The sequence below is a fragment of the Haloparvum alkalitolerans genome (assembly GCF_050122995.1).
Lineage (GTDB): Archaea > Halobacteriota > Halobacteria > Halobacteriales > Haloferacaceae > Haloparvum > Haloparvum alkalitolerans.
The window spans coordinates 163961-219899 of record NZ_JBNLIA010000003.1; the positions used below are offsets into that span (position 1 = coordinate 163961).

Genomic DNA, 55939 nt, shown 5'->3' on the forward strand with positions numbered 1-55939 from the left:
GCGGTCGATACCGGAGGTGCCCTCGAAGACCTGGATGGCGACGACGCCGTCCGAGGACTCCAGCACCTGGCCGCGCAGGGTCTCGCCCTGCGGGGTCTCGATCTCGACGATCTCGTCGTAGCCGATGTCCTCGTCGACCTCGGCGTACACGAGCGGGCCGCTGATCTCGGTGATTGTCTGGTACTCTTTCATTGTCAGTAGAGCGCGCGGAGCTCCTCGGTGATCTCTGCTTTGAGCTCGTCGGTGTACTCCTCGTAGTCCTCCTGGACGCCGATCCGGTTGATCCGCGGCGCGGAGTCGATGTCGATGATCTCCTCGACGGGGACGCCCGCGTCGAGGGCCTCGAAGGCCTCCTCGGAGAGCGTCTGGATCGTCGTGAGGATCATGTACGTCTTCTCCGGGGGACAGAACGTGTCCACCGGGTGGAAGGCGTTCTGCTGGAGGTACGCCTCACGCAGGTACCGGGCGATCTCCAGCGTGAGCTGCTGGTCCTCCGGCAGCGCGTCCTTCCCCACGAGCTGAACGATCTCCTGGAGCTCGGTCTCCTCGTCGAGCACGTCGACGGCCCACTGGCGCTTCTCGGGCCAGTCGTCCGCGACGTTCTCGACGAACCAGGGGTCGAGCTGCTCCCGGTAGAGCGAGTAGGACTCGTTCCAGTTGATCGACGGGAAGTGGCGGCGCTCAGCCAGGTCCGCGTCGAGCGCCCAGAACGTCTTCACGATACGGAGCGTGTTCTGCGTGACCGGCTCGGAGAAGTCGCCGCCGGGCGGCGACACCGCGCCGATCGCGGAGACGGATCCCTCCGTCCCGTTGACGTTCTCGAAGTAGCCGGCGCGCTCGTAGAACTGCGCGAGCCGGGCGGCGAGGTACGCGGGGTACCCCTCCTCGCCGGGCATCTCCTCCAGCCGGGAGGAGATCTCGCGCATGGCCTCCGCCCACCGCGAGGTGGAGTCGGCCATCAGCGCCACGTCGTAGCCCATGTCGCGGTAGTACTCCGCGATGGTGATGCCCGTGTAGATACAGGACTCGCGGGCCGCGACCGGCATGTTCGAGGTGTTGGCGATGAGCGAGGTGCGGGCCATCAGCGGGTTGCCCGTCTTCGGGTCCTCCAGCTCGGGGAAGTCCTCGATCACCTCGGTCATCTCGTTGCCGCGCTCGCCGCAGCCGACGTAGACGACGATGTCCGCGTCGGCCCACTTGGCGAGCTGGTGCTGGGTGACCGTCTTCCCGGAGCCGAACGGCCCCGGAATGGCGGCCGTCCCGCCCTTCGCGATGGGGAAGAGGCCGTCGAGGATGCGCTGGCCGGAGACCAGCGGCGTCCGCGGCGTCTTCTTCGAGGCGCTCGGTCGCGCCTCGCGGACGGGCCACTCCTGATGCATGGTGATCTCCGTGCCGTCGTCGAGCTCCGCCACCGCGTCAGTGACGGTGAAGGAGCCGGATTCGACGGAGGCGACCTCGGCGGTCTCGTCCTCCTCGAGCGCGTCCGGCGGCACCATGACCTTGTGGTCGATGGAGACCGTCTCCTCGACGATCCCGACCACGTCGCCGCGGCCGACCTCGTCGCCGGCTTCGACGGTGGGCTCGAACTCCCACTCCTCCTCGAAGTCGATACCGGGCGCGTCGACGCCGCGGTCGAGGTAGGGGCTGTTCATCTTGTCCTCGAGCACGTCCAGCGGGCGCTGGACGCCGTCGTAGATGGCGTCCAGCACGCCGGGACCGAGGTCGACCGACAGCGGCTCCCCCGTGTTCTCGACGGGTTCGCCGGGGGCGACGCCCGAGGTTTCCTCGTACACCTGCACCGTCGTGACGTTGCCCTCGATCTCGATCACTTCGCCCATGAGGCCTTCGTCGCCCACGTAGACGACGTCGTTCATGCGCGCGTCGAGATCGCGGGCGGTCACGACGGGACCGCTCACGCTCTGGATGACACCGGTTCCGGTGGTGTCCGTCCCTGTTGCTTGACTCATATGTGTTAGTCTTCCTCCATCAGGTCGATACCGATGGCTCGTTTGATCTGGTCGCGCAGCCCGCCGCTCCCGGCGCCCTCCGCGCCGAGCGTCACGAGGACCGGCTCGATGCTCCCCTCGACGCTCTCGCGGGTGTCCCGCGAGAGGTGGTCGAGGTCGTCGTCGTGCATCACGATGATGCCGACCTCCTCGTCGGAGAGCGTCTCCTCGACGGCGTCGTCGAGGGCCGCGTCCTTCTCGTCGTCCGGTACGTTGCGGAACTTCCGGACGCCGGCGAGCCGGAATCCGGTCGTGAAGTCGGGGCTGCCGATCACGGCGATCTCCTGGCTCATTGTATCACCAGTTCCGATTCGATCTCGTCGCTCCCGAGCCCGGCCTCCTTCCCGCGTGCGATGGCCCGGATGTTCTCGACCTCGCGCTCCTTGGCGAGGATGTACGAGATGATCGGGGTGACCGAGACGGGGTGGACGGTGCCGAGCCGGTCGCCGTACGTCAGAAGCGCCGCGTCGGTCGCGTGCTCGAACGCGATGAGGCTGTCCGCCTCCTCGAGTTCGCGCAGCGCGTCGCCGAGGTCGTCGCCGTACGTGCTGTCGGCGATGTACGTGACGAGTTCGTCGAGGTTCGCGGCCAGCTGCGACAGCGTCGCGCGGTCGAACAGCTCGCCACCCTCGATGAAGTAGTCCGCCGGGTCGATGTCCGCGCCCGAGCGGGCGAGCCGGAGCGCGTTGCGCGCGTTCCGGAAGTCGACCTCGGCCTTCAGGAACCGCTCGTACTGCCGGGTCGGCTCGTCGCCGCCGAGGCTCCCGAGCAGATGGTCGTAGAAGGCGCGGTCGACCGCGTTCTCGAGCGGCACCAGCACGTCCGTCTCCTGGAAGTCGGCGTAGGCCGCCTCGAGCGGCTCACCGTAGATGGTGTCCTCGAGGATCTCGACGACCGCCTCGACCGAGTCCGCCTCGAGCAGGCGCTGGATCCGCCGGTCGTCGAACGACCCGGCGCGGATGAGGTCGACCTCCACGTCCTCCGTGTCGGCGTCCGTGTAGACGCCGCGGATGACGGTCTTGATGTTCCAGGCGTCGAACTTCCGGAGGTAGCGCACGACCAGGTCGTAGACGCGCCCCTCGCTCCAGTCGAGGATGGCCTCGAACTGGTCGGCGAGGTTGGCGTTGAGCGCGTACTCGATCAGGTCGACGCCGCCGTGGCGGCTCCCCAGCGCGTTGATCTCCGCCTCGTAGGTGGACTCCTCCATGAAGCGGGCGATCTCGGCGGGGCTCATCCGGACCAGCTTGCGGTACTCCTCGTCGCCGTACAGCGAGCCGCGGCGGGCGCGAACCCGCGCGACGACGTACTCCGGGTTCGAGCTGCCGGCGGCGCTCATTGGTCGAACAGTCGCTCCGAGAGCTGCTTCAACTCGTCGTCCCAGACCTCTTCCAGGACGGAGTCGAAGGTGTTGTTCACGCGAACGCGGGAGGTGTCGCTCTCCACGACGACGCCGCCGAGGCAGTCGATCTCGCCGGCGACGGTCGCGTCGCGGTCCGCACACAGGTCCGCGAGCAGCTCCTGGTCGTCGGCGCTGCCGTACACCTCGACGGACTCGTCCTCGAAGTCGGCGAGCGCGCCCTCCAGCAGCGTCTCCGTGAGCTCGCGCCGACGGTCGCCGTCGAGGTCGGCGAGTTCCTCCTCGACGCGGTCGCGGACGTCCGAGAGGACGTCGCGCCGGGCGGCGAGCCGCTCCTGCTTGGCCTCGAGCTTCGCGGAGGAGAGCTCCTGCTCCCGCTCCTGCTCGATGGTGCGCTCGGCCTCGTCGAGGCGCTCCTCGCGGATGCGCTCCGCGTCGGCCTCGGCCGCCTCGATGATCTCGTCGGCCTCCGCCTCGGCGTCTTCGCGGATGTCCTCCGCACGCGCGCGGGCTTCGTCTCGAATGTCCTCAACGACAGTGTCCAAGGTCATTGGTTTGAAAAGGGGGGTGCCGCTCAGACGATGAAGACGACGACGAGCGCGAGGATAACGATCGTCTCGGGGAGGACCGTCAGGATGAGCCCGTTGACGAAGAGGCTCTCGTCCTCCGCCATCGCGCCGACGGCGGCCGAACCGATACCGCGCTCCGCGTACCCGGCCCCGAGCGCCGCGAGGCCGACGGCGAGCGCTGCGGCGGCGCTGGGGTCGGTCAGTGTTCCGCCGGTCGACGACTGTGCGACGTTCCCGAATTCGCTGATAGCTTCAAGCATTGGTAGTAGTTGCAGTTGCTCGTCTCCGAACAGTTGCTATTTGCCGCCACTACGGTCATAAAGCTTCCCAAAAAGATCGGCGAGAACCGCGGTACTGAGCCGCAAACCCGGGGTTGACGGAAGTTCGTCGGTCCCGACAACAGGGAGCGGGACCGGAGCGGTCGCGCGAAACGGCGGCCGACGAGCGAGCGCGGCGTGCTCAGTCGTCGGCGGTGTACTGCCGGTCGTACCCGAACGGGAGGTACGCCTTGCCGCCGCCCTCGTAGAACTTGCCGAAGAACTCGACGTACTCGAGACGCACCGCCTGAATGCCCGCGGACGTGACGCCCAGCAGGAGGACGACGAGGTGGCCGATGAACGCCACGACGATCCCGCCCACGAGGGCGAGGACGCCGACGAGGCTCGGCTCGAACGCGGTCGTCAGGCCCGCGAAGACGAGCTCGTACTCCCCGCCGTTCGCGACGGAGTGCTCCTGCACGTACGAGAGGTACTCCGGCGTGAAGATGAAGTGGAAGCTCCCGTCGCCGCCGCCGTCGATGTACGCGCCGAACGCGAGCAGGTTGACCGCCAGCGCCATGCCGCCCTTCGCGAGCAGCACCGCCATGATCCGGGCGTACGAGATGACGTTGACGATGGGCGAGAGCACCTCGGCCAGCTCAGCCGGCTCGCCGATCGCGAGCAGGACGAACCCGACCGCCGCGGCCGCGAGGCCGAGGTACCCGATGACGACCGGGAACCCGGCGAAGGAGACGGCGCCGAGGGTGAGGATCGACACCGAGTCGAACAGGAAGTCGGGCTTCGGGCCGGGCACGTGCTGGCTGAAGATCCAGATCCACGCGCCGTTGAGCAGGAGCAGCCACGAGGCGCTCTCGTACATCGCGTGCTTGAGGTCGTGCTGCTCGTAGTTGTTGACGAACGAGAGCGCGTACCCCACGTTCAGGTGGACCAGTCCGAACAGCACGCTGACGACGAGGAACGACAGCGCCCAGTCGAGGTCGGCCGGGGAGAGCCCCTTCCCGGCGACCGGCCAGTGGAGGCCGAGCAGCTGGTACGCGTGGTACCCGAACACGTCGATCCCGAAGTAGACGCCGAACAGGACGGTGAACCCGCCGGCCCACATCGCGATGGCGCCCAGTTCGCGGAAGGCACCCTCGTAGTTCGCGTAGATGAAGTAGCCGATGGCGGCGTACAACAGGCCGTACCCGACGTCGCCGATCATGAACCCGAACATCGCCGGGAACGTGAGGAAGACGAGCAGCGTCGGGTCGAACTCGCGGTACTTCGGTCGCCCGAAGCCCTGCACGAGCAGTTCGAAGGGACCGGCCGCGCCGCCGTTGTCCTGCACGACCGGCGGCTCGTCCTGCGAGCCGGCCGCGTGGCCGCCGTCCGTGGCGGCCTCGCGCTCGGCGTCGCCCTCGTCGGCGACCGGCTCCGAGTAGTGGTCGCCGTCCGGCGTGAACGAGGCGCGTTCGAGCTCCTCGACCTCCGCGCGGTCGCCGACCGCGTCGGTGAGCGCCGCCGCGAAGTCGTCGAACATCTCCGTCGGGATCCACCCTTCGGCGACGAACGCGTTCTCGGTCGTCGCGAACGAGAGCGGCGCCTCCTTCTTCTGTGCCTCGATGGTGAGTTGCTCCTCGGCGCGGAGGAGGAAGCTCGCGGCCTCCGTCTTGACCTCATCGATCTCGCTTTCGACGGTGTCGAGCTTCGACTCCAGTTCGCGGATGCGCTGTTCGCGCTCCGCGACGTAGCTCTCGGGGTCCGCGCCCGACTCGGGCACCTCGAGGAAGGTGATGTCGACGCCCACGAGCGCGTCCTGCAGGACGCCTTCGTCGGCCTCGTCGGCGGGGCGGGCGAAGATCGCCGCGGTGTCGCCGCCGGAGAAGACCTCGAAGGCGTCGATGCCGGACGCCGTCGCGACCGCGGACTCCACGTCGTCCGCGGACGCCTGACCGACGACCACCTCGAGTTCGTCGTAGCCGCGGAGGAGGTCGAGCTCGATCCCCAGCTCCGCGAACGGTTCGACCGCGGCGACCTCCTCCTCGAGGTCGCGGATCTCCGTCCGGAGGTCGTCACGGCGGTCGTTGAGGTCGTTGACGCGCTCGCGCACGTCGTCGAGTTCGGCCTCCAGCTCCTCGTCGCCAAGCGCGCCGCGGCCGTCGGCGTCCGCGTCCTCGACCTCGAGGATGCTCTCCAGCGAGCGGACGGTCACGAGCTTCTCGTTGACCGCCTCGGCGCCCTCGAGGGACTCGCCCGGCTGGAACCCCTCGTAGCGGCCGTCGTAGTCGGTGACGTGGAGGCTGTGGTGCTCGTAGGCCGTCTCGATCACGTCGTCGATGACGCGCTTCGAGCCCGTCACCGACACCTTGCTCATCTGCTCAGGCCTGAGCATTCACCGCCTCCTCGAACTGGTCGACGGCGTACTCGACCGCCTCGTCGACGCGTTCGCGCGCCTCGCTTTCGAGCTCCTCGCGGTCCTGTTCTCCCTCGGCGAGGATCTCCGATTTCCGCTCCTCGATATCCTCGCGGGCGGACTCGAGACGCTCCTCCGCCTCGGCGGACGCCTCCTCCTCGGCCTCGGAGCGGATCTCCTCCGCCCGTTTGCGGGCCTCGGAGAGGCGCTCCTCGGCGTCGGCCTCCGCCTCGGCGATGATCTCGTCCGCCTCTTCCTCGGCATCCTTGATCCGTTCGAGAACCTCTGGTCTCGCCATACTCACTAATCGTCCGAAAGTACCGACAGCGCCGTATAAGGTGTTTGCGAAAGCCATCGCGGCTCGCGCGGCTCTCGCCGCCGGTCGCGACCCCGCGTCAGTGGCGTGGTTCCCCCGCAGGACGGCGGGAGGAACGGTCGCTCGCGCGTACATTTAAGTGGTCGCTGCCGGTGGATGGCCGTATGGCAACGGTCTATGCGGTCGCCTCGGCGAAGGGCGGCGTCGGCAAGACGACGACGACCGCGAACCTCGCGGCGATCCTCTCCGCGGCGGGCGAGGACACCGTCGTCGTCGACGCCGACCTGGGCATGGCGAACCTCGCGGGCGCGCTCGGCGTCGACGCCGCCGAACCGACCCTCCACGACGTGCTCGCGGGCGAGGCGGACCCGGCGGACGCGGTCCGCGAGGGACCGTGCGGGCTTCGGGTCGTCCCCGGCGAAACGGAGCTGGACGCGTACGCGGCCGCGGACCCGGCGGGGCTCCGCGAGGTGATCGAGGCGTTCGACGACGCCGACGTCGTCGTGCTCGACTGTGGCGCCGGGCTCGCGCACGACTCGGCGCTCCCGCTCGCGCTGGCCGACGAGACGCTGCTGGTCTCGACGCCGGAACGCGACGCCCTGATCGACACCGACAAGACCGCGGACCTGGCCGATCGCCTCGGCGGAACCGTCGCCGGCGCGGCGCTCACGCGCGTGACCGCGGAGAACCACGACGAGGCGCTCGTCGAGAAACACCTCGACGCGCCCGTCCTCGGCAGGATCCCGGAGGACCCGACCGTCGGCGAGGCGCTGCGCGCCGGCGAGCCCCTGGCGACGTTCGCGCCCGACGCGCCGGCAACTGCGGCCTACCGCTCGCTCGCGACGGAGCTGACCGGCGTGACGCTCGAGCCCGCACCGGGCGCCGAGAAGCAGGCGGAGCCGACCGAGGCGGAACTGGCTGAGGGGGACGAAGGGGACGCCGCCGAAGCAGAACCCGAGGCGGAATCGGACGAGACCGGAGCCGACGAAGCAGAACCCGACACGACGGACGCGGAGGCCGAGGCGGAGTCGGACGAGACCGGAGCCGACGAAGCAGAGCCGGACGCGACGGAAGCGGAGGCCGAGGCGGAGTCCGACGCGACGGAAGCGGAGGCCGGGACGGGCGAGCCGCCGATCGCGGAAGCGGAGCCGGAACGGGCGGACCCGGACGCCCCCGAACCGGGTCCCGTCGACGAATCGGCCGAGACGGAAGAGGCCGACGCGGACGACGGCGGGAGCGAGGACGAGGACCTCGAGGGAAGCGTCCCGTTCCGCGACGCGGACGGCGATGACGACGGCGCGGAGGCGACGCCCGAGGACGACGGCGACGGCGCCGGCGACGCGGACGGCGAGACCGAGGAGAAGAAGGGCTTTTTCTCGCGGCTGTTCGGCCGGTGACCGCGGTGAGGGGCCGTCGCTCCCCGCGGACTACATCGACTCGGGGGCTTCGACGCCGAGGACCGCGAGCGCGTTCGCCATCGCGTGTTTCGCCAGCGCGACCGCCGCGAGCCGCGCGTCGCGGCGCTCGTCGGTCTCGGCGGTCAGGACCGGACACTCGCGGTAGAAGGCGTTGAACGCCTCGGCGAGGTCGCGGGTGTAGGTGGCGACCGTGTGGGGTTCGAGGTCGTCGGCGGCCTCCTCGACGACCGCGGGGAAGCGGGCGGCCTCCCGGAGCAGGGCCTCGGCCTCGGGCGCAACGAGGGCGTCGGCGTCGGGCGCGTCCGGGACCGCGGCGCCGGCGCGCGCTGCCTCCTCGAGGATGCCGCAACAGCGCGCGTGGACGTACTGCACGTAGGGGGCCGACTGCGCCTCGAAGTCGAGCGCGCGGTCCCACTCGAAGGTGATCGCCTTCGCGGGCTGCTTCGAGACGATGTCGTAGCGGACCGCACCGATCCCCACCTGTCGGGCGATGCGCTCCACGTCCTCGTCGTCGAGCTCGTCGTCGCGGATACGGTCGTCGAGGCGGTCCTCGACCTCCTCTCGCGCGCGGTCGATGGCCTCGTCGAGCAGGTCGTCGAGCTGGACGCCCGTCCCCGCGCGCGTCGACATCTTCCCCTCGGGGAGGTTGACGTACGAGTAGATGACGTGGCGGAGCTGGTCGGTGTCGTTGTCCAGCAGCTCCAGCGCGGCGTCGAGCTGGTCGGCCTGGAGCTTGTGGTCCTCGCCGAGGACGGTGACGGCGCGGTCGTAGTTGTCGAACTTCCACTCGTGGTGGGCCAGGTCGCGGGTCGTGTAGAGGCTGGTCCCGTCCGAGCGCAGGAAGACGAGGTTCTTGTCGATGCCCCACGCGTCGAGCTCCAGTTGCCACGCGTCCTCCTCGTAGACGGCGTGGTCCGTCGCCTTGAGCCGCTCGGCGACCTCGTCGGTGGCGCCGTCGCGCATGAACCGCGTCTCCTTGACGAACTCGTCGAACGTCGCGGGCAGGCGCGCCAGACACTCCTTCATCCCGCCGAGCACCTGGTCGACGACGGTCTGGACGCGCTCGTAGGTCTCCTCGTCGCCGGCCTCCAGCCCCTGGAGGATCGACTGGATCTCCGCCTCGGCGGCCTCGACCGCCGCCTCGTCGGCGTTCTCGAGGTAGGCGTTCCCCTTGCGGTAGTAGCGGACGAGGTCGTACTCGATCCGGTCCCGGGCCGGCTCCTCCTCGAGGTCCGACTCGTCGAACGTCTCGTAGGCCCACGTGAAGACGGCCATCTGGCGACCGGCGTCGTTGACGTAGTAGTGGCGGTCCACGTCGTAGCCGGCGAAGTCGAGCAGGTTCGCGACCGCGTCCCCCACGATGGGGTTGCGCGCGCGGCCCACGTGGACGGGACCGGTCGGGTTCGCGCTGGTGTGCTCGACGACGACGGAGGTGTCGCGGTCGGGGAGCGCGCCGAAGTCGGCGTCGACGCCCGCCGAGAGCGTGTCCGCGAGGTAGGCGTCCGTCGTGCGGAAGTTGACGTAGGGGCCGGCGGTCTCGACGCCGCCGAGGTAGTCGAAGGCACCCTCGGCGAGGACCTCGGCGACCGCCTCCGCCACCTGCTCGGCCACCTGCGGCGGGGGCGCCCCGACCTCGCCCGCGAGTCGAAACGCGACGCTGGAGGCGAGCGTCGCGTCGGTGTCGGCGGGCGGCTCCTCGATGCCGAGGTCGTCCGTCGGCAGGTCGCGGCGCGCGAGCGCGTCGGCGAGCGCCGTCTCGACCTCCGAGCGGAACTGTCTGAACATGTGGACCCGTTCGTGGGTCCCGCTAAAAGGCCCTTCCGAAGCGGGACGCCCGGAGCCCCGGCCGGACCGCGAGTCCGAGCGACCGTCGCTGTCCACGACCGCGGCCGGAACCGACGCGACCGACGGCTTTAGGCCGCTCCCGGCCGGAGTCGGGGGTAGACCGCGTGCGGTCCGCCGCAGTCCCGGCCGTCCCGCTCTCGAAACCCCGTCTCGATTCTGAGATGCTTACCATATTCGGTATGCTTTTACCGGCGAGTCGCCAAGTCGCAGGTATGCAAGACGCGGCGACGGCCACCGACGTCGGTCCGGACGAACTCGCGGCGCTGAAACACGTCGCGCTCGCGGACGGGCTGACGGAGACGAAGGTGTCGTGTGCGGCGCTCGGGGACCGCCTCGACGCCTCGACGCAGACCGCCTCGCGCCGGCTCCAGCGGCTGGAGGCCGCCGACCTGATCGAACGCGAGGTCGTCGGCGACGGCCAGTGGGTCCGAGTGACCGAGGCCGGCGAGGCGGCGCTCCGAAGCGAGTACGCCGACTACCGGCGGATCTTCGAGACGGAGACCGCGCTCACCCTCTCGGGCGTGGTGACGAGCGGGATGGGCGAGGGACGCCACTACATCACGCTCGATGGCTACATGCGCCAGTTCCGCGAGCGGCTCGGCTACGAGCCGTTCCCCGGGACGCTCAACGTCGACCTCGACGAGGCGAGCGTCCGCCGGCGGGCCGAGCTCGGCGGGATCGACGCCGTTCCCGTCGACGCGTGGGAGGGCGACGACCGGACGTACGGCGCGGCCACCTGCTTCGCGGCGACCGTCGTCGCCGGCGGCGCGACGGACGGAGACGGTACGGACGAGGAGGGCGGCCGCAGCTACGAGGGCGCCCACGTCATCGTCCCCGACCGCACCCACCACGACGAGTCGCAGATCGAGGTCATCGCGCCCGATCGGCTACGGGACGAGCTCGACCTCGACGACCGCGAGCCGGTCGACGTGCGGATCGAGCCCACGAGCCGCGCCGACGAGGAGGGCGCCTGATGCGGGCCGGCAGCGACGCGGAGTCGGCAGCGGCGGGCGAGGGGGACCGCCCGGGAACGAGCCACGCGGCCGTCGAGCGCGCCCTCGAGGCCTTCGCCGCGGGCGAGCCGGTCTGCGTCCACGACGCCGCCGACCGCGAGGGCGAGACGGACCTGATCTACCCCGCGGAGGCGGTCGGCCCGGCCGCGGTCCGCCGGATGCGTAACGACGCCGGCGGCCTGATCTGCGTCGCCGTGGGCGACGCCGTGGCGGACGCGTTCGGCCTCCCGTTCCTCGCGGACGCGCTCGACCACCCCGCGGTCGACGACAACCCCGACTACGACGACCGCTCCTCGTTCTCGCTCCCGGTGAACCACCGCGAGACGTTCACCGGCATCACCGACGACGACCGCGCGCGGACGATCTCGGAGTTGGGCAACGCCGCGGCGGCCGTCGCCCGCGACCCCGGCGGCTACACGCCCGAGGACTTCGCCGCCGAGTTCCGCGCGCCGGGTCACGTCCACGTGCTCCGCGGCGCGCCCGCGGGGCTGGCCGACCGCGAGGGCCACACCGAACTCGGGCTTGCGCTCGCGGCCGCGACCGACCGCGCGCCCGCGGCCGTGGTCTGCGAGATGCTCGACGGGGCGACCGGCGGGGCGCTCTCGCCCGCCGACGCCCGCGCGTATGCGGCCGCGAACGACATCCCCTTCGTCGAGGGCGCCGCGCTGCTCGACGCGCTCTGCTGACGGGACAGGTGTCGTCTGCCCCGCCGACTGCTGATTGCTCGTCCCGCCGACTGCTGATCCTGCTACATTTATCACGACCGCTGCCGACCCTCCGATCATGAGCTTCGACGAGATGGATGTCGACACCATCTGGAAGAACGGCGAGTTCCTCGACTGGGAGGACGCGACGACGCACGTCCTCACGCACGCGCTCCACTACGGGACCGGCGTCTTCGAGGGCGTCCGCTGTTACGACACGGAGAACGGCCCGGCGATCTTCCGGTGGGAGGAGCATCTCGACCGCCTGTTCGACTCCGCGAAGGTGTACGACATGGACATCGGCCACTCCCGCGAGGAGCTGACCGAGGCGACGCTCCGACTGCTGCGCGACCAGGACCTGGAGTCCTGCTACATCCGGCCCATCGCCTACTACGGCTACGACACGCTCGGCGTCTCGCCGAAGGACTGCCCGACCGACGTAGCCATCGCCGCGTGGCCGTGGGGCGCGTACCTCGGCGAGGAGGCGCTCAACGACGGCGTCGACGTGATGGTCTCCTCGTGGCGCAAGCACTCCTCCTCGCAGATCCCGACCAACGTCAAGACGACCGGGCTGTACGTCAACTCCATGCTCGCGGGCGAGGAGGCCCGCCGCAACGGCTACGTCGAGGCCATCGTCCTCAACAAGGAGGGCAACGTCGCGGAGGGGCCCGGCGAGAACATCTTCATGGTCGACGACGGCGAGATCTACACGACCGGCCGCGCCCAGTCGATCCTCGACGGGATCACCCGCAACACCGTCATCCAGCTCGCCCGCGAGCGCGGCTACACCGTCCACGACGAGGCGGTCATCTCCCGGGGTCAGCTGTACACCGCCGACGAGCTGTTCTTCACCGGCTCCGCGGCCGAGGTGACGCCGATCCGCTCGGTCGACGACACGCAGATCGGCGCCGGCACGCGCGGTCCCGTCACGGAGGAGCTCCAGGGGGCGTTCTTCGACCTCGTCGAGCGCCGGACCGACGACCACGACGACTGGTTCACGTACCTCTGAAAGCGCGGTCGTCCCCGCCGCGGAGGCAGGGAGAACGCGCCCGCCGACGCCTTTACGACGTTTTTGTTGACGGTTCTGGATCCTGTGGATCGGGACGGCGCCGCCTCGAAAGCCCCAGCCGGCTCGACCGCGTTTGCGGGGGCGCTGGCGCTCGTGATCGGGCGCGTTCGCGGAACCGACCGCTTATGACGCGCCGGGCCGTGAGCGTGGACAATGACCGACGCCGACACGACAGTGACGCGACTCTTCGGCGGACCGGGGAGCGGGAAGACCACCGCCCTCCTCGACCGCGTGGAGTCCATTCTGGAGGACGACGCCGCCGAGGTCCGCGACGTGCTCGTCGTCTCCTACACCCGGGCCGCGGCCGCGGAGATCCGCGAACGGCTCGCGGAGCGACTCGACATCTCGCCGCGGAGCCTGCAGGGCAACGTGGCGACGATGCACGCGAAGGCGTACGAACTGCTCGACCTCTCGCGGGGCGACGTGGTCGGCGAGGACGACAAGGGCGACTTCTGTGAGGAGTTCGGGATCGAGTTCGAGGACGAGTACGGCGGCGCCGGTCGCCGGACCGCCCGCTCGACGACCATCGGCAACAAGATCATCGCCACCTCGCAGTGGCTCCAGCGGACGAAACGCGACGTGGCCGACTGGTACGACGTGCCCTTCCAGTGGAACGTCGAGGAGGTCCGGCTCCCGCCGGAGGAGGACCCCAACGCGCAGGAGGGGAACAAGTACACGCCGACGTGGCCCTCCGACGACGACCGCATCGACGTGCCGGAGGCGATCCGCGCGTGGCGCGCCTACAAGGGCGAGCACGGGCTGGTCGGCTTCGCGGACATGCTCGAGCGCGTGAAGCAGCGCTCGCTCGTCCCGAACGTCGACTACCTCGTCATCGACGAGTTCCAGGACATCACCACGCTCCAGTACGAGGTGTACGAGGAGTGGCGTCCGCACGTCGAGAAGGCGCTGATCGCCGGCGACGACGACCAGGTCGTCTACGCGTGGCAGGGCGCGGACCCCGACCTCCTGCTGGACACGCCGGTCGACGAGGACGTGATCCTCCCGAACTCCTACCGGCTCCCCTCCGACATCCTCAACGTCGTCAACGCGGAGATCCGCCACATCGACAAGCGACAGGAGAAGGACCTCAAGCCGCGCAAGGAGGGCGGCGTCGTGGAGGGGATCGAGAGCCCCTCGATGATCGAGCTGGTGCGCAACGTCCGGTACACCGTCGACGACGACGAGGGAAGCCTGATGATCCTGTTCCGGGCGCGCTACCAGCTGTTCGACTTCATGGATGAGTTCATCGACTACGGCATCCCGTTCACCCTGCTGACGGACGGCCGGATGTGGACCGACCGCCTGCGCGACTACGTCCACGCGGTCGAGAAGTACGAGGCCGAGGAGCCGGTGAACGGGCTCGAAGCGCGCCGACTCGCGGACATGCTCCAGGAGTCCGCCTTCGGGACCAACGAGCGGGACGACTTCTACGACTTCCTGGAGGACCGCGAGGACAACGCCGGGGTCGACGACGCCGCGGAGTTCGAGGTGACCGCCGACGAACTGAAAGAGTACGCGCCGTTCATGCCCGACACGGCCAGCGCCAGCGACATGGTGCGGAAGGTGACGAGCTTCCAGCGCAACTCGATGGAGGCGTACTTCGACGGCGACTACCGCGACGCCGACCCCGACCGCGTCCGCGTCGGCACCATCCACTCCGCGAAGGGCCGCGAGGCCGACCACGTGTTCGTCTCGACGGACCTCACCGAGAAGGTGGTCGAGCAGATGGCCGCGACCGTCGACGACCCCACGGACGTCGACGGCGTCGAGGAGTTCACCAAGACCACCAGCCCCGTCCCCATCCTCACCGACAACGAACGCCGCGTCTTCTACGTCGGCATGTCGCGGGCCCGCGAGCGCCTCGTCCTGCTGGAGAACCTGATCAACGGCGCGCCGACGCTCCCCGTCAGCGTCCTGCTGTTCGACGAGTTGCGCGACGAGCCGGTTCAGGAGCTGATCGACGAGGTGCAGGAGGAACTCGCGGTGCCGGAACCGGAGCCGTGAGCGAGGGGAACGATGCGGCCGGCGGCGCGCCGGACGGCGCGGCCGGCGACGACCGGCCCGCGAGCAACCGCTCGGCACCGGGACGGGAGCCTGCCGACGCTCGCCCGCGCCCCGACGCGCCGGCGACGGACCTGCGGGTCCTGACCGACGCGCTGGCGGCCGCGGACGCGGACGCGTTCGTCGCGGTTGGCGACCGCTTCGACGACGACCTGCGCTATCTCACCCGGTTCGCGGGCCCCGACCGGGACTTCGCGCTCGTGGTCACCCCGGAGACGGCGACGCTGTGTGCGCCGACGCTGTTCGCCGAGCAGGCGGAGCGGGAGTTCGCGGCCGCCGCACCCCCGGCCGAGTCGGGCGACCTCGACCGACGCGTGGAGACGGGGACCGCCGGCGACCCGGCCGGCGAGCGCGCGGCCGCGGTCGTGACCGAACGGGCCGGCGAGGAAAGCGCCGTGCTGGTCCCACAGTCGATCCCCCACGACGCCGCGGTGTATCTGGAGCAGGCCGGGCACGCGATCACGTCGACGGACGCGGTCGCGGTCGCCCGCGAGCGGAAGGAGCCGGACGAACTCGAGTGCCTGCGCCGCGTCCAGCGCGCGACCGCCCGCGGGATGGCGCGCGCCGAGACGGTCCTCGCGGAAAGCCAGGTCGGAGCGGAGTCGGGGCCCGGGGACGACGCCGAGCCAGTCCTCGTCTGGGAGGGCGGTCCGCTCTCGACCGAGCGCCTGCGCCGACAGGTGAACGCGACGCTCGCCGCCTACGGCGTCCGCGACGCCGGTAACACGGTGATCGGCGCCGGTCCCTCCGCGGCGGACCTCCACTACACCGGCGTCGACCTCGTCCGGCCCGGAGAGACGGTGCTTCTGGACCTCTCGCCGCGGGGACCGCACGGCTACTACGGGGACATGACGCGGACGTTCGTCGTCGAGGGCGAGGGCGGCTGGGAGCGCCGCGCGTACGTCGCGGTGCGGGCCGCCCGCGAGGCGGCGCTCGCGGAAGTCGAGCCCGGCGCGACGGCCGCCACGGTTCACGAGGAGGCCGCCGCCGAGCTCGCGGCGCACGGCTTCGACCCGACGGCGGGCGAGGGGGAGGCGGGCTTCACGCACGGCACCGGCCACGGCGTCGGCGTCTCGCTGCACGAGGGGCCGTCGCTCTCCGCGGCGACCGAACTCCGACCGGGCCACGTCGTCACGGTCGAACCGGGCGTCTACGACCCGGAGACCGGCGGCGTGCGGCTGGAGGACCTGGTCGCCGTCACCGAGGACGGCTACGAGATCCTCCACGAGTACCCCCTCGGAAGCGTTCCGGAGCGGCGGTAGCGATCCCGACGCGGACCTCCCGGTCCGTCGCCACGGTCGCCGTCTACCGTCGGTCCTCGCGACGCTCGATCCGGTAGTCGATGCGGAGGAACGTCGCGCCGAGGACCCACATCTCGTGCGTCGCCGTCAGCGACGCGTCCGCGGCGGGGCCTCGGTCCGCGTCCGTCGCGGCCGCATCCGTCCGGCGCACCACGAACCGCTGGCCGACCGGGAGCCGGAACGCGCCGACCGGCGTGACCAGAAACAGGCCGGGGTCGCCGCCGCCCTCGGTCGTCCACTCGACGGCGTCCTCGCGCCCGTCGGTGCCGGCCTTCCCGGTCCCGTCCACGTTCCGCGGGCGGAGGACCGTCGAGAGGTTTCCGCCCGGTAGCGGGACCGCGACGTTGACGAACCGCTCGCCGTCGGCCTCGTGAGCGCCGTAGAGCGCGACGAAGACGGCCTCGCCCGCGAGGTTCTCGCGGACCCAGCCGCGCACCTCCTCGCGCGGATCCCCCGGTACGTCGACCGGGACGAAGCGCCCGCGGAGCGGCCGCCAGCCCGACCCGCCGCCGGGGAGGTTGAGCTGTCGGACCCGGCTCGTGATCGGTCCGACGAGGCGCGCGCCGAACCGGAAGCCGCGACCCCAGCGAACGCGGTAGGTCATCCGGTAATCGCCGGTCCGCTCGTAGAACGCCCGCACCGCGGGCGCGACCGCGTCGGGGTCGAAGGAGGGGCGCGCGAACGCGCCGAGGTCGTCGAGTTCGCCCGCCGGCGTCGGCGCGTCCGGGTCGACGTAGCCGGCCCGGCGGAGGTAGTCGCTCCCGACGTACGTCCCCGCCCGAACCGGCGAAAAGGGGATCCCCCGCGCGCCGCGGCGCGCCCGTCGGAGGAGGTCGACCAGCGCGAGCAGGGCGGCGACGAGGGGGTTCCGCCTGAGCAGGCGGCCGACGACCCAGCCGCGAACGAACCGCGAAACGCGTCCCATACCGGCGGGCGGTCCCGCACACAGTTAAGTGATCGCGGGCGGCAGTTCGCGGCGTATGAAGGAGATCGTCCACACCGACGAGGCGCCGGCCGCGGTCGGCGCGTACAGCCAGGCGACGACGAACGGCGACCTCGTGTTCACCGCGGGACAGATCCCGCTCACCCCCGACGGCGACCTGCTGGACGACGCGGACGTGGCGACCCAGACGGAGCGCGCGCTCGACAACCTCGTGGCGGTGCTGGCGGAGGCGGGCGCCGAGCCGTCGGACGTGCTCAAGACCACCGTCTTCCTCGCGGATATCGACGACTTCGACGAGATGAACGAGACGTACGCGGCGTACTTCGAGGAGGCGCCGCCGGCGCGGTCGGCGGTACAGGCGGGGGCGCTCCCGAAGGGCGTCGCCGTGGAGATCGAGGCCGTCGCCAGCGTCGAGTAGATGGACGGGGCGGGAGGCGGCCGCGACGACGACGGCGAACGCGACGGCGAGCCCGGGGGCGGACCCGCGACCGCGACTCACGCGGGCGCGCTCCCGACTCCGCGGGCCCGCGTGAAGTCCGCGACGCTGTGGGGCGCGGTCGGCGCGCTCGCGTTCCTCGCGCTCGCGCAGGGGTACGCGCTCGTCGTCGGCCCGCTTCCGGTCGGCGTTCTCGGACTGCTCCCGATCGCGGCCCTCGTCGGCGTCGCCGTGAGTGGGATCGCCTACCAGACGGAGCACCGCCTGCGGGCGAAAAGAAGGGTTTAACAGTCCGACCGCAGTACGTCCAGTCGGGCCAGGATGGCCGAGTGGCAAGGCGCACGCCTGGAAAGCGTGTTCCCTTCCGGGATCGGGGGTTCAAATCCCTCTCCTGGCGTTTTTGTTTCTGATTCGCATAAATAGTCACGGCTTCGTCCGACTCGACGGCGGATTTCCGAACGAACGGCGTCCGTGTGGCCACCGCGGAAAGGTTCATAAGCATGGGTAGTGTTACCACGAGTGACGATGCCAGACACGAAGGACGGCCGCGAACGGAAGGGGCGCAACAAGCGGAGACAGCTGGAGGCTCGCCTCAACGAGCGGGAACTCACGGCCGAGGAGGAGCCCCCGGAGCCGGACGGGGTCGACTCCGACTATCTGACCGACCCGACCGAGCTGGATAGCTGATCCGCCCGGTCGCGGCCCGCGGATTTTCCGATACGCTGCGTCGCCAGCGACCGCATCGTCGGTCTCCGACCGTCGCCGCCCGCGAGAGGGCTGGCCGTCAGTAGTAGTGGCTCCGTCGGTGGGACGCCGGTCCGGACGCGGAGGCGGCGCGGGCCCACCGAGACATGTACTTAAACGTCGGCGGAGCCGCACCTCATCGCGGCGTCGTATCGTGGTAACAACCAACATGGATTCGTGCAGAATCGACCGTAGTACGTCGTTTTGTCGCATCGGACGAACACGGCGCGGTCGTGACCCGAATGGCCCGCCGACGAAGGTTTTATATAGAATCACAAACAATCCGTGGGTGTACATGAGCCAGCGAATGCAGCAGGGTCAGCCGATGATCATCATGGGAGAGGACGCGCAGCGCGTCAAGGACAAGGACGCGCAGGAGTACAACATCTCCGCGGCGCGTGCGGTCGCGGAGGCCGTCCGCTCCACGCTCGGTCCGAAAGGGATGGACAAGATGCTCGTCACGTCGATGGGCGACGTCACCATCACGAACGACGGCGTCACCATCCTGCAGGAGATGGACATCGACAACCCGACCGCGGAGATGATCGTCGAGGTCGCCGAGACCCAGGAGGACGAGGCCGGCGACGGGACGACGACCGCGGTCGCCATCGCGGGTGAGCTCCTCAAGAACGCCGAGGACCTCCTCGAGCAGGAGATCCACCCGACGGCGATCATCAAGGGCTTCCACCTCGCGAGCGAGTTCGCCCGCGAGGAGGTCGACGAGGTCGCCGAGCCGGTCGACGCCGACGACACCGAGATCCTCCAGCAGGTCGCCGAGACCTCCATGACCGGCAAGGGCGCCGAGCTCGAGAAGGACGTGCTCGCCGACCTCGTGGTCCGCGCGGTACAGGGCGTCAGCGTCGACGCCGACGACGGCTCCACGGTCGTCGACCTGGCGAACCTGAAGATCGAGACCCAGACCGGCCGCTCGGCGGGCGAGTCCGAGCTGCTCTCCGGCGCGGTCATCGACAAGGACCCGGTCCACGACGACATGCCCTCGAGCTTCGATGAGGCGAACGTTCTCCTCCTCAACGAGCCGATCGAGGTCGAGGAGGCCGACGTCGACACCTCCGTCTCCATCGAGTCGCCGGACCAGCTCCAGCAGTTCCTCGACAAGGAGGAAGAGGAGCTCCGCGGGAAGGTCGACCAGATCGTCGAGTCCGGCGCGGACGTCGTCTTCTGTCAGAAGGGCATCGACGACCTCGCGCAGCACTACCTCGCGAAGGAGGGTATCCTCGCGGTGCGCCGGACGAAGAAGTCCGACCTGAAGTTCCTGAAGAACGTCCTCGGCGCCAACATCGTCTCCGACTTGGACGACCTGACCGCTGACGACCTCGCGGTCGGCAGCGTCACCCGCGACGACGAGGACGAGCTGTTCTACGTCGAGGGCGCGGACGCCCACGGCGTCACGCTGCTCCTCCGCGGCTCCACCGAGCACGTCGTCGACGAGCTCGAGCGCGGCATCAACGACGCCATCGACGTGGTCTCGACCACGGTCTCCGACGGCCGCGTCCTCGCGGGCGGCGGCGCCATCGAGGTCGAGCTCGCCAGCCGCGTCCGCGACTTCGCCGACTCCGTCGAGGGGCGCGAGCAGCTCGCCGTCGAGGCGTTCGCGGACTCGCTGGAGCTCGTCCCGCGCGTGCTCGCCGAGAACGCCGGCCTCGACGCCATCGACCTGCTCGTGGACCTGCGCGCGGCCCACGAGTCGGGCGACTCCCGCGCCGGCCTCAACGCCTTCACGGGCGACGTGGAGGACACCTTCGAGGCGGGCGTCGTCGAGACGGCCCACGCCAAGGAGCAGGCGCTCTCCTCGGCCACCGAGGCCGCGAACCTGGTCCTGAAGATCGACGACATCATCGCGGCCGACGAGCTGTCCACCTCCGGCGACGGCGAGGAGGAGGGCGGCGCGCCCGGCGGCGGCATGGGCGGCATGGGCGGCGGCATGGGCGGCATGATGTGAGCGTCCGGTAGGACAGACTCACACCCAGCCGACCGACCGAACCGCCTTTCGATCGACCGCTTCTTTCGACCCGTCTCCGACTCGTCAGCAGTCGCGGCGCCGTCGGCCCGCCGCGTTCAGCATGACCTAAATACCCGGCCGGAAAATTTTGCGGCATGGAGACGCTGCTTCTCAACAGTGCCGACGTCGACGAGAACGCGCAGATGGACCGCGTCATCGCGGCGGTGTCGGACGCGTTCGTCGCCTACGAGGAGGGGAACGCGCAGATGCCGGCCAAGTCGTACATCGACCTGCCGGAGTACGACGGCGACTTCCGGTCGATGCCGGCCTACCTCGACGCCGGCGACTGGGACGCCGCGGGCGTCAAGTGGGTGAACGTCCACACGAACAACCCCGAGGAGTTCGGCCTCCCCACCGTGATGGGGACGATGGTCTACTCCGAGCCGGAGAACGCCTTCCCGCTGGCGATCATGGACGGCACGGAGCTGACGATGAAGCGGACGGGCGCGGCGGCCGCGGTCGCGACCGACCACCTCGCTGTCGAGGACGCCTCCTCGATGGGGATCATCGGCGCCGGCGTACAGGCGTACACCCAGCTCGAGGCGATCGCGGAGATACGCGACATCGAGACGGTCGTCGTCTCGGACCTCGACGAGGGGCGCGTCCGCCGATTCATCGAGACGTTCGAGGACCGCTTCACCGTCCGCGCGGGCTCGGTCGACGAGGCCGCCGCCTGCGACGTGCTCTCGACGGTCACGCCGGTCGAGGACCCGATCGTGCAGGCGGCGGACGTGGGCGAGCACACCCACGTCAACGCGATGGGCGCGGACGCCGAGGGGAAACACGAACTCGCCGACGAACTGCTGCTCGACGCGAAGATCGTCATCGACGACCACGAGCAGTGCACCCACTCCGGCGAGATCAACGTCCCCTACGCGGACGGCACGCTCACGGACGACGACATCTACGGCGAGATCGGCCAGATCGTCACCGGGAAGATCGCGGGGCGGACGGCCGACGACGGCGTCACCGTCTTCGACTCGACGGGGCTCGCGATCCAGGACGTGGCCGCGGCCCACGTCGTCTACGAGTACGCCGACGACAACGACAACGGCTACCCCTTCGACCTGCTCGGCCTCGCGGAGTAGGCGCAGTCACCGCTCCGGGTGCGTCGGCGCGTCGAACCCGCCGCGGACGAGCGGCTTGGCGACGTGGCGGCGGGCGCAGGGCGGCACCTCGTACCAGCCGCGGTCGAGCGCCCGGTCGACCGACGCTGCAATTTTTCCGGGCGCCGCGGTCCCGCAGTCCCGGCACCGATATCCCTGCCCGCGGCCGGCCGAGGACATCGTCCGGCCGCAGTCCGGACACGTCGGCGTGACGAGTTCGGTCCCCACGAGCTCGCGGACCGCGAACTTCTCCAGCTTCAGCGTCCCCGCCTCGTACTCGCCGCAGGCGGTCAGCCGGTCGCCCGGACGGAGCGCGCGCACGCGGTCGCGGAACCGGTCCGTCGGCGCGAACGCGGCCCCCTGCGCGGTCGCGTCGTCCGGGAGGTCCGCGTCCGCGACCGCCGAGGGGTGATCGCGGTCGTCGGGCACCGCGTCGGGACGCGCGAGGGGGACGAACACGTGGCCGCCGCGGCGCGTTTCGGGGGCGCCCGCGACGACGCAGTCGACGCGGTAGCCCGCCCCCTCGCGGAGGTCGCCGAGCCGCCCGGGCGCGAGGTGCGCGTCGGTCCCCTGGTTGGTCAGGAACGTCGCGGCGCGGTCGACGGACTCGGCGTCGATGCGGGCCGCGACCTCCCGGCATGCCTCTGGCTCGTCGCCCCGGATCCCGTAGAGGATCGGTCCGGGCGCGTTGGGGACACAGACCGCCTCGCCCGTCCCGCGGTCGACCGTGTCCCAGACCGTCGGGTAGCCGAACTCGGCGGCCGCGAAGACGGACTCCTCGTCCACCCTCCGAGGCGTCCCGCACCGCTCGAACCGCCGATACGCGACGTGCTCGTGAGTCCAGTCGTCGAAGGCCGCGAGCGCCCCGACCGCGGCGATCGCGCCGATTCGGCCGCGTCCCTCGACGCTTCGGTCCCCCGCGTCCGCGTCCGGGTCGCCGCCGGCGCCGAAGCCGGCGTGATCGAACCCGTGTTCGTCGGCGAGCGCGGTGGCCTCGTCGAGGTCCAGGCGCTCGCGGAGCGCCCGCCGAGCGAATCCGGCCACCTCGTCGGGAATCGCCGCGGGCGCGTCCGGCGGGAGCGGGGCGACGACGACCCCCGGCGACGTCCGGGGGTCGTCCGCCTCGGCGAGCCCCGCCAGCAGGTCGCCCGCGAGTTCGAACGCCTCGTCCGCGGGCAGGTCCGTGTGGAGCGCGAGCGCCGCGTTCCCCCGCGTCTTGTGTTTCACCCCGGGGTTGAGGCGCACGAGGAGCCGGCACTCGACGCGGCCGCCCGCGGCCGCGATCCGCTCCGCGAGTCGCGTCGCGGCGTAGGTCGTACACATCCCGCGCTCGCGGGAGTCGGTGTCGTCGAGCCCGACGATGGTCACGGTCGGCGTACGGGCCCGACCGGCAAGCGGCTTTCGCGTCGGGAGGAGTATATAACTCTACCGCCGAAGAAGCGCGAAAAACCGCCAGAGCGCGCCGAGACCGGCCGCTCCCCGGCCGGCACAACGTATTTATGTGGCGAAGGGCGTATCAACGGCTATGTCCCGGAGTGCGCTCGTCGGGAACGTCACCGCCATGCTGGAGGACGCGGGGTTCCTCGTGAGCGACCGGTGTGCGGTCCGGCCCAAGAGCTTCGACCTGGCCGCTCGCCGCGGGGAGGACCTGGTCCTCCTGAAGATCCTCGGCAACGTCGACGCGCTCGACGCCGAGACCGGCGCGGAGATGCGCCGCCTCGGGGAGTACCTCGACGCGACGCCGATGGTGGTCGGGCTGCGGACGCGCGACGAGGACCTGAAGCCGGAGGTCGTCTACTTCCGGCACGGCGTCCCCGTCATCAACCCCGACACCGCGGTCGACCTGTTCATCGAGGAGATCCCGCCGCTGATCTACGCCGCGCCCGGCGGCCTCTACGTCAGCATCGACGGCGAACTGCTCGCTGACGAGCGCGAGGAGCGCGGCTGGTCGCTCGGCCGGCTCGCCTCCGAACTCGGCGTCTCGCGACGCACCGTCTCGAAGTACGAGGACGGGATGAACGCCTCCATCGAGGTGGCCGTCCAACTGGAGCAGATCTTCGACGAGCCGTTCTCCAGCCCGGTGAACGTGATGGAGGGGGCCGAGGAGGTCCACGACGCGGACCCGACCCCCGACGCGCCCGAGGCCGACCCCGACGACGAGCACGTCGTCCACGTGCTGACGCGCGCGGGCTTCACCGTCCACCCGACCGCCCGCGCCCCGTTCAAGGCCGTCTCGGAGGACGAGGACAGCCGCCGGATGCGCGTGCTCACCGGCCACTCCTCGTTCACCCCGGCCGCGGAGAAGCGCGCGCGGATCATGTCCTCCATCGGCGAGGTGGCCCAGACCCGGTCGGTCTACTTCACCGAGGAGGAGAACCGCCGCGAGTCCGTCGACGGCACCGCCCTCGTCTCCTGTGAGGAGCTCGCGGAGATCGACGACCCCGAGTCGATCCGCGACCTGATCCGGGAGCGGGCCGAGCGCCCGAACGAGGCGTAGCGGCGCGGGAACCGCTCACTACTCCGTGACCCATAGCCCGGCCGCCAGCACCGCGGCACCGACCTGCGAGGCCGCCAGCAGCGCGAACGCGACCCGGAAGCCGGCGGCGTCCGCGAGGGTGCCGACGACCGCGGGCGCGAACGCGCCGGCGCCCATCAGCAGGGTGCGGACCACGCCGAGCCCGCCGCCGGCCATCCAGTCGGGCAGGATCTCCACGAGGTGTGCACCACGGACCGGCCGGAAGCCGTGCGCGCCCAGTCCCAGCAGGACGACGACCGCGCCCAGCGCGACCGGGCCGGCGCCGACGGCCGGCAGGACGACCGCCGCCGCGAGCGCCGCGCCCGCCAGCGCCAGCGTCGCGACGATGACCGGGAGTCGACCCACGCGGTCGCTGAGGTCGCCGGAGACGAGTTGGACCAGACTCACGACGAACAGCGCCGAGTAGATCAGGTTCGCGGTCGCGGTCGACAGCCCGCCGGCGTCCGCGAGGTACAGCGGCAGGAACGCCACCGTCCCGTTGTAGGCGAACGAGAACAGCACCGTGACGCCGACGAACGCGGAGAACCGAGGGGCACGGAACAGGTCGACGTAGTCGCGGACGCCGGGCTCGTCCCGGTCCTCGTCGTCCGTCTCGACCGGCGATTCGTCCGCGTGCTCGTCCGTGGAGTCCGATCCCTCGGAGAGCCGGCGCGGCACGCGGATCCGGAACGCGGTCGCCAGTCCGAGCGCGACGACGCCGGCGATCAGGAACACGGCGCGCCAGTCGGCGCCCGGCAGCCGCGACAGCGCCGCCGCGAGCGCGGGCGGCGCGGACAGAAACAGCACGACGGCCGCGGGCGCGACCACGCCGCCGAACGCGCCGAACGTGTCGAGCGCGCCGAGCGCGCGTCCGGTCCGAGCGGGGTACACCCGCGAGAGCAGGCGAACGGCGACGGTCTTGTGCGCGCCGGTCCCCGCGCCCATCACGAGCATCGCGCCGACCAGAACCGCGAACGGCGAGTCGACGACGAGCACGAGCGCGCCCGCCCCCGCGAGCACGGCGCCCGCGACGACGACTCGCACCGCCCCCAACCGGTCCGCGAGGACGCCGCTGGGGAACTGCATCGCCGCGTAGACGATCATGAACCCGGTGAAGGCGGTCCCGACCGCGGCGTTGCTGACGCCGTAGCTCGCCTGCAGTGGCTCGAACAGCGGCGGGAACGCGTAGCGCAGGAACTTCGCGAGGAACCAGATCAGCGCCGTCACCACGAGCACGTCGTACTCGCGGAGGCGGCCGAACGCGGTCATCGTTCCCTCGGTCGCCGACGAGGGGGTTAAACCGTCCGACTCCGGCAGCCCGGCGGCACGCGGTCGGCGCGCTCGCCGGTACGTCGGGGACCTACCGCTCGTCGAGCGGGACGATCTCGGCGTCCTCGGGACCGGTGTAGCGGGCGCGCGGGCGGATCAGGCGGTTGTCCTCCTGGTACTCGAGCACGTGGGCGATCCAGCCGCCGGCCCGGGACATCGCGAAGATGGGGGTGTACATGTCCATCGGGATGCCGAGGTGGTCGTAGACGGAGCCGGAGTAGAAGTCGACGTTGGGCGCGATCCCCTTCTCGACGAGGCCCTCGTCGGTGAGGTACTCCTCGATGGCGGACGTGTAGTCGAGCCACTTCGTGTCGCCGGTCGACTCGGAGAGGTCGCGCAGTTTCTCCTCTAAGATCTCCGCGCGGGGGTCCTTCACCTCGTAGACGCGGTGGCCGAAGCCGGGGATGCGGCGGCCGTTCGCGCGGGCGTCCTTCGCCCACTCGACGGGGTCCTTCCCGGAGGCGTCGACCTCGTGGAGGGTCTCCATCACGTCCTGGTTGGCGCCGCCGTGGAGCGGGCCCGAGAGCGCGCCGATGCCGCCGACGACCGCGGAGTAGATGTCGGCCATCGTCGAACCGATCACCATCGCCGTGAACGTCGACGCGTTGAGCCCGTGGTCGGCGTGCAGCGTCAGCGCCATGTCGAACGTCTCCTCGGCCACCGCGTCCGGCTCGACGCCGGTGAGCATGTAGAGGAAGTTGCCGGCGTGGGACAGCTCCGGGTCCGGCGCGACCGGCTCCTCGCCCTGCCGCGCGCGCTCGAAGGCGGCGAGGATCGTGGGGATCTTCGCGGTGATCCGCCGGCCCTGCCGGAGCGAGTGGTTGAGGTCCTCCGGCTCGCCGTCCGGCTCGGGGTCGTAGCTGCCGAGCATCGACACCCCGGTCCGCAGCGCCGCCATCGGCTTGGCGTTCGCCTCCGCGAGGGTCGCGACCGTCTCCAGCACGTCGTCGTCGACCGCGCGCTCGCTCGCGAGGTCCGCCGCGAACGCGTCGAGCTCGTCCGCGGTCGGTAACTCGCCGTGCCACAGCAGATAGAGCACCTCCTCGTAGGTAGCCTCGCGGGCGAGATCCCCGATGTCGTAGCCGCGGTACACGAGTTTGCCGACGCTACCGTCGATGTAGCTCAGCTCGGACTCCGCGACGAGAACACCCTCCAAGCCCCGCTTCAGCTCGTCTGACATACCCGAACGGTTCCCGCCACCCTCAAAAAAGCGTTATCGTTTAGGAGGGTTTTCGTTCGACAGTCGTCGAACCGCAGGGCGACGTTGCACGGCGACGGCGGGTCACTCGGAGAATCCTTTTTCACGGCGGGGCGCCAAGGCGAACGGCGACCGGCCGGTCGATCCGGCCCTGATATCTTCGTGCCGACCGCGCGCCCATCACCCGCGCGCCGGGACGACGGTGATCCGCTGTTTGCGGTCGATGGCGTCCTCGAGCTCCTCGGCGATGGCGGAGCCGCGGGAGACCTGCACCTCGCCGCCGCGGCCGACGGTCGCGGTGAACAGGTACTCGTCGCCCGCGCGCACCTCGACGGTGTCGCCGACGTGTTCGTCCATCGGGATGACGACGTGCCGGGAAGTTATCTCCGGCTGGACCACCTGCTCGCGCTCCGCGCCGACCTGCCCGTTGCCGGTGCCCGCGGGACCGCCGGAGCCGGACGCGGCGCCGCCGCGACCGGGCTTTTCGTCGTGCGTGCGCACGTCGATGTCGATGCCGAGCCTGTTCTCGATGTCGGTGATCCGGCCGCCGCCCTTCCCGATGACGGAGGCGATGTCGTCCTCCTCGACGTAGACGACCGCGTCGTCGTTGCCCTGCAGTTCGACGTCGACGTGTCCGCGGGCGACCGACCGGATCTCGCGTTCGATCTCCTTTTTCGCGATGCGGCCGACGCCCGTCTCGGCGCTCCCCTCGCCGTCCTCGCCGAGCGGGACGGTGACGACCTGTCGGTTGAAGGTGTAGATCTCGTACTCCGGCCGGCCGGTCTCGAAGTTCGTCACCTGAATGACCGGGCGCGCGAGGTCCTCCGCGGTGAGCCCCTCGGGCACCTTCACCTCCGTCTCCACGTCGTAGACGGTCTCGACCTCTCCGGCCTCGATGTAGACGACGGTGTCGACGATCTGCGGGATCATCCCGAGCTCGACGCGGCCGACGAGCCGCTGGAGCGAGTCGATGGCCCGCGAGGCGTGGACGACGCCGACCATGCCGACGCCGGCCATCCGCATGTCCGCGAACACCTCGAAGTCGTCCGTCTTCCGGACCTCGTCGTAGATGGTGTAGTCCGGGCGGACCAGAAGCAGGGAGTCGGCCGTGTTGGCCATCTCGCCGCCGAGCGCGCCGTACTGGGTGATCTCCGGCCCGACCTGCAGGTCCCGGGGCTTCTCCATCGTCTTGACCGCGTAGTCGCTGTCGTTGAGGAACTCCGCGACCGCCTGCGCGAACGTCGACTTCCCGGCCCCGGGCGACCCCGAGATCAGGACGCCGCGTTTCGACTCCAGGAACCGCTCGCGGAGCTCGTCCGCGAACTCGTAGTCGTCGAGGACGGTCTTCGCGATGGGACGCACGGCCGTGATCTCGACGCCGTCCGAGAAGGGCGGCCGCGCGACCGCGATCCGGTAGTTGCGGTACTGGACGATGTCCATACCCTCGTCCGAGAGTTCGACGTAGCCGTCGTTGGACTGCCGCGCGAGGTTGACGATGGCGGTGGCCCACTCGCGCATCTGCTCGTCGCCGGTGGGCTCGTCGTCGATGACCTCGTAGCGCATCTCGCCGAGCGTGCCGCGTTTCGCCTTCGGCTTCGTGTCGGTCTTGAGGTGGACCGACATCGTCTCGTCGGTGAAGAACCGCTCGATGGGGAGCTCCTCGACCACGCCGCGGGTGACGGGTTCGAGGTAGTCGACCGCGAGCCCCTTCGCCTTCGCGACCTCCGCCTGCACCACGTCGCTGGTGAGCAGGGTGGCGTCGTGTTCGCCGGCCGCGTCGCGGATCACCGCGTCGATCTCGCCCTCGTCGGCGGCGTCCTGCCGGCCGGCTCCGGGGCGGACGCCGACGTACGTCAGGTCGATCCGTCCCTCGTCGGCCATCGTCGCGAGCCGCTGGAGCTCCGAGAGCCCGTCCCAGCCGGAGTCGCGGCCGTCGTTGGCCTGCGCCTCCAGTTCGCCGACGACGGCCTCGGGGACGACCACCGTCGCGCCCTCGTAGGTCCCGTCCTCGACGCGTTCGGACACGCGGCCGTCGACGACCGCACTGGTGTCCGGTACTACGTTCATACCGACGCTGGGGGCGCGTGCCGTATAAGGGTGTTCGACCGCCGGCCCCCCGGCGGGCTTATAAATTCCGGCGCGACCGTCCGTCTCGCAGCGGCGCTGTTGCGAGGGCGTGTGTCGCGAGGGCGCGCCGTCCTGCGGACGCGCCCTGAAAAATGGGAGTTCGAGGGGACCGCTCGCCGCTCAGGCGAACAGCTGTCGCGCCTCGTCGACCGCTTCGACGAGCGCGTCGATCTCCTCGGTCGTGTTGTAGACGTAGAACGACGCCCGCGCCGAGGAGTTCGCGCCCAGCTCGTCGTGAAGCGGCTGGGTGCAGTGGTCGCCCGCGCGGACGGCCACGCCGAAGTCGTTGAGGATGCTGGAGAGGTCGTGAGCGTGGACGCCGTCGAGGTTGAACGCCACCAGCCCGCCGCGCTCGTCGCCCGGGGGGCCGTAGATCGTCACGTCGTCGAACTCCGTCAGGCGGTCGTAGGCGTACTCGGCCAGCCGGTCCTCGTGGGCCTGCACGTTCTCCATGCCGATCCCCTCGAGGTAGTCGATGGCGGCCGCGAGCCCGATCCCCTGTGCGATGTTGGGCGTGCCCGCCTCGAACTTCCACGGGAGGTCCTCCCACGTCGCGTCCTCGAAGCTGACCCGGCGGATCATGTCGCCGCCGTAGAGGTACGGCTGCATCGAGTCGAGCAACGACTCGCGGCCGTAGAGGACGCCGATCCCCGTCGGACCGCACATCTTGTGGCCCGAGAAGGCGAGGAAGTCGACCCCGAGTTCGCCCACGTCGACCGGTCGGGTGGGGACCGATTGGGCGCCGTCCGCGAACAGGTACGCGTCGTGCTCGTGGGCCATCTCCGCCAGCTCACTGACGGGGTTTATCGTCCCGAGCGTGTTCGAGACGTGGACGACCGAGACCATCTTCGTCGAGTCGTCGATGCAGTCGGCGGCGTGGTCCATGTCGAGGGTTCCGTCCTCCTCGACCTCGATGAACCGCACGTCAGCGCCGGTGCGCTTGCCGATCTGCTGCCACGTCACGAGCGCGGAGTGGTGCTCCATCTGCGTGAGCACGACGCTGTCGCCCGGGCCGAGCTCCTCCAACCCCCAGGCGTACGCGACGAGGTTCATCGCCTCGGTCGTGTTCTTCGTGAAGACGATCTCCTCGCGTCCCTCGGCGCCGATGAACTCGGCGACGCGGTCGTGGGCCTCCTCGTAGGCGACGCTCGCCTCCTGGCTCAGCTGGTGGATCCCGCGGTGGACGTTCGCATTGTACTCGCGGTAGTAGTCCGCGATCGCGTCGATCACCTGGTTCGGCTTCTGCGTCGTCGCGCCGTTGTCGAGGTAGACGAGCGGCGTCTCGTCGCCCGGCCCCTCGCCGGGAACCGTCACGTCGCCGCCGACCTTCCGCTCCAGGATCGGGAAGTCGTCGCGGAGCGCGTCGACGTCGAAGGGGGACTGTTCTTGAACTCCCATTACCGAAAGGGACGGGTTGGAGGACTAACACCCCTTCGGTCGGCCGAGGGGCCCGACTGGAGCCCGCGGCGTCAGTCTCGGCTCCGGTAGCCCCTGATCTCCACGTACGTGCTCCGGACGGTCACCGGCGTCACGTCCGCCACGTCCGCGGCCTCCCGCTGGGTGACCGCCCCACCCGCGTCGACCTGCTGACCCGCGGTGTACAGACACGCCGCCGCGACGCCGCTGGGATCGCGCCCGCCCGCGGTCCCCTCCTCGACCGCTCGCCGCGCGAGCTCGCGGGCGCGCCGCTCGACCGCGGTCGAACAGCCGAGCTCCGAGGCGAACCGCGGGAGGTACTCCGCGGGGTCGGTCGGGCCGACCGGAAGCCCCAGTTCGCGGTTCATGGCGTCGAAGGCGGCGTCCTGTTCGCCGGCGGTCGCCTTCGCGGCCTCGCGCACCTCCGTGCGCGTCCGGGCGACGTTGGCCGCCCGGGCGGCGGCGTACACGGCGGCCGCCGAGAACCCCTCCAGCGAGCGCCCGCGAAGCAGGTTCGCGTCCTGCGCCGAGTCGAACAGCGCACACGCCTGGTCGCGGACGCTCTCGGGCAGCCCGAGTTCGCCGACCAGCCGCCGGATCTCCGTGTAGGAGTAGACGCGGTTCCGCTCCCGCTTCGAGCCGATCTTCGAGCGCTTGTGGTGCGTCCGCATCCGTGCGAGACGGCGCTTCTTCCGACCGGTGAGCCGCGTCGACCGGCCGATCTCCGTCGAGAGCCCGCGGTCGTGTCTGGCCCGCGTCCGCGGCGCGCCGGTCCGCTCGGGGCTGGTGTCGTCGTCCGCGAACGAGCGCCACTCGGGACCGTGGTCGATGCGGTCGGCCTCGACCACGAGCCCGCAGTCGCCGCAGACGCGTTCGGTGCCGTCGGTACGAACCTGACCGTCACACTCGGGGCAACCCGGCGAGCGCGACGGCGTGGAGCGTGTTCCACTCATACACGACAGGCTTGGCGCCGATTCCTTACTTAAACCCGGGACGGATCGGGGGTGATCGGCGCGGATCGTCCGGAACAACCGACCGGTGACCGTTCGGTTCCCTCCCCCGTGTTTTCTCTTTTCAGTTCGTGCAGAAAAGTTAAGTAGAAAGCCGCGTCAGTCGGTCGCGTGACGCTCTCGGAGATCGCGGCCGGCATCGAGGTGACGAGCGAGCAGCGCGACCGCGGCGCGGCGGTCGTCGACGACACGGACGTGCCGACGGTCGAGCGCTTCCGCGAGCACGCCGACGCGCTCCCCTGTACCCCCGAGGCGGTCGCGACGCTGGTCGACGCCTACACCGTCGGGTCGAGCGTGGGCGCGGCCGCACGCGAGGCGGGCGTGGCGCCGATGGTCGCCGCGAAGGCGCTCTACCGCTGCGGGCTCACGGGCGTCCGCCCCCTCGCGCCGAGCCGGCGCGGCGCCGTCCGCGACTGGCTCGACGGCGATCTCTCTCGCAGCGAGGCGGTCGCGCTCGCGGGCGGCGACGAAGCCGACTTCGCGCTCGCGACGTACGCCGAGACCCACGACCCGGTGCCGGAGCTCTCCGACGCCGTCGCGGCCGACCCCGTGGACCCGCTCGGCGACGGGCTGGGGGCGGGACTGGACGAGCGGCGCTGAGGCTCAGTTCCCGATCCGGTCCAGCAAGCCCTCGTCCTCGAAGCTCACCTCGAGCGACGCGTCGAACGCCGCCTCGAAGCCGGCCGCGACCGCCTCGCCGTAGGCCCCGTCGTCGGTTCCCGCGACCGGCGCGGCGGCGACCGTCGGGTCGGTCGCGGGCAGGGTCGCGTCCGCGCCGCGGTCAGTCGCCGCGGCTTCCCCGCCGTCACCGAACCGGTCGACAGCGAGCGTCGCGTCCAGTCCGCTCCCGACGTCGTCGAGCCGACCGCGGAGTCGCTGGAGCGCGTCGCGCCCGTGTCTGCTCGCCGGGCGTACGCCCGCGACTCGATCGGTTTCGGTGACGGCCGCGACCGCCTGATTGGCGGCGACGGGCGGCGTGTCGACGATCACGCGGTCGTGCTCGGCGGCGGCCGCGCCGATCCGGTCCGACAGCGCGCGGGCGGCCGCCGCGGTCTTGGCCCTCGCGACGCGCTCGAAGGGTGCGCGGGCGGGGACGAACGTGACGTTCCCGGGGAGCGCGTCGCCCGCGCCGTGGGCCGCGTCGGCGAGGGGGCGCTCCCGCTCGTCGGTCACGAGCGCCGTGAGGTCGGGGTCGATGCGGCCGGAGACGTACTCCGAGAGTCCCTGGGTCGCGTAGGCGGCGTCGAGCACGGCGACGTTCTCCCCCGTCCGCGCACCCATCGCCGCCAACTCGACCGCGGTCCGCGTCGTTCCCGCGCCGCCGGTCGCCCCGACGAGCGCGAGCGTCGTGCCGGTCATGGGCCTACTGGCGCGCTTTCGGGTTTAAATTCTTCGAGGAAGAGGTTGAATTTGTACCGAGATGGGGGTTACTCAGCGGTCGAGTTCGGCCACGATGTCGGCCGCGACCTCGTCGAGTTCCGCGTCGCTCAGGTCGGGGCGCTCGCCCGCGACCGCGTGGATCGGGGCGCCGCCGTCCCCCTCGAACCGCGGGACGATGTGCGCGTGGACGTGCGGGACTTCCTGACCGGCCGCCTCGCCGTCGTTGAGGCCGACGTTGGCGGCGTCCGCGTCCACGGCGGCTTGCACGCGCGGGGTGAGGTCCGCGACCGCGTCGAAGACGGCGCTCGCGAGGTCGGCCGGCAGGTCCCCGACGTGCCGGTGGTGCGCCTTGGGGATGACGAGCGTGTGGCCCGGTGCGAGGGGGTTCGCGTCCAGGAACGCCAGGACGTCGTCGGTCTCGTGGACGGTGCGCGCGGGGATGTCGCCCGCGACGATCGCACAGAAGATGCAGTCGTCGGCCATACGCGATGGGTCGACCCGGTTCGACAAGAAGCTTCGGCGGAATGCGGACGGTTCGGGATGCGGACGGTGCAGGATGCGGACGGTTCGGGACGCAGACGGTTCGGGACCAGACGGCTCCTCGCGGCGATTCACTCCTCCACGTCGACGAGCTTCATCAGCGGATAGCCGCCCTCCATCTCCATCCGCGTGCGCACGACGACGTCCTCGTAGACGACGCGCATCGTCACGTCCATCAGGGAGCCCGTGAGCTCCGTGTAGCCGTTCTCGTGGTCGATCGCCTCGCGCACGCGGTCGTCGTGGACCGTCACCTCGACCGACTCGCAGTACGGCTGGTTCTCGATGGCCTCCGCCATCGCGGTCTCGAGGCTCCGCGTCGACGCGGGGCTGACGGGCGTCCCCGCGAACTGGTGGTACAGCGAGCCGAACTTGATGCCCGCCTCGAAGCAGGCCTGCTGGGCGTCGGTGGACATGGCTCGGCGGTCGCCGCGCGGGCGCTTATAACGAGGTGGTGAGGGATCGGCCGCGTCCGCCGCGGTCGCCATCGCCGTTGCAACGATTCGACCGCTCACGGTCGTCTCGGCCACCGTGGTGGCGCGATCCGGACGATCGACGGGCCCGAGCGCTTAACCCGGGAAAAACGGCCGCAATCCGACTTCAGCGTCTCGACCCCTTATGGTTGGACCGGGGCAATACGGGCGTGTATGAGAACCAACTGGCTGCTCCCGCTGGTCGCGCTGGTCCTACTCGCGAGCGTCGCGGTCGCGCCGGCCGCCGCGCAACCGGGCGACCAAACGGACGAATGCATGAATGCCGACGAGGGGCCGGGCCCGAACGGACCGCCGGGGTTCGTGGCGGACCTCGTGCCGGACTTCCTCTCGGACCTGATCGGGTCGCTGCCGGTGCCGAACTTCGTGAAGGCACTGTTCGGGGCGCCGACCTGTTAGGCTGGCCGTCGGACGGCGTGAACGCGGTCCGCGAACACGTCAAAGCGCAAAAACCGAAGCCGGATTTCCCCGCTCAGTTCCCGGTCCACCGCAGCAGCGCGAGCGTCCCCTCGTAGAGGACGATCATCGTCAGCGTGACGATGATCGGGGCCATCCCGGTCGGGTCGGGGCTGAACAGGAACGCGATGCCGAGGAACACGCCCCAGAACACCAGCCGCTTCTGTTCGAGCCACCGGCGCGTGACGAGGTTCATCATGATCGCGAGCATGATGAACAGCGGGATCTGGAAGACGACGGCCATGAACGCCAGCATGACGACGATCAGGTTGAACGTCTCCGCGAGGCCGAACGCGATGACGGCCGCGCCCGTCGTGTAGGTCGTGAAGTAGCTGAAGATGGCGGGGAGCACGAGGAAGTGCGCGAACAGGATCCCGATGGATCCTAAGATCAGGCTCGTCGGCACCGCCGCGAGGTAGTAGCGCCGCTCCGTGCGGTAGAGCCCGGGGCGCATGAACCGGTACGTCTCGTAGACGAAGACGGGGAGCCCGACGACCACGCCCGCGAGCGCGGCCACCTTCAGCCGCGTTAAGACGAGTTCGAGGGGGCCGTAGAGCCGCGGCCGGTTCGCCATCGGCTCCGGGATGTGGAACTGCCAGAAGTACTCGATCAGGTCCGTCGCGGTCGGGAACGCGATCAGCGTCGCGATGCCGCCGAACAGGAAGACGATGCCGAGCCGCCGCATCATCTCCTCGATGTGGACCGCCAACGGCATCTCCTCGTCCGACTCGGGGCCCTCGAAGAGCTCCTCGTCCTCCTCGTCCCCCTCGTCGCTCATCCCGTAGGGGTCCTCGTCGAGGCCATCCGCGGTCGGCTCGGCCACGTCTGTCGAGTCGTTCGCGGCGTCCATCGATCCGTCGGCGTCCCCGTCGGCGTCGTCCTCCGTGTCGTCGCCCTCGTCCGAGCGCCTCGTGACCGCCTCCTCGCGGTCGAGCGGGGGAGCCACCGCGCGCGCCTCCTCCAGCTCGTCCTCGTCGGGCGCGTTCGGCTCCGGATCGGACGCTTCGTCGTCGGTCGCTTCGTCGTCGGTCGCTTCGTCGTCGGACGCTTCGTCGTCGGACGCTTCGTCGTCGCCTGACTCGTCCCTCGCGTCGTCCGCATCTGCGCCGTCGTCCGCATCTGCGCCGTCGTCCGCGTCAGCACCGCCGTCGCCGGACTCTTCGCCCGCGGTTGACGCGTCGCTATCGGGGTCCGTGACCGGGTCGGCCTCGGCCTCGGCGTCCGGCGCTCCCTCGCTCGGCGTCGTCTCGTCGGCGTCCGACGGCGCGTTCCCCTCGTCGCCGTCGGGATCCGAGTCCTCACCCATTCATCCGACATACGCCACCGGGCTATTATAGGCCTTTTTGGATAGCGCCGCCGGATCGCCCCCGACGGCGGGGGTTCGGGAGCGTCGGCGTTCGAAAAGGTTGATAACCGCGACGCGCTTCCGGCCCGGTATGGCGAGTGCCCTCGACGAGGACACCCAGCAGACCTTATCGGAGGGGCGCGACGCGGCCGCGACCGTGTTGCGCTCGGTCCAGAAGGACCTCCAGAAGGTGTTCATCGTCTTCCTGATCGGCTTCATGGGCACGTTCTACGCCCTCCGACTCTACGTCTGGGACACGCTGAAGGCCAACACCAAGTCCAACATGCCGCCGGACGTGGCCGCCGAGACCGAGATCATCGCCCAGACGCCCTTCGAGGTCATCCTGCTGCAGGCGAAGATCGGCCTGATCGTCGGCGGGATCGTCGCCGCGCCGGTGCTCATCTACTTCGCGCGCGACGAGCTCCGCGAGCGCGGCGCGTGGCCCCAGACGCCGGTCGCACGGTGGAAGCTCGCGCTGATCGGCCTGCTCGCGGTCGCCCTGTTCACGGGCGGCGTGGCCTACGGCTACTTCGTCTTCTTCCCGGTGATGTTCTCGTTCCTCGCGTCGTTCGGCCTCGACGCGGGGCTGAACCCCAGCTACTCCATCGTGATGTGGACGGAGTTCATCGTCTTCCTCTCGCTGTCGTTCGGGCTGGCGGGACAGATGCCGCTCCTCATCACCGGCCTCTCCTACGCCGAAATCGTCCCCTACGAGACGTTCCGCGACAAGTGGCGCCACGCGGTCGTCCTCATCTTCGTCTTCGGCGCCATGTTCTCGCCGCCGGACCCGTTCACGCAGATCATGTGGGCGGTGCCGCTGATCGCGCTGTACGGCTTCAGCCTCTACCTCGCGAAGGTCGTCGTCACCGCGAGGCGCTCCTCGGACCGCATCGACGTGCTCGGGTCGATGCGCCGCCACTGGAACGTCGTCGCGGGCGCGGCGGTGCTGGGCGGCGGCCTCGTCTACGCGTTCTACGAATACGGCGGCCGCGCGGCGGTCAACGACCTGCTCCGGTCGCTCGGGAGCACGCGGCGGTTCCTCGCGCCGGGCGAGGGGCTCGGCCTCGACCCCGCGACGGCGGCCGGTATCTACGCCGGCCTGTGGGCGCTGCTTTTCGTCGTCGTCGCGACGCTGGCGGTCGTCTACCGCGACCTGGACACCGTCGCACCGGGCGGCGAGTACGGCGACCCGACCGCCATCGACATCGGCGGGCTCGACGCCGGCGGCGTCCGCGCCGCGCCCGAGCAGGCGTTCGCGTCCCTCGCCGAGGAGGAGGCGCTCGCGCTCGCCAGCGAGGCGATGGACGACGACGACCCCGAGAAGGCGCAGGCGATCCTCGACCGCTTCGACGAGGCGACGCCGGACGAGGAGACGGACGAGGAGGCCGGCGCGGACGCCGAAGCGGGGACCGACGACGGCGGGGCGGCCGGCGAGTCCGCCGGCGCCGAGCCGGCTGCGGAGGTGAACGCCGTCGCCGAGGAGACGCCGGGCATCGCCGACGACGTGGGAGAGCGCGCCTCCCGGGCGAGCTCGACGTTCCTCGACGAGCTGACCGAGGAGGGCGCCGACGAGGACGACATCGGCGGCTACTACACCGACCTGAAGTTCATCTTCGACTCGTTGCGCTCGCGGTCGTTCCTCCTCGTGGCCTGGTTCCTGATCTGGATGGCCGGGACGTTCACCGCCCTGTATCTCGGCGGTCTCGGCCGCGTCCGCGAGGACTTCATCAGCCGCGTGCCCCCGGCGCTCGACACCTCCTCGTTCACGATCATCACGCTCCACCCGGTCGAGGCGCTGATCTTCCTCGTGAAGTTCTCGGTGCTCGCGGGCGCGTTGATGACGCTGCCGGTGTTGGCGTACTCCGCGTGGCCCGCCCTGCGCGACCGCGGGTTCGTCCGCGGCCGCCGGAACGTCATCTTCGGCTGGGCCGCGGCGCTCGCGGCCGGCCTGATCGGCGGATTCGTACTCGGCTACTCGTACATCGCTCCGACGATCATCAGCTACCTCGTGACGGACGCGCTGAACGCCAACATGGTGATCACCTACCGGATCAACGACTTCTTCTGGCTCATCGTGTTCACCACCATCGGCATCGGCCTGCTCGCGGACGTGCCCGTGCTGATGGTCCTTCTGAACTCCGTGGGGATCACCTACGGCGCGTTCCGCGGCCGCTGGCGCGAGGTGACCATCGCAATGTTGACCGTCGCCGCGATCTTCACGCCCGCGGACATCATCACGATGTTCCTCGTGACGGTGCCCCTGATGGCCGCTTACGGCATCGGGATCGCCGCCCTGTTCGTCGTGACGCTCGGCGGCCGGCGGAACCTCGCGCCGCCCTCGGCGATCATCGAGACCGGCCAGCGCGTCGAGAGCGAAGTGCAGGACCGGATGTAGGGCGCGGTGCCGGTCGGACGCGCCCCAGTTCGGTTCCGACGCCGCCGATCGGCACGGCGACGGTCGAACGGCTCCGTCGGCTCGCCGGGCTACTGGTCGGGTTCTCCGGCTGCACTCACTGGTTCGATAGTGGTCCCTCGACGGCCGCACCCGCCGCAACTGCACGGGGACCGCGGACTGGGCGTCCTGGGTGTCGCCGTCCCAGGAAGCGGGGGCGACGACCGAGACGGGCACCGGGCCGACACCGTCAGTCGTCGCGCTCGATCCGCACCTCGTCGCCGACCTCGATGCCGCGCTCGTCGGCGTAGCCGGCCCGCACTTCGAGCACGTACAGCCCCTCGCCTTCGTAGCGCGTGTACGGGGGTTCCTCGGGCTCGGCCCCGCGGTGGATCTCGGTCACCGCGCCGTCCGCACTCACGAACAGGATGTCGATGGCGAAGGCCATCTCGCGCATCACGTACGCGCGCTCGGCCGACTCGTCGTGGACGAACAGCATCCCCTCGTCGGGGTCCAGCGACTCGGTCGCAGAGAGGCCGACGTACTGCTTCACCGGGCCGTCCGCGACGCGGGCGTCGACCGTCGCGAGCGTCGCGCCCGAGTCGTCGTCGGTCACCGTCACGGTCGCCTCCTCGTAGCCGACGATCAGCAGCGCGGGGTTGGCCCACGCGACGACGACGAGGGCCGCGAACAGCAGGCCCGCGGCCGCGACGAGGTGGCGGCGGTTCACGGCCGCGACTCGGGGGGCGCGAGGGATAGCGGTTGCGCCGCAGGTGAAGACCGGTTCGCGGTCGGAGGGGCGAGAGCCGCCGCGGCCGCCGCCCGGATGGGAAACCGTTTTGAGCGCGGGAGCGTTTCGGAACGTTGCGGGCTTGTGGTCTAGCTGGTCATGACGCGGCCTTTACAAGGCTGAGGTCGGCGGTTCGAACCCGCCCAAGCCCACTTCCGTCGTTGACCGATCGGGGAGCCGTGGGTGCGGACGGCGGCCTCAGACGTCCGTTTCTCCCTCCCCGTTCTCCGCCCCGGCAATCGCCTCGTCGCTCCGGGTGATGCGCACGCGCTTGATCCGCGTGCCGGTCGCCTCGACCACCTCCAGCGTGGTCGCGCCGAGTTCGACGCGGTCGCCCGCCTCGGCGAGGCGGCCGAGGTGGGCGTGGATCAGCCCGCCGACGGTCTCGACCCCGCTCTCGGCGGGCAGGTCGGTGTCGAGCGTCTCGTTGACGTGCGCGACGGTCGCCCAGCCGCGGACGACCGCGACGCCGCCCTCGCCGACGCGGACCGCCTGCGTCTCCCCCCGCCCGACGATCTCGCCGACGACCTCCTCCAGAACGTCCTCCAGCGTCACCAGTCCGGTGACCGCTCCGAACTCGTCGACCGCGAGCATCAGCCCCGCGCCCGTCGCGCGGAACTCCGCGAGCAGCTCGTCCACGGGCTTCGTCTCCGGGACGAAGTGCGGCTCGTGGACGGCGGCCGACAGCTCGTCGCCGGCGTCCCGGGCGGCGATGGCGTCCCGGACGTCCACGACGCCCACCACGTCGTCGCGGTTCTCGCCGTAGACCGGGAGCCGGACGACCCCCTCTCGGACGGCCGCATCGACCGCCTCGGCCGGCGAGCTGGTCGCCGGGAGCGAAACCATGTCCGTCCGCGGGACCATGATCTCTCGGACGCGCGTCCGTTCGAGGTCGAGCACGCCGCGGATCATCGCCCCCTCGGCGGGGTCGAGGGCTCCGGCCTCCTGTCCGGAGACCACGAGCGTCTCGATCTCCTCGCGGGTGACGTACGACTCGATCTCGCCCTCGCCGCCCGTGAGTCGGTTCACGGCCGCGGTCGTCACCTCGAAGATGTAGAGTACGGGCCTGATGACGCGCTGGACGGCTCGGACGGGGCGGGCGACCCGGAGGGCGTGGCGCTCGGCGTTGGCGACCGCGTACGACTTCGGCGCGATCTCGCCGAAGACGATGACGAAGAAGCTCGTGACGACGGTCGACCCCGTCGCCGCCTGCGAGGCGGGGAGGTACTGGACGAGCACCGCGGTCGCGACCGAGGCCGCGGCGATGTTGGCGACGTTGTTGCTCACGAGCACGGTCACGAGGAAGCGGTGGGGGTCCCCCCGGAGCGCCGACAGCGCCGCCGCGCCCGGCACGTCCGACGCAACGACCGCGTCGAGGCGGTGTTTCGCAACGGAGAAGACCGCGAGTTCGCTGCTTGAGAAGAAGGCGCTGATCGCGGTCAACAACACGATGGCCGCGATCCCGATCAGGGTGACAGTGAGACTCATGCCCGTAGTTGCACGCCGTGCGACAAAAGGGACCATCCCGAACCGGCGATCGCGGTCGGGCCGAAACCGGATCGCCGGGCCGTCGATAGTGTAGTCACGAACGCGGTGTTTCCAGTCGAAGTGAAGGGAGACGATATGCACACACGCGGATCGAACCGCCCGGCAAAACGGCGCGATGAGGAAAGCGTTAACCCCGCGCCGCCGGTTGCTCGGAGTATGAAGGTACTCGTGACCGACCCCATCGCCGACCCGGGGTTGGACCGACTCCGCGAGGCGGGCTACGAGGTGGAGACCGACTACGAGGTCGAAGGTGACGCGTTGCTCGACGCGGTCGCCGACGCGAACGCGCTGATCGTCCGGTCCGGAACCGACGTCTCCCGCGAGGTGTTCGAGGCCGCGGAGGACCTCGTCATCGTCGGCCGCGCCGGCATCGGCGTGGACAACATCGACATCGAGGCGGCGACCGACCACGGCGTCATCGTCGCCAACGCGCCGGAGGGGAACGTCCGCGCGGCCGCCGAGCACACGGTCGCGATGACGTTCGCGGTCGCGCGCTCCATCCCGCAGGCGCACGGCCGCCTCGTCGACGGCGAGTGGGCGAAAGGGGAGTACCTCGGCACCGAGGTGAACAACAAGACGCTCGCGATCATCGGCCTCGGCCGCGTCGGCCAGCAGGTCGCGAAGCGCCTCGACTCGCTCGGGATGGATCTCGTCGTCTACGACCCCTACATCTCCGAGGAGCGCGCCGCGCGGCTCGGCGCCGAACTGGAGGAGGACCTCCACGCGGCGCTCGGCCGCGCCGACTTCGCAACGATCCACACCCCGCTGCTGCCCGAGACCGAGGGGATGATCGGCGAGGAGGAGCTCGCCCAGCTCGAGGGCGGCTACCTGATCAACTGCGCGCGCGGCGGCATCGTCGACGAGGACGCGCTCGCGGCGGCGGTCGACGACGGGACGCTCGCGGGCGCCGCGCTCGACTCCTTCGCGGAGGAGCCGCTCGACCCCGACTCGCCGCTGCTCGACGTGGACGAGGTCGTCGTCACGCCGCACCTCGGCGCCTCGACCGAGGCGGCCCAGGAGAACGTCGCCACCGACACCGCCGACGCCGTCATCGCCGCGTTCCGCGACGAGCCGGTGATCAACGCGCTGAACGCGCCCTCCGTCGACGAGACCGCCTTCCCGCGCATCAAGCCCTACATCGACGTGGCCGAGACCGCGGGGAAGGTCGCCGCACAGCTGCTCGACGGCCGCGTCTCCTCCATCGAGGTCACCTACGAGGGCGACATCGCCGAGGAGGACGTGGAACTCGTCACCGCCAGCGCGCTGAAGGGCGTCTTCGAGCCGCTGGAGTGGCAGGTCAACGCGGTCAACGCCCCCCAGCTCGCGGAGGACCGCGGCATCGAGGTGACGGAGTCGAAGACGCGCCAGACCGAGGACTTCCAGAGCCTCGTCCGCGTCGCGGTGAGCGCGAACGGCGAGACGCTCGCGGTCGAGGGGACGCTGTTCGCGGGCGAGGACCCGCGCATCGTCCGCATCGACGGCTTCCGCGTCGACGCGGTGCCGTACGGCCACATGCTCGTCGCGCGCAACGTCGACGAGCCGGGCGTCATCGGCCTCATCGGCACCGTCCTCGGCGACCACGGCGTGAACATCGCAGGGATGTACAACGCCCGCGAGGTCCACGGCGGCGAGGCGATCACCGTCTACAACCTCGACTCCGACGTGCCGGACGACGCGGTCGCCGACCTGCTCGCGGACGACCGGATCGTCGAGGTGACCGAGATCGTCCTCGACGAGCCGAACGGTCGCTCCGAGGAGTAGCGCGGACGTCTCTGCCGGCCCTGCGGCCGGCCGCTTTTCACAACTCGAACCGCGCGACGGTCTCGTACTCCGGCCCCTCGTGGGTGAGATGGGAGGCTTTCAGCCGCAGCTCCGTCGCCTCGAACCGCCCCACGTCCGGGGTCGTCTCGCGGACGGCCTCCTGAACCAGTTCCTTCCCACGGGTGTCCCGCATCCGCGCGAGCGTGACGTGCGGCGTGAACGCGCGGTCGTCCGGTTCGAACCCCAGCTCCGTCGTCCGCGTCTCCAGTTCCTCGTGGAGCGCCGCGAGTTCGGCCGCGCCGTCGCCGACGCCGGCCCAGACGACGCTGATGTAGTCGAGCGAGGGGAACACGCCGAGTCCCCCGACGCCGACCTCGAAGGACCCCACGTCTGCCGCCGCGACCGCCGCCGCGCCCGCCTCGACCACCGCATCGTACTCGTCGTCGGTCACCTCGCCCAGGAAGTCCAGCGTGACGTGGGCGTTCGCGGGGTCGACGGGGTCGAGCCCCGCGGCGTCGGCGAGCGGTTCCTGAACCTTTTCGACCGCGTCCGCGAGTTCGGGCGGCAGGTCGACCGCGAAGAACGCGCGCATGGATCGGTCCCCGGTAGCGCCGGCGACCCGATAAAGCGGTCGGCGCGCGCGAGAAACGCGCGCGAGGGAGGCGGCGGCGCGGCCGCCCTGCGGTGCGGTTTCGCGGCCGCGCCGTCGCCGAGGTTGGGGAGGTGCGAGGCTGCTGTGCTGTGCGGGGCGGTCGCGGTGCTGTGCGGAGGGTGGGCTGAAAGGGGCAGCCGGCTCGATCCCGCCCGGACGACGCAAGCACCGCAGCGGGCTGTGGGGAGAGCGAGGAGCGCAGCGAGGGTCCCGCGAGCTTGCCGAGTGGGACGACGGCAGTCGCAGCCCGGCAGTCCGCTACTGCAGGCAGCCCGGACCGTCTGCCGGAACCCGGCGCGGTCGAGCCGGCTGGGGCTTTCTGAGTGTTTCCGTCCCGATCAACAGGATCCGCATCGAAACCGCTTCGGACCGATCGGTTCACGAGGGCTAAGACGAACGCCTCGCGTTGACCGGCATCCGCGACGTAACCCTTACCCTCCGCGACCGCCAAGTTGCGCCCATATGACCGACCAGCAGGACGACCGCCACGAGTTCTCGTCCGGACAGGGGCTCGACGAGGACTACGAGGAGTTCACGCTCGACCCGCCGGAGCTGAAAGCCGACCCGACGAAGGAGGACCCGGTCGACACGCGCGTCATCACCGACGAGTTGGACCGTCGCAACATCGCCAGCGACGAAGTCGACGTCGACCAGATCCTCGACGTGGGGCTGTCGTACATGGGGATCAATCGGTTCGAGGAGGCGACCTCGACGTTCGAGCGCGCCGCCATGTTCGCCGAGGACGACTCCCTCGAGGAGCAGGAGGCGTGGGTGAACAAGGGCGCCGCACACGCGGAGCTGGAGGAGTACGACCAGGCGATCGGCGCCTACGAGGAGGCGCTCCGGATCGACGACGACTCGGAGCACGCCGCGACCGCGGAGACGAACCTCGCCTACTCGCTGTGGGAGTTCGGCCGTCACGAGCAGGCGCTCGAACACGCCGAGCGCGCCGTCGAGATCGACCCCCGGTTCGCACAGGCGTGGTACAACCGGGGCTTCTTCTTGGTCGAGCGCGGTCTCGCGGAGGACGCCGTCACCTGCTTCGACAACGCGATCCGCCTCGGCCACCGGAACGCCGACGTGCTGGAGGAGAAGGCCCGCGCACTCGAGAAAGCGGGCGAGACCGAACAGGCAGAGGAGGTCGCCGAACAGGCTGAAGAGCTCCGCCAACAGCAGGAACAGGAACTCGTCGAGGAGCACGGCGGGGGCGGTCCCGGCGGTGCGCCCGGCGGAAGCGGTGCGCCCGGCGGAAGCGGTGCGCCCGGCGCCCCCCCGACGGGCGAGCCGGCGTCCGAGGAGTCCCCCTTCGACGGGCGACAGCTCGAGGGAGAGGGCCCGGAGGGGTTCTAGGTGCTGCTCCGCGAGCGGGAGACGAACGAGGGGCTGCTCGTCTCCGTCTGCGACCCGGACTGCATCGGCGAGACCTACGAGAACGGGCGCGCCTCCATCACCGTCGAGGAGAACTTCTACGGCGGCCCCGAGGCCGTGGAGGCGACCCGCGAGGAGGTCGTCGCCGGCCTCAAGCGCGCGCAGGTGGCGAACATCGTCGGCACCGAGGCGGTCGGCGTCGCCGTCGAGGCCGGCCTCGTCGACGAGGACGCCGTGCTGGAGTTCGGCGAGACGCGCCACGCGCAACTGCTCTGGCTGTAGCCGCTCGGGATCCGCTTTTCGGCCCGGTCAGTCCGCCGGCACGCGATCGGCCAGCGATCGCACCGCCGCGGCCGCGTCGCTTTCCGGCGCCGCGTCGACGACCGGCTCCTCCTCGGTCACCGAACGCCCTACCCGCGGGTCCGCCGGAATGACGCGAACCGGCGCGCCCAGCGCGTCCGCGACGCGACCGGTCGGTACCTCGGCGGGATCGACGGCGCGGTTGACCGCCGCGGCGACGAGCCCGGCGCCCAGCTCGCGGGCGAGTTCCCGCGTCCGGATCGCGTCCGCCAGCGCGAACGCGCGCGGGGAGACGGCGAGCAGGCAGGCGTCCGCGGCCGCCAGCGGCACGCCGGCGTCCGCCCGGCGGCCGGCCGGGCAGTCCACGACGACGGTCTCGTGACGCCGTTCGACCGCGCGGAGCGCGCCCGCGAGTTCGGCGAGATCGCACGCCCGAGCGCCGGCGAACGATCGCCCGCAGGGAACCACCGGGACCGGCCCGCCGCGAACGCACTCGATCGGGTCCGCGCGGCCGGCGAGGACGTCGTGAAGGTCCGGTCCGCTTCCCCGGCCGGTCGGGAGGTCGGCCATGCCGAGGTCGGCGTCGACGACGACGGCCGACAGCGCGGCCGCGAGGTTGTACGCCAGCGTCGTCTTGCCGACGCCCCCCTTTCCGCCCGCGACGGCGAGGATCACGCCAGCCGGTCGAACGCGTCGGTCGGTGGCTCCGCAGCCGCCGCGCGCTCCGCGAGGCTCTCGGCCCGCTCGGCAACGGTCGCCAAACGGTCCGCGTCCGACTCGACCCGAGCGACGAGGTCCGCGGCCGCCGCGGCCCCGCCGGTCGCCGCGAACACCTCCGTTGCGGTCGCCACGTCCGCGCCGTCGAGCCGCTCCGCCCGGACGACGCGCCGCTCGACAGCGTCCAGCCACGCCTCGACCGCGGCGGGCTCCGCGGGCGTGACCGCCGTCCCGTCTTCCTGTTCGTCGCCCGACCGGTCCTCGACGCTCGCGGTGGCGGAGTCGCCATCAGACTCGATCGCGGGCGCCTCTGCGGTCGATGACGCCGTTGCGGACGGCTCCGTCGCGGGCGGGGCGTTCACGGTCGGGCGAGAGTCGCACGCTTCCCTCGGCGGGCGGTGGTCACCGAGTGTCCGGATCGCCGCGGCCGGGTCGGGATCGTTCCCGGGACCATCCGTCTCCGCCTCGTCGGCACGTTCGACGCCCGCCAGTTCGACCGGCGCCCCGTCGCTCCCCGCGGCCGGCGCCGGACAGGCGTAGCCGACCGCACGCGTCCCGCCGGCGTCGACCGCGAGCGTCGCCCCGTCCGCGTCCCAGCCCGCCTCGGGGACCCCGCCGCGACGCGGGGGAAGCACCGGCCCGTCGAGTCGGTTTTCGAGTCGGGCACGTCGGGGCACGCTCGCGTCATTGACGAGGCGGCAGGCGACGAACGCGACGCCCGCCTCGCGGCGGCGGGTCCACTGCAGGTCCATGCGCCGGAGTGGCTCGCTTTCGAACATAAATGTCCGTTCGGTCGCGGCGGGGGCCAGCGGCTCTTCCCGGGACAGAGCGGCGATCAGAGGCGGATCACGGGGGCGTCGAGCGTCCGAGCCGCGGCTGCGGCGTCCGCGAATCGGCGACGTTCGAGTGCGAGGACGACCGGCGCGTCGAGGTCCGCGACGCGGATCGCAGCCAGCGAGACGGTCGGGAGGTCCATCGCGGAAAGGTCCCGGTCGCGGTGGCCGGTTGGCGGGACGGACCCATCAGGACCCGGGACCGCAGCGAGCGCTTCGTCGACCGCTGGACGCACGGCGTCCGCTAACTCCCGCCGAGCAGCCCGCGCGAGGTTCCCGACCGCGTCCGCGAGTTCGAGGCGGCGCTCACGGGTATCCCGTGCCTCCCGTGCCCGCCGCCGTGCGCGTTCGAGCGCCTGGTCGGCGGCGATACGCGCCGTCTCCGCCTCCGAGAGTGCCGTCGCGGCCTCCCGAAGCGCGGCTTCCGCGTCGCCGGTGGCGGCGTCGAGGTCCCGTCTGGCGTTCACCTCGCCGCGAAGCGAGGCCACGCGCTCGCGGAGCCGCTCCTCCTCGCCCCGCGCGTCGGCGGCGCGTTCGCGAGCCTCCCGAAGGTCGACCGCCGGCTCGGGCAGCGACGCGAGTTCCGCCCTGCGCGCGGTCAGCTCCGCCTCGACCGAGGCGGTTTTGCCCCGGGAACGGGCCGCGGCGGCGAGTCGCTGGCGAGCGGTTCGACCGTCCGGTACCAGCCCGAGAGCCGCGTGCCCCGGGCCGGCGTCGGGAGCCGACACCGCGACGGGGACGCCCACACACGCGGGGTCCGCTCCCGCCTCGACGGCGCTCGCCAGCGCCTCCGCGAGCGTGGCCCGGTCGGTCGGAACCTCCCCGCGCTCCACCGCGGTCGACAGGTCCACCGCCCGTCCCGACGCCTCGACGCTTCCGACGCGTACCTCCATCTACAGGTCACGCCCGCGGAGCGACTCCGGATCCGGATGCTCCGTCCCGGCGGCGAACTTCGCGTACGGCGTCGACGGTTCGTCCCGTTCCGCGTACGCGGCCGCCGCCTCGCGGACCGACGCGTCCACGTCCGCGAACTCGTTGAACGGCACCGTCCGCTCGACTTGGACGTCGCCTCCATGAGCGGCCCGAAGCCGGAGCGCGAGAAACGCGCCGTAGGCGGTCGCCTCCAGCAACGCCGCGCGACCGAATCGCCGTACGACGCTGCCCTCATGACGTCGGCACGCGTTCCGGAGCGCCGTCCGTGCGTCCGGTGAATACGTCACCACCAACAACATACCACCTTTTCCGAATGTTACTAAATTAAGTCTATCGGGAGAGAATATTTATCGGAGAGGCGAAGGGGGACCGCCTCTCAGACACGTTCGATCTCGAAGGAGCAGTCTCCGTCCTGGGCGATCCGGTCATCGTCCGCGCCGCTCCGGATACTCGCGCGCTCACGGACGCGCTCGCGGGCCGCCGGTTTCGAAGGGGCGACCACGACGGTCCCGTCCGCGGGCGGATCGCCGACCGCGCGGAACACGTCGCCGTCGCCGTCGAACTCCGTCGCGTATGTCCGGAGGATCGACGCCACCCGGCGCTCGGTCTCGGAGAGGTCACGCTCGCCGTCCTCGAACGACCGGATCGCGTCCTCGATGTTGCGGATGGCGGAGATGCGGTCCATCGATCAGGTCGTGCGGAGGTGGTTCTGCTGCGGTTCGTACACCTCGCCCTTCCGGCGGAGTTTCTCGATCTCCTCCTCCGCCTTGTCGGGGTCCGTCCCGATCTCGCTGGCGCGGTCGAGCACCTCGTCGACCGGCGCTCCCTCCTCGTACTCGTCTTCGATCTCCGCGATGAGTCCCTTGATGTTCTTGATGCGGTCGCGCTGGCTCTTCGAGGTGCCCGTCTCCACCACGTCCGCGTCGAACTGCCCCGTCTCCGGGTCGATGCCGATGTCCTGTAGACACGACTCCACGATCTCCGTCGAGCGCTCCGCGTCCTCCAGCTCGACCGTGTCGGAGAGCCGAACGCGGGCGCTGGCCTCCGCGAGCCGGACGAGCGCCTCCAGCTGACGGGCGGTGACCGGTACCGGGGAGTCCTCGTCCATCCCCTTCGAGCGCAGGTCGACGTAGAACCCCTCGATGTGCTCCTTCGCCTCGTCGGTCATCGTCGGGAAGCAGTTCCGCTTGGCGTAGGCGATGTACTTGCGCAGCAGGTCCGCGTCGATCTCCGGCGCCACCTCCTCGGTGACGTCGTCGACCTCCTGGCTGGTGAACTCGGACGTCTGAACCTCCGTCATCTGGGTGTTCAACTCGCCCGCGTAGTTCGTCTTGAGGATGTGCTTGGCGAGCTTCGAGTCGTGTTCGGGGTCCGGCTGGTCCGTCACCGTGAAGATGAGGTCGAACCGCGAGATGAGCGCCGGCTCGAGGTCGATCTGCTCGCCGATGGGCTCGTACTGGTCGAACCGCCCGTACTTCGGGTTCGCGGCGCCCAGCAGCGAACACCGCGCCTTCAGCGTCGCGTTGATCCCCGCCTTCGAGACGGAGATCTTCTGCTGTTCGAGCCCCTCGTGCATTGCCGACCTATCCGACGAGTCCATTTTGTCTAGCTCGTCGACTGCGGCGATCCCCTTGTCCGCGAGCACGAGCGCGCCCGCCTCCAGCGACCACTGCTGGCCGTCGCCGAAGTCGTCGCGGACGGCTGCGGCCGTTAACCCTGCTGCACTTGATCCCTTTCCGGACGTATAAACTGATCTTGGGGCAATATTCTCGACATAACTGATCATCTGGGAGTTGTGTGAGATGACCCCGTTCGAGACGTAATTGTGCGTTCCCGCGACCTCGAGGTCGTACACCCAGTCGGCCCCCGTATCGACCAGTTCGATGGACTCGATGCGGTCCCAACGAGCATCTCCATCTACGAACTGTCTGAGCGCAGCAATGCCGGAAAGGATCGACCCACCATCGGCTTCAGCAGTCGCATCGTGGCTGGGGCGGTCGGAGTCCGAATGGGCGTCCTCGAAAGCGTCGAGAACCTGAGCAAGGGCATCGACGCTCGGATTTCGGTTCCCCGCTTCGTAGTGGCGATACGTGTTGCGTGGCACACCACACTCGTACTGCGTGAGACCGAGAGATTCACGGAGACGACAAAGTGTTTGACCCACGTTGGGAACGACGTTCAGGTTCGTGTTTCGATCCGTTTTGAGGTGCTCTTCGGCCGCACGCTGTTTGCGGTCGGTGACGAACCCGATCTTGGTGACGTATCTGTCGAACTGGGTACCGCTGATCCGGAGGCGGTGGCTACCGTTATGGCGCTCGTGGAGTTGGGCCGAGATTCCGTGCTGAAGCAGAAGGGATCGCACGTCGATGAGGAGTTCCTCACTGATCGATGCGACGGTTATCTCTCGCTGAGTGGTGGAGACGTGTCCTTCCCCCTCGATGAACGCTTTGATAAATGCCTTCGAGATCCGTTCGGAGGCTCCGAATATCGGTGTCGGGACGCGCTTCTCTGCGGAATTTTTGAGCAGCGAATCGTCAAGGCTTCCGAGGAAGTCGACGAATTCGCCTGCGGAACACATCAACTCGCGTGCGTCCTTCCCGGGGTGTGGTTCTCGCGTGGTGGTCTCGAGACCGAGCGCGTGAAGTCCCCTCCGTGCGTCGGAGAGAACAGCTTCGTCGTTGTTCGTGATCGAGACGAAGCCGGAGTGGTCGCCACGCTTCTCAACGTAGCCCTCCGCAACGATGTAGCCGATCAGGCGGGCGAGTTCCGGCGTCCACTGCGAAGGGGGATCGAGACGCACCGCGTTGTACGACTGCGCGCGGCGGAAGTCGACGTCAAGTGAGTCGTCCGCCTGCACGTCGAGATGGTTCGGGATAGCTACGAATTCGCCAGCTTCGAGCTCGTCCGCGGTAGTCGGGGCGAACTGCCCATCCTGCTGGACGAACAGAGGATGCGACGGTGTCACCTCTATCTCTCTTCCCGACGCAGTCTCGATACGGTACATCTGCTCCGGGGCCTCTCGCTTCCAGACCTTCGTCGCGCGCGACGATCCGATCGTCCCGTCCTGCTGGAGTGCGGGGACCTCGAAGTCGACCGCGTCCCATACGCCGTCATCGATGGCTTTCGGATCGTCGAGGTTGTCCTCGACCACCTCGCGGATCGGGACCTCACGCCCGTCCCCGAGCGTCACCCTCGTGTCCCCATCCACGCACTTCCCGGTACCAGGGTCGCCGATCAGCAGCATGTGGAGGTCGCCGCGAATGCGGGAGCCGTCGGGGAGGTGTTTCGTGACGCCCGAGAAGAGCTGGAGGATCATCGCGAGCTTCTCCTCCTCGTAGCCGTAGATGGCGGGCGCGAGCGACGCCACCATGTCCTCGTACAGCGTCGGGCGATTGGAGAGCTCGATGATCTCCTCGACGTCGTCGGCCGTGATGTCCATGTCCTCGAACTCCTCGTCTTCGATGCGGACGGAGACGCCGTCCATGTAGAGGTCGAAGATGGCGGACTTCTCGTTGCCCTGCTGGACCTGCTCGATGTGGAGCACGCCGACGACGGTGACGTGGTCGCCGGGCGTGACGTTGCCGGTGATGTCGTCCTCGATGTCCACGTCGATGGACTGGGGGGTCTCGCCGCCGCGGAGCCCCTCGGGGGACTCCTGAATGCGGAGCTTCTGGGAGTCGACGAACTCCGACTGGTCGAAGTTGACGTTGAACGGCCCCTGTCGCTCGCAGCCCTGGCACTCGTGGGGCTCCTGGAAGCCACCGTCGGCCTGCGGGATGTACGTCATCGTGCCGCAGCGCTGGCACTCGAAGGCGGCCTCGGTCACCTTCGGGCGGACGTCGGTGGCCTTGCGGACGATGCCCTTGATGGAGACGAGCTTGCCGATGTGGTTGTCGTGGACGCGGATGCCGCGGATGTCGATGCTCTCCGGGAGGTTCTCCAGCCGGACGTGGGCCTGCCCGAGGCTCACGTCCGCGGGGAGGTCGTAGAGCCGGAGCGCCTCCTCGGCGTACTCCTGCATCTGGTCCGGCTGGCTGCGGAAGTCCTCCGCGAGGTCGCGGTCGAACTGGTAGAGGTCGTCGTAGTCGAGGAACAGCGACCGCTGCTCGTTCGGGTAGTTCTGCGCGAGCGTCCCGATCTCGTCGCGGTAGTAGTTCCGGTAGAACTGGATGAACCGCTCCGTGAGGTCCTGATTCCCGGCCTGAGCCATTGAGACACCCTTCGGCGCCATCACCTATGAACCTCATGCCTCCGGGGTGGAAGTGGACCGGCGGCGGTGCGGATCGACCGCCGAGGGGACGGCGGAGCGCCGTTCGTCGCGGCCAGTCGCTCGGCGGGTCCTGGACCCGCTGTCGGGCGAGCGCGGCCACTCATCTCCCCAGCCTCGACCGCGAGCCGGGCGCGGAACCGCAGCGCGGGACAACCCGCGACCGCGCGAGGTCGCCGCGGCGCGCGCCGGTGTGGGACGGCCGGCGAAGCGACGTGCGCGACCGACGGCGGCTCGCTCGCCACCTGTTTCGAGACGCTGGAACCGGAGTAACGGTTATTAGGACGTGTGATACATACCCACGCGTGATGAGCGGGTCGACACGACACAACGGCGCCCGCGTCGCGGAGTGGGCAGCGCTCATCGGGGAGGAGGTCCCCGAGGAGGTCGCCGACCGCGGACCGGGCGCCGGGACGGACGCGAGCGAGGGCACGTAAGGGTAGAGGGCGCGGAGCGACCGCGTTCCCGCGCCCCCGACCGCGGCGGAGCGCCGCAGGGCGCCGGAGCGTTCCGTGCGCCGACCACTTCCACCTCGCTTCGCGAAGCCTTATCCGCGAGAGCGGACAAGGAGGCACGATGGCGACGGAGGCCGACGCGGCGAGCATCGAGCACCCCCTGCTGGATCCGGGCTTTCTACAGCGGCGACGCTACCAGCTGCAGCTGGCCGACGCGGCCCGGAACAGTCACACGCTGGTCTGCCTTCCGACCGGCCTCGGCAAGACGACGGTGAGCCTGCTCGTGACCGCCGAGCGGCTTCAGGAGGCGGGCGGGACAGCGCTGTTTCTCGCGCCGACGAAGCCGCTCGTCCAGCAGCACGCCGATTTCTACCGCGAGGCGCTGTCGATCCCGGACGACGAGATCGTCGTCTTCACCGGCGACGTGAAGCCGGCCGACCGCGCGGCGCTGTGGGACTCCGCGCGGATCGTGATCGCGACGCCGCAGGTGGTCGAGAACGACCTCGTCGGCAACCGGATCTCGCTGCGGGACGTGACGCACCTCACCTTCGACGAGTGCCACCGCGCGACCGGCGACTACGCGTACGTCTACATCGCCGAGCGCTACCACGCCGACGCGGCCGATCCCCTCGTGACGGGGATGTCCGCCTCCCCCGGCGGCGACACCGAGGAGATCGAGATCGTCTGCGAGAACCTCGGGCTCTCGAACGTCGAGGTGATGACGGAGGAGGACGCGGACGTCGACGAGTACACCCACGACACGGACGTGCGCTGGGAGGAAGTGACGCTACCCGAGGAGGTACTGGAGATCCGCGACGCGCTCAACGAGGTGATCGCCGACCGGCTGGAGACACTGAAGGAGCTCGGCGTGACCAACCGAACGAGCCCCGACCTCTCCCAGAAGCAGCTCAACAAGATGCGCGGCAAGCTCAAGCGCATGATGGACAACGACCAGTCGGAGGGGTACAAGGGGATGTCCACGCACGCGGAGGTGATGAAGCTCCGCCGCGCCGTCGAGTTGGTGGAGACCCAGTCCGTCGAGTCCGTCCGGCGCTACTTCGAGCGCCAGCGGCAGGCCGCCCGCTCGTCGGGCGCCTCGAAGGCCAGCCAGCGCATGGTCGCGGAGCCGAAGGTGCGCGAGGCGATGCGGCGGGTCGAGTCGTTCGACGACCTCCATCCGAAGTTCTCGAAGACCCGCATCCTGCTCGCGGAGACGCTCGGGATCAACGAGGGCGAGCGCGCCATCGTCTTCACCGAGTCCCGCGACACGGCCGAGGCGCTCGTCGACTTCCTCTCGGCCAGTTTCGACGTGCGGAAGTTCGTCGGACAGGGCGACAAGGAGGGCTCGGACGGGATGAGTCAGACGCAGCAGCAGGAGACGCTGGACGCGTTCCGCGCCGGCGAGTTCGAGGTGCTCGTCTCCACCTCCGTCGCGGAGGAGGGCCTCGACGTCCCCGAGGTCGACCTCGTCCTGTTCTACGAGCCGGTACCGACCGCGATCCGCTCGATCCAGCGGAAGGGCCGGACCGGTCGACAGGCCGAGGGGCAGGTCGTCGTGCTGATGGCCGAGGACACCCGCGACGAGGCGTTCTTCTGGATCTCGCGACGGCGCGAGAAGCAGATGGAGTCCGAGCTCTCCGACCTGAAGGCCGCCACCGACGAGATCGAGGAGTCGGTCGGGGGCGGCGACCAGACCGGGCTCGACGCGTTCGGCGGGGAGACCGCCGAGGTCGGGGACGCGGAGGCCGCGGCGAACTCGGACGCCCGGACCGACGCGAGCGCGGGGGCGGACGCGAACGCGGAGGCGGACGCGTCTCCGGAGGAGCACGCGGGACTCGCGGACTACGCGAGCGAGGTCCGCGAGACCGAGGGGGAGGACGACGACGCGGAGGAGGGCGTCGTCGCCACCCCCGAGTCGGACGACAGCGTCGAGGTCGTCGTCGACCAGCGCGAACTCGACTCCAACATCGCCCGCGACCTCTCGAAGCGCGACGGGCTCACGACGCGGCTGGAGACGCTCGCGGTCGGCGACTACGTGCTCTCGGACCGGGTGGCCGTCGAGCGGAAAGCCGCGGCCGACTTCGTGGACTCGCTGCTCGACGGCGACCGCTCCGTCTTCGAGCAGGTGGGCGACATGGCCCGGGCGTACGGCCGCCCGGTGATGGTCGTCGAGGGCGCGGACCTGTACGGCCAGCGCAACGTGAACCCGAACGCGATCCGCGGCGCGCTGGCGTCGCTCGCGGTCGACTTCGACGTGAGCGTCCTCCGGACCGAGGACGAGGCGGACACCGCCGAACTGCTGGAGACCATCGCCCGCCGGGAACAGGAGACGGCCGACCGCGAGGTGAGCGTCCACGGCGAGAAGAGCTCGAAGACCCTGCCGGAACAGCAGGAGTACGTCGTCTCCGCCATCGCCGACATCGGCCCCGTGACCGCTCGGTCGCTGCTGGAGCACTTCGGGACGGTCGAGGGCGTGATGACCGCCCGCGAGGAGGACCTGCTCGAGGTCGACGGCGTCGGCTCCGTCACCGCCGAGCGCATCCGCGAAGTCGTCGGCAGCGAGTACCAGTAGCCCGGCGACGACCCCCGAGGGCGCGCTCGGCGACGTGGCCGCGGTCGTGTTGTCCTTTAGGTCGTATTAGGTTAACAGTATCAAATATATATTTTCGGCGGTGGATTTATGTTCTATCCCCAGAAGAAATTACTCGAAGATGAGTAAAGAAACGAGCGAAGCGGTCTACGGCGCGGCACAACACGGCTCCTCGGGCGGCGCGGACACGTACTACGGGATCCGTGAGTCGGCGTCGACGGCGGACGGCACGACCGCGGAACGGGCCGTCTACGCGAACGCCGGCTCCGGCACGGCGTGGTTCGCGGTCGCCGAGAAGTCGGCGAGCCTCGACCGGTCCGGGACGGCCACTCCCACCGGACGCGACGGCTCCCGCGCCGGCTTCGCGCTGCGGTCGGACTGAGTCACGCCCGCATTCGGCCGCGCGGTCCGGCGGGGTTTCCCGCAGGCGCGTCCGTTCGGTCCCGCGACGTGCCGGCCGGGTCAACGCAGCGCCGCCAGCGCCTCGGCCGCCTCGCGAGCCGCCTCGAGGTGTTCGCGGGCGCGCCGCGGGTCCTCGGTCGTCCGGGCGCGTTCCGCGAACGTCGCGACGGTGCGCGCGAGCGACGCGCGGGCGCCGTCGAGATCTCCTCCGGTAGACTCGGTCGGCGTCGGTTCCGACGGCATCGGTTCCGTCGGCGTCGAGTTCTCCGCCGTCTCCGGACTCCCGCTCGTCGGAGCCGCCGCCGTCTCCGCACGCTCGCTCGCCGGTTCGACGTCGACGCTCTCCCCCTCCGGTCGGGCGCCGTTCGCGGACCGCGTCGCCGCGGTCGCGGACTCGTCGCCCGTCGTTTCGGGTCGAGCCGAGTCCCCGTCGTCGGCGGGCCGGTCCGCTGCCGCGGCGTCCTGACTACCGGTGTCACAGGAGGGACAGAACTCCTGCCCCTCGTGCCGGAAGATGGGGTCGCCACAGCGGTCGCAGTGCCGGTTCGTCATCGTCGCGCCCTTCAACAGGAGCTCCGAGAGCTGCTGGGTGTGCTGTCGCTTCTCGCGGTCGTCCGCCAGCTTCTCGCGGAGCTTCTCCCGTTCCGCTTCCTTGTCGAAGTCGCTCATGGGGGGAACAACGCCGTGCGCGGGCAAAAACGCGGCGGGCCGCGGCCGGCTGCGGTCGGGTGCAGCCGGTGGCGCGGAACGGGGGGCGCGGGAGCGGTACGGCGGCAGGACCGCCGGTGGCGCTACTCCTCGGTCTTCGTCCGGTCGAGGTCCATCTCGCCGAGATGGATCTTCGCGCCGTCCTGTGCGACCTGCCGGCCGAGAACGGCGCACTTGACCCGCATCGGGGAGATGTCGACGCCGAGCATCTCCGTCACGTCCTCGGTGTCCATCTCCTTCAGCTCGTCGAGCGTCATGCCGGAGAGGCGCTCCGAGAGCATGCTCGCGGACGCCATCGAGATGGCGCAGCCGTCGCCCGTGAACGTGACGTACTCGATCGTCTCGCCGTCGTCCGCGAGCCGGACGTCCATCCGGATCGTGTCCCCGCAAGAGGGGTTCTCGCCGACGTGGGTGTAGTCCGGATCCTCCATCTCCCCGTAATTGCGGGGGTTCTTGTAGTGATCGAGGATCTGCTGTCTGTACATGTCCGAGCCCAGTCCCATCGTTACCCGAGATAGACCATACCGGTGGAAAAGCGTTCCGCAGGCCGGAACTTCCGGAGCAGCGTCGCGGTCGGTACGCGGCACCGCGCCCGCGGTCGCTGCGGAGACCGGCGTCCGCGGCCGCGCCCGCAATGCGATAATTGACAACGTCCGACAGGGTTCGGCCGGGTGACGACAATACAGCTCCTGATGCTCTGAGAAGGGAGGGGGTAAATCCAGCGATCCGGGAACTCCACCGGGCGGTAAATACCTCGCTCCCGTCGGCCGATTCATGGGTTCCCGCAAGCGACTGCTGACCCGACGTACCGTCCTCACCGGCGCCGCGGCCACCGGCGTCG

At 70.3% G+C, this 55939-nt stretch carries 52 protein-coding genes, 2 tRNA genes and 1 pseudogene (2 of these 55 cut by a window edge); 24 read left to right on the top strand and 31 right to left on the bottom strand.

Annotation, left to right across the window (positions count from 1 at the left end; translation table 11 throughout):
- The 8 genes from ACQE3L_RS04380 to ahaH all read right to left on the bottom strand — a co-directional run.
- A protein-coding gene (locus tag ACQE3L_RS04380; RefSeq protein WP_426962569.1) for an ATP synthase subunit B crosses the window boundary here: on the bottom strand, positions 1-192 show its 5' end (the start). The gene continues 1230 nt to the left of window position 1, outside the view; only the first 192 of its 1422 coding nucleotides appear in the window; the start codon lies at positions 190-192; the stop codon falls past the left edge of the window.
- 2 nt (positions 193-194) lie between these two features.
- Complete coding sequence (locus tag ACQE3L_RS04385; protein ID WP_426962570.1) at positions 195-1967, bottom strand: ATP synthase subunit A; 1773 nt, start codon at positions 1965-1967, stop codon at positions 195-197.
- Between the two features lie 5 nt (positions 1968-1972).
- Complete coding sequence (locus ACQE3L_RS04390; protein ID WP_426962571.1) at positions 1973-2299, bottom strand: V-type ATP synthase subunit F; 327 nt, start codon at positions 2297-2299, stop codon at positions 1973-1975.
- Entirely contained in the window at positions 2296-3342 is a 1047-nt protein-coding gene (locus tag ACQE3L_RS04395) for a V-type ATP synthase subunit C (protein WP_426962572.1), read from the bottom strand. Before ACQE3L_RS04395 ends, ACQE3L_RS04390 begins: the two co-directional genes overlap by 4 nt.
- Complete coding sequence (locus ACQE3L_RS04400; protein WP_426962573.1) at positions 3339-3914, bottom strand: V-type ATP synthase subunit E; 576 nt, start codon at positions 3912-3914, stop codon at positions 3339-3341. Before ACQE3L_RS04400 ends, ACQE3L_RS04395 begins: the two co-directional genes overlap by 4 nt.
- A 23-nt stretch (positions 3915-3937) precedes the next feature.
- On the bottom strand, positions 3938-4192 hold the full coding sequence (locus ACQE3L_RS04405; RefSeq protein ID WP_058367073.1) for an ATP synthase subunit K: 255 nt from the start codon (positions 4190-4192) through the stop codon (positions 3938-3940).
- Positions 4193-4391: 199 nt separating this feature from the next.
- Positions 4392-6581 carry a V-type ATP synthase subunit I gene (locus ACQE3L_RS04410; protein WP_426962574.1) on the bottom strand — a complete coding sequence of 730 codons (2190 nt, stop codon included), beginning with the start codon at positions 6579-6581 and terminating at the stop codon, positions 4392-4394.
- Positions 6568-6900: an ATP synthase archaeal subunit H gene (ahaH, locus tag ACQE3L_RS04415; protein WP_426962575.1), complete on the bottom strand. Its 333-nt coding sequence runs from the start codon at positions 6898-6900 to the stop codon at positions 6568-6570. Before ahaH ends, ACQE3L_RS04410 begins: the two co-directional genes overlap by 14 nt.
- 182 nt (positions 6901-7082) lie before the next feature.
- Here ahaH and minD point away from each other — a divergent pair.
- A pseudogene (gene minD / locus ACQE3L_RS04420) lies at positions 7083-7829 on the top strand (cell division ATPase MinD); the annotation flags it as partial.
- 516 nt (positions 7830-8345) lie between these two features.
- Here minD and argS read toward each other — a convergent pair.
- Positions 8346-10121 (bottom strand): arginine--tRNA ligase, encoded by a 1776-nt coding sequence (gene argS / locus ACQE3L_RS04425; protein WP_426962576.1) that lies wholly within the window; start codon positions 10119-10121, stop codon positions 8346-8348.
- Positions 10122-10393: 272 nt separating this feature from the next.
- Between argS and ACQE3L_RS04430 the strand changes: the two genes are divergently transcribed.
- The 5 genes from ACQE3L_RS04430 (at position 10394) to ACQE3L_RS04450 (ending at position 16290) form a co-directional block, all read left to right on the top strand.
- Complete coding sequence (locus ACQE3L_RS04430; protein WP_426962577.1) at positions 10394-11155, top strand: DUF120 domain-containing protein; 762 nt, start codon at positions 10394-10396, stop codon at positions 11153-11155.
- A complete protein-coding gene (gene ribB, locus ACQE3L_RS04435) occupies positions 11155-11880 on the top strand; it encodes a 3,4-dihydroxy-2-butanone-4-phosphate synthase (protein ID WP_426962578.1) in 726 nt (241 codons plus the stop codon). The genes ACQE3L_RS04430 and ribB overlap by 1 nt, the downstream gene beginning before the upstream one ends.
- 97 nt (positions 11881-11977) lie before the next feature.
- Positions 11978-12907: a branched-chain amino acid transaminase gene (locus ACQE3L_RS04440; RefSeq protein WP_426962579.1), complete on the top strand. Its 930-nt coding sequence runs from the start codon at positions 11978-11980 to the stop codon at positions 12905-12907.
- A 213-nt stretch (positions 12908-13120) separates the two neighbouring features.
- Positions 13121-14971, top strand: coding sequence for a UvrD-helicase domain-containing protein (locus ACQE3L_RS04445; RefSeq protein WP_426962580.1), 1851 nt, complete (start codon positions 13121-13123; stop codon positions 14969-14971).
- On the top strand, positions 14968-16290 hold the full coding sequence (locus ACQE3L_RS04450) for a M24 family metallopeptidase (protein ID WP_426962581.1): 1323 nt from the start codon (positions 14968-14970) through the stop codon (positions 16288-16290). Before ACQE3L_RS04445 ends, ACQE3L_RS04450 begins: the two co-directional genes overlap by 4 nt.
- A gap of 43 nt (positions 16291-16333) precedes the next feature.
- On the opposite strand, the gene ACQE3L_RS04455 is transcribed toward ACQE3L_RS04450, so the two are convergent.
- Positions 16334-17254 carry a hypothetical protein gene (locus tag ACQE3L_RS04455; RefSeq protein ID WP_426962582.1) on the bottom strand — a complete coding sequence of 307 codons (921 nt, stop codon included), beginning with the start codon at positions 17252-17254 and terminating at the stop codon, positions 16334-16336.
- Between the two features lie 55 nt (positions 17255-17309).
- On the opposite strand from ACQE3L_RS04455, the gene ACQE3L_RS04460 reads away from it, so the two are divergent.
- From ACQE3L_RS04460 to ACQE3L_RS04485, 6 genes are all read left to right on the top strand, one after another.
- Positions 17310-17690, top strand: a complete 381-nt coding sequence (locus ACQE3L_RS04460; RefSeq protein ID WP_426962583.1) for a Rid family detoxifying hydrolase — start codon at positions 17310-17312, stop codon at positions 17688-17690.
- Positions 17691-17996, top strand: coding sequence for a DUF7981 family protein (locus ACQE3L_RS04465; protein WP_426962584.1), 306 nt, complete (start codon positions 17691-17693; stop codon positions 17994-17996).
- A gap of 27 nt (positions 17997-18023) precedes the next feature.
- Positions 18024-18105 (top strand) — tRNA-Ser (locus ACQE3L_RS04470).
- A gap of 128 nt (positions 18106-18233) precedes the next feature.
- Positions 18234-18395, top strand: coding sequence for a hypothetical protein (locus ACQE3L_RS04475; RefSeq protein ID WP_176696690.1), 162 nt, complete (start codon positions 18234-18236; stop codon positions 18393-18395).
- A 364-nt stretch (positions 18396-18759) separates the two neighbouring features.
- Positions 18760-20412, top strand: coding sequence for a thermosome subunit beta (thsB, locus tag ACQE3L_RS04480; protein WP_426962786.1), 1653 nt, complete (start codon positions 18760-18762; stop codon positions 20410-20412).
- A 155-nt stretch (positions 20413-20567) separates the two neighbouring features.
- Complete coding sequence (locus ACQE3L_RS04485) at positions 20568-21560, top strand: ornithine cyclodeaminase family protein (RefSeq protein ID WP_426962585.1); 993 nt, start codon at positions 20568-20570, stop codon at positions 21558-21560.
- A gap of 6 nt (positions 21561-21566) precedes the next feature.
- Here the strand turns inward: ACQE3L_RS04485 and ACQE3L_RS04490 are convergent, their stop codons facing one another.
- Complete coding sequence (locus ACQE3L_RS04490) at positions 21567-22946, bottom strand: TiaS agmantine-binding domain-containing protein (RefSeq protein WP_426962586.1); 1380 nt, start codon at positions 22944-22946, stop codon at positions 21567-21569.
- 157 nt (positions 22947-23103) lie between these two features.
- Between ACQE3L_RS04490 and ACQE3L_RS04495 the strand changes: the two genes are divergently transcribed.
- Entirely contained in the window at positions 23104-24075 is a 972-nt protein-coding gene (locus ACQE3L_RS04495) for a transcriptional regulator (RefSeq protein WP_426962587.1), read from the top strand.
- 18 nt (positions 24076-24093) lie between these two features.
- Here the strand turns inward: ACQE3L_RS04495 and ACQE3L_RS04500 are convergent, their stop codons facing one another.
- The 5 genes from ACQE3L_RS04500 to ACQE3L_RS04520 form a co-directional block, all read right to left on the bottom strand.
- Positions 24094-25362 (bottom strand): MFS transporter, encoded by a 1269-nt coding sequence (locus ACQE3L_RS04500; protein WP_426962588.1) that lies wholly within the window; start codon positions 25360-25362, stop codon positions 24094-24096.
- Between the two features lie 91 nt (positions 25363-25453).
- Positions 25454-26602: a citrate synthase gene (gene citZ / locus ACQE3L_RS04505; RefSeq protein WP_426962589.1), complete on the bottom strand. Its 1149-nt coding sequence runs from the start codon at positions 26600-26602 to the stop codon at positions 25454-25456.
- Positions 26603-26800: 198 nt separating this feature from the next.
- Positions 26801-28687 carry a PINc/VapC family ATPase gene (locus tag ACQE3L_RS04510; protein WP_426962590.1) on the bottom strand — a complete coding sequence of 629 codons (1887 nt, stop codon included), beginning with the start codon at positions 28685-28687 and terminating at the stop codon, positions 26801-26803.
- Positions 28688-28867: 180 nt separating this feature from the next.
- Positions 28868-30145 (bottom strand): aminotransferase class V-fold PLP-dependent enzyme, encoded by a 1278-nt coding sequence (locus ACQE3L_RS04515; protein ID WP_426962591.1) that lies wholly within the window; start codon positions 30143-30145, stop codon positions 28868-28870.
- Positions 30146-30216: 71 nt separating this feature from the next.
- Positions 30217-31194, bottom strand: coding sequence for a transcription initiation factor IIB (locus ACQE3L_RS04520; RefSeq protein ID WP_426962592.1), 978 nt, complete (start codon positions 31192-31194; stop codon positions 30217-30219).
- Between the two features lie 90 nt (positions 31195-31284).
- Between ACQE3L_RS04520 and ACQE3L_RS04525 the strand changes: the two genes are divergently transcribed.
- On the top strand, positions 31285-31773 hold the full coding sequence (locus ACQE3L_RS04525) for a DUF7858 family protein (protein ID WP_426962593.1): 489 nt from the start codon (positions 31285-31287) through the stop codon (positions 31771-31773).
- A gap of 3 nt (positions 31774-31776) precedes the next feature.
- Here ACQE3L_RS04525 and ACQE3L_RS04530 read toward each other — a convergent pair whose 3' ends face one another.
- The 3 genes from ACQE3L_RS04530 to ACQE3L_RS04540 form a co-directional block, all read right to left on the bottom strand.
- The gene (locus tag ACQE3L_RS04530; RefSeq protein WP_426962594.1) at positions 31777-32532 is read right to left on the bottom strand and encodes an AAA family ATPase; all 756 of its coding nucleotides are present in this window, start codon (positions 32530-32532) and stop codon (positions 31777-31779) included.
- Between the two features lie 72 nt (positions 32533-32604).
- Positions 32605-33036, bottom strand: coding sequence for an HIT family protein (locus tag ACQE3L_RS04535; protein WP_426962595.1), 432 nt, complete (start codon positions 33034-33036; stop codon positions 32605-32607).
- 128 nt (positions 33037-33164) lie between these two features.
- Positions 33165-33506, bottom strand: coding sequence for a dihydroneopterin aldolase family protein (locus ACQE3L_RS04540; protein ID WP_426962596.1), 342 nt, complete (start codon positions 33504-33506; stop codon positions 33165-33167).
- A gap of 231 nt (positions 33507-33737) precedes the next feature.
- On the opposite strand from ACQE3L_RS04540, the gene ACQE3L_RS04545 reads away from it, so the two are divergent.
- The gene (locus ACQE3L_RS04545; RefSeq protein WP_426962597.1) at positions 33738-33980 is read left to right on the top strand and encodes a histidine kinase; all 243 of its coding nucleotides are present in this window, start codon (positions 33738-33740) and stop codon (positions 33978-33980) included.
- Positions 33981-34053: 73 nt separating this feature from the next.
- Here ACQE3L_RS04545 and tatC (ACQE3L_RS04550) read toward each other — a convergent pair whose 3' ends face one another.
- On the bottom strand, positions 34054-35343 hold the full coding sequence (tatC, locus tag ACQE3L_RS04550) for a twin-arginine translocase subunit TatC (RefSeq protein WP_426962598.1): 1290 nt from the start codon (positions 35341-35343) through the stop codon (positions 34054-34056).
- 130 nt (positions 35344-35473) lie between these two features.
- Between tatC (ACQE3L_RS04550) and tatC (ACQE3L_RS04555) the strand changes: the two genes are divergently transcribed.
- A complete protein-coding gene (gene tatC / locus ACQE3L_RS04555) occupies positions 35474-37777 on the top strand; it encodes a twin-arginine translocase subunit TatC (protein ID WP_426962599.1) in 2304 nt (767 codons plus the stop codon).
- Positions 37778-38024: 247 nt separating this feature from the next.
- On the opposite strand, the gene ACQE3L_RS04560 is transcribed toward tatC (ACQE3L_RS04555), so the two are convergent.
- Positions 38025-38504 carry a DUF192 domain-containing protein gene (locus ACQE3L_RS04560; protein ID WP_426962600.1) on the bottom strand — a complete coding sequence of 160 codons (480 nt, stop codon included), beginning with the start codon at positions 38502-38504 and terminating at the stop codon, positions 38025-38027.
- A gap of 138 nt (positions 38505-38642) precedes the next feature.
- On the opposite strand from ACQE3L_RS04560, the gene ACQE3L_RS04565 reads away from it, so the two are divergent.
- A tRNA-Val gene (locus ACQE3L_RS04565) sits at positions 38643-38716 on the top strand.
- 46 nt (positions 38717-38762) lie between these two features.
- On the opposite strand, the gene ACQE3L_RS04570 is transcribed toward ACQE3L_RS04565, so the two are convergent.
- Positions 38763-40052 (bottom strand): hemolysin family protein, encoded by a 1290-nt coding sequence (locus tag ACQE3L_RS04570; RefSeq protein ID WP_426962601.1) that lies wholly within the window; start codon positions 40050-40052, stop codon positions 38763-38765.
- A 216-nt stretch (positions 40053-40268) separates the two neighbouring features.
- Here ACQE3L_RS04570 and serA point away from each other — a divergent pair, with 216 nt between their 5' ends.
- Positions 40269-41873, top strand: a complete 1605-nt coding sequence (gene serA / locus ACQE3L_RS04575; RefSeq protein ID WP_426962602.1) for a phosphoglycerate dehydrogenase — start codon at positions 40269-40271, stop codon at positions 41871-41873.
- Positions 41874-41910: 37 nt separating this feature from the next.
- On the opposite strand, the gene thpR is transcribed toward serA, so the two are convergent.
- Positions 41911-42465 carry an RNA 2',3'-cyclic phosphodiesterase gene (gene thpR, locus ACQE3L_RS04580; RefSeq protein WP_426962603.1) on the bottom strand — a complete coding sequence of 185 codons (555 nt, stop codon included), beginning with the start codon at positions 42463-42465 and terminating at the stop codon, positions 41911-41913.
- A gap of 522 nt (positions 42466-42987) precedes the next feature.
- Here thpR and ACQE3L_RS04585 point away from each other — a divergent pair.
- Entirely contained in the window at positions 42988-43875 is an 888-nt protein-coding gene (locus ACQE3L_RS04585; protein WP_426962604.1) for a tetratricopeptide repeat protein, read from the top strand.
- On the top strand, positions 43876-44175 hold the full coding sequence (locus ACQE3L_RS04590; protein ID WP_426962605.1) for a DUF424 domain-containing protein: 300 nt from the start codon (positions 43876-43878) through the stop codon (positions 44173-44175).
- A gap of 27 nt (positions 44176-44202) precedes the next feature.
- Here ACQE3L_RS04590 and ACQE3L_RS04595 read toward each other — a convergent pair whose 3' ends face one another.
- The 6 genes from ACQE3L_RS04595 to ACQE3L_RS04620 all read right to left on the bottom strand — a co-directional run bounded on the left by ACQE3L_RS04595 (position 44203) and on the right by ACQE3L_RS04620 (position 50886).
- A complete protein-coding gene (locus ACQE3L_RS04595) occupies positions 44203-44868 on the bottom strand; it encodes a nucleotide-binding protein (RefSeq protein ID WP_426962606.1) in 666 nt (221 codons plus the stop codon).
- Positions 44865-45662, bottom strand: coding sequence for a DUF7857 domain-containing protein (locus ACQE3L_RS04600; protein WP_426962607.1), 798 nt, complete (start codon positions 45660-45662; stop codon positions 44865-44867). Before ACQE3L_RS04600 ends, ACQE3L_RS04595 begins: the two co-directional genes overlap by 4 nt.
- Before the next feature lie 83 nt (positions 45663-45745).
- Positions 45746-46636: a DUF7856 family protein gene (locus ACQE3L_RS04605; protein WP_426962608.1), complete on the bottom strand. Its 891-nt coding sequence runs from the start codon at positions 46634-46636 to the stop codon at positions 45746-45748.
- Positions 46637-46975, bottom strand: coding sequence for a DUF7855 family protein (locus ACQE3L_RS04610; protein ID WP_426962609.1), 339 nt, complete (start codon positions 46973-46975; stop codon positions 46637-46639).
- Between the two features lie 77 nt (positions 46976-47052).
- Positions 47053-47361, bottom strand: a complete 309-nt coding sequence (locus ACQE3L_RS04615) for a DUF7854 family protein (protein WP_426962610.1) — start codon at positions 47359-47361, stop codon at positions 47053-47055.
- A 3-nt stretch (positions 47362-47364) separates the two neighbouring features.
- The gene (locus ACQE3L_RS04620) at positions 47365-50886 is read right to left on the bottom strand and encodes an LAGLIDADG family homing endonuclease (RefSeq protein WP_426962611.1); all 3522 of its coding nucleotides are present in this window, start codon (positions 50884-50886) and stop codon (positions 47365-47367) included.
- Positions 50887-51251: 365 nt separating this feature from the next.
- On the opposite strand from ACQE3L_RS04620, the gene ACQE3L_RS04625 reads away from it, so the two are divergent.
- The 3 genes from ACQE3L_RS04625 to ACQE3L_RS04635 all read left to right on the top strand — a co-directional run bounded on the left by ACQE3L_RS04625 (position 51252) and on the right by ACQE3L_RS04635 (position 54370).
- A complete protein-coding gene (locus ACQE3L_RS04625; protein ID WP_426962612.1) occupies positions 51252-51380 on the top strand; it encodes a hypothetical protein in 129 nt (42 codons plus the stop codon).
- A 139-nt stretch (positions 51381-51519) separates the two neighbouring features.
- Positions 51520-53970 carry a DEAD/DEAH box helicase gene (locus ACQE3L_RS04630; RefSeq protein ID WP_426962613.1) on the top strand — a complete coding sequence of 817 codons (2451 nt, stop codon included), beginning with the start codon at positions 51520-51522 and terminating at the stop codon, positions 53968-53970.
- Positions 53971-54109: 139 nt separating this feature from the next.
- Entirely contained in the window at positions 54110-54370 is a 261-nt protein-coding gene (locus ACQE3L_RS04635; protein WP_426962614.1) for a hypothetical protein, read from the top strand.
- Between the two features lie 80 nt (positions 54371-54450).
- Here ACQE3L_RS04635 and ACQE3L_RS04640 read toward each other — a convergent pair whose 3' ends face one another.
- Together ACQE3L_RS04640 and sufU are read right to left on the bottom strand one after the other, a co-directional pair.
- Complete coding sequence (locus ACQE3L_RS04640; protein ID WP_426962615.1) at positions 54451-55059, bottom strand: Sjogren's syndrome/scleroderma autoantigen 1 family protein; 609 nt, start codon at positions 55057-55059, stop codon at positions 54451-54453.
- 122 nt (positions 55060-55181) lie between these two features.
- The gene (sufU, locus tag ACQE3L_RS04645) at positions 55182-55601 is read right to left on the bottom strand and encodes a Fe-S cluster assembly sulfur transfer protein SufU (RefSeq protein ID WP_426962616.1); all 420 of its coding nucleotides are present in this window, start codon (positions 55599-55601) and stop codon (positions 55182-55184) included.
- Between the two features lie 271 nt (positions 55602-55872).
- Here sufU and ACQE3L_RS04650 point away from each other — a divergent pair, with 271 nt between their 5' ends.
- Positions 55873-55939: the start of a hypothetical protein gene (locus ACQE3L_RS04650; RefSeq protein WP_426962617.1), read on the top strand. It continues 827 nt past the right edge of the window; only the first 67 of its 894 coding nucleotides appear in the window; it begins with the start codon at positions 55873-55875; the stop codon falls past the right edge of the window.

What these genes read in the sequence shown, in the direction of transcription:
- ACQE3L_RS04405 (WP_058367073.1), bottom strand. Translation starts at nt 4,192, where the DNA reads ATGCTTGAAGCTATCAGCGAATTCGGGAACGTCGCACAGTCGTCGACC.
- ACQE3L_RS04410 (WP_426962574.1), bottom strand. Translation starts at nt 6,581, where the DNA reads ATGCTCAGGCCTGAGCAGATGAGCAAGGTGTCGGTGACGGGCTCGAAG.
- tatC (WP_426962598.1), bottom strand. Translation starts at nt 35,343, where the DNA reads ATGGGTGAGGACTCGGATCCCGACGGCGACGAGGGGAACGCGCCGTCG.
- ACQE3L_RS04400 (WP_426962573.1), bottom strand. Translation starts at nt 3,914, where the DNA reads ATGACCTTGGACACTGTCGTTGAGGACATTCGAGACGAAGCCCGCGCG.
- ACQE3L_RS04540 (WP_426962596.1), bottom strand. Translation starts at nt 33,506, where the DNA reads ATGTCCACCGACGCCCAGCAGGCCTGCTTCGAGGCGGGCATCAAGTTC.
- ACQE3L_RS04385 (WP_426962570.1), bottom strand. Translation starts at nt 1,967, where the DNA reads ATGAGTCAAGCAACAGGGACGGACACCACCGGAACCGGTGTCATCCAG.
- ACQE3L_RS04460 (WP_426962583.1), top strand. Translation starts at nt 17,310, where the DNA reads ATGAAGGAGATCGTCCACACCGACGAGGCGCCGGCCGCGGTCGGCGCG.
- ACQE3L_RS04610 (WP_426962609.1), bottom strand. Translation starts at nt 46,975, where the DNA reads ATGTTGTTGGTGGTGACGTATTCACCGGACGCACGGACGGCGCTCCGG.
- ACQE3L_RS04430 (WP_426962577.1), top strand. Translation starts at nt 10,394, where the DNA reads ATGCAAGACGCGGCGACGGCCACCGACGTCGGTCCGGACGAACTCGCG.
- sufU (WP_426962616.1), bottom strand. Translation starts at nt 55,601, where the DNA reads ATGGGACTGGGCTCGGACATGTACAGACAGCAGATCCTCGATCACTAC.
- ACQE3L_RS04465 (WP_426962584.1), top strand. Translation starts at nt 17,691, where the DNA reads ATGGACGGGGCGGGAGGCGGCCGCGACGACGACGGCGAACGCGACGGC.
- ACQE3L_RS04545 (WP_426962597.1), top strand. Translation starts at nt 33,738, where the DNA reads ATGAGAACCAACTGGCTGCTCCCGCTGGTCGCGCTGGTCCTACTCGCG.
- thsB (WP_426962786.1), top strand. Translation starts at nt 18,760, where the DNA reads ATGCAGCAGGGTCAGCCGATGATCATCATGGGAGAGGACGCGCAGCGC.
- thpR (WP_426962603.1), bottom strand. Translation starts at nt 42,465, where the DNA reads ATGCGCGCGTTCTTCGCGGTCGACCTGCCGCCCGAACTCGCGGACGCG.
- citZ (WP_426962589.1), bottom strand. Translation starts at nt 26,602, where the DNA reads ATGTCAGACGAGCTGAAGCGGGGCTTGGAGGGTGTTCTCGTCGCGGAG.
- ACQE3L_RS04605 (WP_426962608.1), bottom strand. Translation starts at nt 46,636, where the DNA reads ATGGAGGTACGCGTCGGAAGCGTCGAGGCGTCGGGACGGGCGGTGGAC.
- ACQE3L_RS04635 (WP_426962614.1), top strand. Translation starts at nt 54,110, where the DNA reads ATGAGTAAAGAAACGAGCGAAGCGGTCTACGGCGCGGCACAACACGGC.
- ACQE3L_RS04445 (WP_426962580.1), top strand. Translation starts at nt 13,121, where the DNA reads ATGACCGACGCCGACACGACAGTGACGCGACTCTTCGGCGGACCGGGG.
- ACQE3L_RS04390 (WP_426962571.1), bottom strand. Translation starts at nt 2,299, where the DNA reads ATGAGCCAGGAGATCGCCGTGATCGGCAGCCCCGACTTCACGACCGGA.
- argS (WP_426962576.1), bottom strand. Translation starts at nt 10,121, where the DNA reads ATGTTCAGACAGTTCCGCTCGGAGGTCGAGACGGCGCTCGCCGACGCG.
- ACQE3L_RS04615 (WP_426962610.1), bottom strand. Translation starts at nt 47,361, where the DNA reads ATGGACCGCATCTCCGCCATCCGCAACATCGAGGACGCGATCCGGTCG.
- tatC (WP_426962599.1), top strand. Translation starts at nt 35,474, where the DNA reads ATGGCGAGTGCCCTCGACGAGGACACCCAGCAGACCTTATCGGAGGGG.
- ACQE3L_RS04625 (WP_426962612.1), top strand. Translation starts at nt 51,252, where the DNA reads ATGAGCGGGTCGACACGACACAACGGCGCCCGCGTCGCGGAGTGGGCA.
- ACQE3L_RS04530 (WP_426962594.1), bottom strand. Translation starts at nt 32,532, where the DNA reads ATGACCGGCACGACGCTCGCGCTCGTCGGGGCGACCGGCGGCGCGGGA.
- ACQE3L_RS04515 (WP_426962591.1), bottom strand. Translation starts at nt 30,145, where the DNA reads ATGGGAGTTCAAGAACAGTCCCCCTTCGACGTCGACGCGCTCCGCGAC.
- ACQE3L_RS04500 (WP_426962588.1), bottom strand. Translation starts at nt 25,362, where the DNA reads ATGACCGCGTTCGGCCGCCTCCGCGAGTACGACGTGCTCGTGGTGACG.
- ahaH (WP_426962575.1), bottom strand. Translation starts at nt 6,900, where the DNA reads ATGGCGAGACCAGAGGTTCTCGAACGGATCAAGGATGCCGAGGAAGAG.
- ribB (WP_426962578.1), top strand. Translation starts at nt 11,155, where the DNA reads ATGCGGGCCGGCAGCGACGCGGAGTCGGCAGCGGCGGGCGAGGGGGAC.
- ACQE3L_RS04455 (WP_426962582.1), bottom strand. Translation starts at nt 17,254, where the DNA reads ATGGGACGCGTTTCGCGGTTCGTTCGCGGCTGGGTCGTCGGCCGCCTG.
- ACQE3L_RS04585 (WP_426962604.1), top strand. Translation starts at nt 42,988, where the DNA reads ATGACCGACCAGCAGGACGACCGCCACGAGTTCTCGTCCGGACAGGGG.
- serA (WP_426962602.1), top strand. Translation starts at nt 40,269, where the DNA reads ATGAAGGTACTCGTGACCGACCCCATCGCCGACCCGGGGTTGGACCGA.
- ACQE3L_RS04570 (WP_426962601.1), bottom strand. Translation starts at nt 40,052, where the DNA reads ATGAGTCTCACTGTCACCCTGATCGGGATCGCGGCCATCGTGTTGTTG.
- ACQE3L_RS04485 (WP_426962585.1), top strand. Translation starts at nt 20,568, where the DNA reads ATGGAGACGCTGCTTCTCAACAGTGCCGACGTCGACGAGAACGCGCAG.
- ACQE3L_RS04640 (WP_426962615.1), bottom strand. Translation starts at nt 55,059, where the DNA reads ATGAGCGACTTCGACAAGGAAGCGGAACGGGAGAAGCTCCGCGAGAAG.
- ACQE3L_RS04495 (WP_426962587.1), top strand. Translation starts at nt 23,104, where the DNA reads ATGTCCCGGAGTGCGCTCGTCGGGAACGTCACCGCCATGCTGGAGGAC.
- ACQE3L_RS04630 (WP_426962613.1), top strand. Translation starts at nt 51,520, where the DNA reads ATGGCGACGGAGGCCGACGCGGCGAGCATCGAGCACCCCCTGCTGGAT.
- ACQE3L_RS04620 (WP_426962611.1), bottom strand. Translation starts at nt 50,886, where the DNA reads ATGGCTCAGGCCGGGAATCAGGACCTCACGGAGCGGTTCATCCAGTTC.
- ACQE3L_RS04475 (WP_176696690.1), top strand. Translation starts at nt 18,234, where the DNA reads ATGCCAGACACGAAGGACGGCCGCGAACGGAAGGGGCGCAACAAGCGG.
- ACQE3L_RS04395 (WP_426962572.1), bottom strand. Translation starts at nt 3,342, where the DNA reads ATGAGCGCCGCCGGCAGCTCGAACCCGGAGTACGTCGTCGCGCGGGTT.
- ACQE3L_RS04510 (WP_426962590.1), bottom strand. Translation starts at nt 28,687, where the DNA reads ATGAACGTAGTACCGGACACCAGTGCGGTCGTCGACGGCCGCGTGTCC.
- ACQE3L_RS04535 (WP_426962595.1), bottom strand. Translation starts at nt 33,036, where the DNA reads ATGGCCGACGACTGCATCTTCTGTGCGATCGTCGCGGGCGACATCCCC.
- ACQE3L_RS04600 (WP_426962607.1), bottom strand. Translation starts at nt 45,662, where the DNA reads ATGGACCTGCAGTGGACCCGCCGCCGCGAGGCGGGCGTCGCGTTCGTC.
- ACQE3L_RS04440 (WP_426962579.1), top strand. Translation starts at nt 11,978, where the DNA reads ATGAGCTTCGACGAGATGGATGTCGACACCATCTGGAAGAACGGCGAG.